The organism is Serratia sp. NCCP-200 (genome assembly GCF_059697885.1).
Genome location: NZ_BAAKUJ010000002.1, coordinates 57672 through 115342, shown reverse-complemented (window position 1 = coordinate 115342; position 57671 = coordinate 57672). Strand labels below are relative to the sequence as shown.

Annotated in this window: 47 protein-coding genes and 3 tRNA genes (2 of these 50 cut by a window edge); 31 read left to right on the top strand and 19 right to left on the bottom strand. The window is 56.0% G+C overall.

The features are described 5' to 3' along the window. The 3 genes in view from agaW to agaF are tightly spaced (at most 10 nt apart) and all read left to right on the top strand, a layout consistent with a single transcriptional unit that may run on beyond the window. Positions 1-723, top strand: the 3' portion of a protein-coding gene (agaW, locus tag AC6HVW_RS05795; RefSeq protein ID WP_021179850.1) for a PTS N-acetylgalactosamine transporter subunit IIC. It extends 57 nt beyond the left edge of the window; 723 of the gene's 780 nt are visible here — the last part of the coding sequence; its start codon lies off the left edge, out of view; it ends in the stop codon at positions 721-723. Next, complete coding sequence (locus AC6HVW_RS05790) at positions 713-1606, top strand: PTS system mannose/fructose/sorbose family transporter subunit IID (protein ID WP_024485029.1); 894 nt, start codon at positions 713-715, stop codon at positions 1604-1606. The genes agaW and AC6HVW_RS05790 overlap by 11 nt, the downstream gene beginning before the upstream one ends. A gap of 10 nt (positions 1607-1616) precedes the next feature. Then, positions 1617-2051 (top strand): PTS galactosamine/N-acetylgalactosamine transporter subunit IIA, encoded by a 435-nt coding sequence (gene agaF, locus AC6HVW_RS05785; protein ID WP_071681871.1) that lies wholly within the window; start codon positions 1617-1619, stop codon positions 2049-2051. 148 nt (positions 2052-2199) lie between these two features. Here agaF and AC6HVW_RS05780 read toward each other — a convergent pair whose 3' ends face one another. The 3 genes from AC6HVW_RS05780 to AC6HVW_RS05770 form a co-directional block, all read right to left on the bottom strand. Beyond that, positions 2200-3933 (bottom strand): ABC transporter ATP-binding protein/permease, encoded by a 1734-nt coding sequence (locus AC6HVW_RS05780; protein WP_497569299.1) that lies wholly within the window; start codon positions 3931-3933, stop codon positions 2200-2202. Positions 3934-4169: 236 nt separating this feature from the next. Then, complete coding sequence (locus tag AC6HVW_RS05775; protein ID WP_071681870.1) at positions 4170-4808, bottom strand: DsbA family protein; 639 nt, start codon at positions 4806-4808, stop codon at positions 4170-4172. Between the two features lie 18 nt (positions 4809-4826). Beyond that, positions 4827-5711, bottom strand: coding sequence for an MBL fold metallo-hydrolase (locus tag AC6HVW_RS05770; protein WP_071681868.1), 885 nt, complete (start codon positions 5709-5711; stop codon positions 4827-4829). A gap of 109 nt (positions 5712-5820) precedes the next feature. Here AC6HVW_RS05770 and AC6HVW_RS05765 point away from each other — a divergent pair, with 109 nt between their 5' ends. After that, entirely contained in the window at positions 5821-6729 is a 909-nt protein-coding gene (locus AC6HVW_RS05765) for a LysR family transcriptional regulator (protein ID WP_021179856.1), read from the top strand. Here the strand turns inward: AC6HVW_RS05765 and AC6HVW_RS05760 are convergent. Further along, the gene (locus tag AC6HVW_RS05760) at positions 6726-7649 is read right to left on the bottom strand and encodes a LysR family transcriptional regulator (protein ID WP_071681866.1); all 924 of its coding nucleotides are present in this window, start codon (positions 7647-7649) and stop codon (positions 6726-6728) included. The two genes, AC6HVW_RS05765 and AC6HVW_RS05760, sit on opposite strands and share 4 nt — an antisense overlap. Positions 7650-7771: 122 nt before the next feature. On the opposite strand from AC6HVW_RS05760, the gene lysA reads away from it, so the two are divergent. Then, a complete protein-coding gene (gene lysA, locus AC6HVW_RS05755; RefSeq protein ID WP_071681864.1) occupies positions 7772-9028 on the top strand; it encodes a diaminopimelate decarboxylase in 1257 nt (418 codons plus the stop codon). On the opposite strand, the gene AC6HVW_RS05750 is transcribed toward lysA, so the two are convergent. Next, positions 9025-10032: a LacI family DNA-binding transcriptional regulator gene (locus AC6HVW_RS05750; protein ID WP_071681862.1), complete on the bottom strand. Its 1008-nt coding sequence runs from the start codon at positions 10030-10032 to the stop codon at positions 9025-9027. The two genes, lysA and AC6HVW_RS05750, sit on opposite strands and share 4 nt — an antisense overlap. A gap of 182 nt (positions 10033-10214) precedes the next feature. On the opposite strand from AC6HVW_RS05750, the gene AC6HVW_RS05745 reads away from it, so the two are divergent. Then, complete coding sequence (locus tag AC6HVW_RS05745; RefSeq protein ID WP_071681859.1) at positions 10215-10670, top strand: GNAT family N-acetyltransferase; 456 nt, start codon at positions 10215-10217, stop codon at positions 10668-10670. Here AC6HVW_RS05745 and galR read toward each other — a convergent pair. Then, the gene (gene galR, locus AC6HVW_RS05740) at positions 10667-11686 is read right to left on the bottom strand and encodes an HTH-type transcriptional regulator GalR (RefSeq protein WP_059201661.1); all 1020 of its coding nucleotides are present in this window, start codon (positions 11684-11686) and stop codon (positions 10667-10669) included. The two genes, AC6HVW_RS05745 and galR, sit on opposite strands and share 4 nt — an antisense overlap. 472 nt (positions 11687-12158) lie before the next feature. On the opposite strand from galR, the gene aas reads away from it, so the two are divergent. Further along, positions 12159-14312 carry a bifunctional acyl-ACP--phospholipid O-acyltransferase/long-chain-fatty-acid--ACP ligase gene (aas, locus tag AC6HVW_RS05735; protein WP_071681857.1) on the top strand — a complete coding sequence of 718 codons (2154 nt, stop codon included), beginning with the start codon at positions 12159-12161 and terminating at the stop codon, positions 14310-14312. Then, on the top strand, positions 14312-15502 hold the full coding sequence (gene lplT, locus AC6HVW_RS05730; RefSeq protein ID WP_024529470.1) for a lysophospholipid transporter LplT: 1191 nt from the start codon (positions 14312-14314) through the stop codon (positions 15500-15502). The genes aas and lplT overlap by 1 nt, the downstream gene beginning before the upstream one ends. A gap of 272 nt (positions 15503-15774) precedes the next feature. On the opposite strand, the gene AC6HVW_RS05725 is transcribed toward lplT, so the two are convergent. From AC6HVW_RS05725 to mutH, 3 genes are all read right to left on the bottom strand, one after another. Beyond that, the gene (locus tag AC6HVW_RS05725; protein WP_021179864.1) at positions 15775-16815 is read right to left on the bottom strand and encodes an NADP(H)-dependent aldo-keto reductase; all 1041 of its coding nucleotides are present in this window, start codon (positions 16813-16815) and stop codon (positions 15775-15777) included. A 196-nt stretch (positions 16816-17011) separates the two neighbouring features. Then, a complete protein-coding gene (locus AC6HVW_RS05720; RefSeq protein ID WP_186485918.1) occupies positions 17012-17230 on the bottom strand; it encodes a YgdI/YgdR family lipoprotein in 219 nt (72 codons plus the stop codon). Positions 17231-17356: 126 nt separating this feature from the next. Beyond that, on the bottom strand, positions 17357-18037 hold the full coding sequence (gene mutH / locus AC6HVW_RS05715; protein WP_071682817.1) for a DNA mismatch repair endonuclease MutH: 681 nt from the start codon (positions 18035-18037) through the stop codon (positions 17357-17359). A gap of 696 nt (positions 18038-18733) precedes the next feature. Between mutH and rppH the strand changes: the two genes are divergently transcribed. The 12 genes from rppH (at position 18734) to recD (ending at position 37712) form a co-directional block, all read left to right on the top strand. After that, on the top strand, positions 18734-19261 hold the full coding sequence (gene rppH, locus AC6HVW_RS05710; RefSeq protein ID WP_021179868.1) for an RNA pyrophosphohydrolase: 528 nt from the start codon (positions 18734-18736) through the stop codon (positions 19259-19261). Positions 19262-19273: 12 nt separating this feature from the next. Then, entirely contained in the window at positions 19274-21523 is a 2250-nt protein-coding gene (gene ptsP / locus AC6HVW_RS05705) for a phosphoenolpyruvate--protein phosphotransferase (protein ID WP_065684145.1), read from the top strand. A 195-nt stretch (positions 21524-21718) separates the two neighbouring features. Continuing rightward, positions 21719-22591 (top strand): prolipoprotein diacylglyceryl transferase, encoded by an 873-nt coding sequence (lgt, locus tag AC6HVW_RS05700; RefSeq protein ID WP_021179871.1) that lies wholly within the window; start codon positions 21719-21721, stop codon positions 22589-22591. A gap of 6 nt (positions 22592-22597) precedes the next feature. Then, entirely contained in the window at positions 22598-23392 is a 795-nt protein-coding gene (gene thyA / locus AC6HVW_RS05695; protein ID WP_021179872.1) for a thymidylate synthase, read from the top strand. A 206-nt stretch (positions 23393-23598) separates the two neighbouring features. Continuing rightward, complete coding sequence (locus AC6HVW_RS05690; protein ID WP_071682820.1) at positions 23599-24102, top strand: prepilin peptidase-dependent protein; 504 nt, start codon at positions 23599-23601, stop codon at positions 24100-24102. Beyond that, positions 24090-24662, top strand: a complete 573-nt coding sequence (locus tag AC6HVW_RS05685; RefSeq protein ID WP_071682816.1) for a prepilin peptidase-dependent protein — start codon at positions 24090-24092, stop codon at positions 24660-24662. Before AC6HVW_RS05690 ends, AC6HVW_RS05685 begins: the two co-directional genes overlap by 13 nt. Positions 24663-24664: 2 nt before the next feature. After that, a complete protein-coding gene (locus AC6HVW_RS05680) occupies positions 24665-25111 on the top strand; it encodes a YgdB family protein (RefSeq protein ID WP_071682815.1) in 447 nt (148 codons plus the stop codon). Next, a complete protein-coding gene (locus tag AC6HVW_RS05675; RefSeq protein ID WP_071682814.1) occupies positions 25101-25454 on the top strand; it encodes a prepilin-type N-terminal cleavage/methylation domain-containing protein in 354 nt (117 codons plus the stop codon). The genes AC6HVW_RS05680 and AC6HVW_RS05675 overlap by 11 nt, the downstream gene beginning before the upstream one ends. A gap of 307 nt (positions 25455-25761) precedes the next feature. Next, the gene (gene recC, locus AC6HVW_RS05670; protein ID WP_497569298.1) at positions 25762-29133 is read left to right on the top strand and encodes an exodeoxyribonuclease V subunit gamma; all 3372 of its coding nucleotides are present in this window, start codon (positions 25762-25764) and stop codon (positions 29131-29133) included. A 292-nt stretch (positions 29134-29425) separates the two neighbouring features. Beyond that, complete coding sequence (ptrA, locus tag AC6HVW_RS05665) at positions 29426-32317, top strand: pitrilysin (protein ID WP_071682812.1); 2892 nt, start codon at positions 29426-29428, stop codon at positions 32315-32317. Continuing rightward, complete coding sequence (gene recB, locus AC6HVW_RS05660) at positions 32314-35865, top strand: exodeoxyribonuclease V subunit beta (RefSeq protein ID WP_071682811.1); 3552 nt, start codon at positions 32314-32316, stop codon at positions 35863-35865. The genes ptrA and recB overlap by 4 nt, the downstream gene beginning before the upstream one ends. After that, positions 35862-37712 (top strand): exodeoxyribonuclease V subunit alpha, encoded by a 1851-nt coding sequence (recD, locus tag AC6HVW_RS05655; protein WP_071682810.1) that lies wholly within the window; start codon positions 35862-35864, stop codon positions 37710-37712. The genes recB and recD overlap by 4 nt, the downstream gene beginning before the upstream one ends. Positions 37713-37868: 156 nt before the next feature. On the opposite strand, the gene argA is transcribed toward recD, so the two are convergent. Next, a complete protein-coding gene (gene argA, locus AC6HVW_RS05650) occupies positions 37869-39194 on the bottom strand; it encodes an amino-acid N-acetyltransferase (protein WP_071682809.1) in 1326 nt (441 codons plus the stop codon). 228 nt (positions 39195-39422) lie between these two features. Here argA and amiC point away from each other — a divergent pair, with 228 nt between their 5' ends. After that, positions 39423-40673 carry an N-acetylmuramoyl-L-alanine amidase AmiC gene (amiC, locus tag AC6HVW_RS05645; protein WP_021179882.1) on the top strand — a complete coding sequence of 417 codons (1251 nt, stop codon included), beginning with the start codon at positions 39423-39425 and terminating at the stop codon, positions 40671-40673. A gap of 104 nt (positions 40674-40777) precedes the next feature. Here amiC and AC6HVW_RS05640 read toward each other — a convergent pair. The 3 genes from AC6HVW_RS05640 to AC6HVW_RS05630 all read right to left on the bottom strand — a co-directional run bounded on the left by AC6HVW_RS05640 (position 40778) and on the right by AC6HVW_RS05630 (position 41136). After that, positions 40778-40854, bottom strand: a tRNA-Met gene (locus AC6HVW_RS05640). A 63-nt stretch (positions 40855-40917) separates the two neighbouring features. Beyond that, positions 40918-40994, bottom strand: a tRNA-Met gene (locus tag AC6HVW_RS05635). Between the two features lie 65 nt (positions 40995-41059). Next, positions 41060-41136: transfer RNA gene (locus AC6HVW_RS05630), tRNA-Met, on the bottom strand. A 237-nt stretch (positions 41137-41373) separates the two neighbouring features. On the opposite strand from AC6HVW_RS05630, the gene mltA reads away from it, so the two are divergent. Together mltA and tcdA are read left to right on the top strand one after the other, a co-directional pair. After that, positions 41374-42519, top strand: coding sequence for a murein transglycosylase A (gene mltA / locus AC6HVW_RS05625; RefSeq protein ID WP_497569297.1), 1146 nt, complete (start codon positions 41374-41376; stop codon positions 42517-42519). Positions 42520-42597: 78 nt separating this feature from the next. Beyond that, positions 42598-43404: a tRNA cyclic N6-threonylcarbamoyladenosine(37) synthase TcdA gene (gene tcdA / locus AC6HVW_RS05620; protein WP_071682807.1), complete on the top strand. Its 807-nt coding sequence runs from the start codon at positions 42598-42600 to the stop codon at positions 43402-43404. On the opposite strand, the gene csdE is transcribed toward tcdA, so the two are convergent. Together csdE and csdA are read right to left on the bottom strand one after the other, a co-directional pair. Next, positions 43395-43829 (bottom strand): cysteine desulfurase sulfur acceptor subunit CsdE, encoded by a 435-nt coding sequence (gene csdE / locus AC6HVW_RS05615; protein WP_024484295.1) that lies wholly within the window; start codon positions 43827-43829, stop codon positions 43395-43397. The two genes, tcdA and csdE, sit on opposite strands and share 10 nt — an antisense overlap. A gap of 19 nt (positions 43830-43848) precedes the next feature. Continuing rightward, on the bottom strand, positions 43849-45054 hold the full coding sequence (csdA, locus tag AC6HVW_RS05610) for a cysteine desulfurase CsdA (RefSeq protein WP_071682819.1): 1206 nt from the start codon (positions 45052-45054) through the stop codon (positions 43849-43851). Positions 45055-45247: 193 nt separating this feature from the next. On the opposite strand from csdA, the gene AC6HVW_RS05605 reads away from it, so the two are divergent. The 4 genes from AC6HVW_RS05605 (at position 45248) to rlmM (ending at position 48442) form a co-directional block, all read left to right on the top strand. Further along, complete coding sequence (locus AC6HVW_RS05605) at positions 45248-45472, top strand: YgdI/YgdR family lipoprotein (protein WP_021806121.1); 225 nt, start codon at positions 45248-45250, stop codon at positions 45470-45472. A gap of 508 nt (positions 45473-45980) precedes the next feature. Continuing rightward, entirely contained in the window at positions 45981-46898 is a 918-nt protein-coding gene (locus AC6HVW_RS05600) for a transcriptional regulator GcvA (RefSeq protein WP_021806120.1), read from the top strand. Positions 46899-46950: 52 nt separating this feature from the next. Further along, positions 46951-47346 (top strand): DUF423 domain-containing protein, encoded by a 396-nt coding sequence (locus AC6HVW_RS05595; RefSeq protein WP_024484299.1) that lies wholly within the window; start codon positions 46951-46953, stop codon positions 47344-47346. Then, a complete protein-coding gene (rlmM, locus tag AC6HVW_RS05590; RefSeq protein ID WP_021179890.1) occupies positions 47339-48442 on the top strand; it encodes a 23S rRNA (cytidine(2498)-2'-O)-methyltransferase RlmM in 1104 nt (367 codons plus the stop codon). The genes AC6HVW_RS05595 and rlmM overlap by 8 nt, the downstream gene beginning before the upstream one ends. Before the next feature lie 30 nt (positions 48443-48472). Here the strand turns inward: rlmM and xni are convergent, their stop codons facing one another. From xni to queF, 3 genes are all read right to left on the bottom strand, one after another. Continuing rightward, on the bottom strand, positions 48473-49231 hold the full coding sequence (gene xni, locus AC6HVW_RS05585) for a flap endonuclease Xni (RefSeq protein WP_071682806.1): 759 nt from the start codon (positions 49229-49231) through the stop codon (positions 48473-48475). A gap of 59 nt (positions 49232-49290) precedes the next feature. Next, positions 49291-50655, bottom strand: a complete 1365-nt coding sequence (gene ppnN / locus AC6HVW_RS05580) for a nucleotide 5'-monophosphate nucleosidase PpnN (RefSeq protein ID WP_021179892.1) — start codon at positions 50653-50655, stop codon at positions 49291-49293. Positions 50656-50838: 183 nt separating this feature from the next. After that, positions 50839-51684 carry an NADPH-dependent 7-cyano-7-deazaguanine reductase QueF gene (queF, locus tag AC6HVW_RS05575; RefSeq protein ID WP_059201647.1) on the bottom strand — a complete coding sequence of 282 codons (846 nt, stop codon included), beginning with the start codon at positions 51682-51684 and terminating at the stop codon, positions 50839-50841. Positions 51685-51747: 63 nt separating this feature from the next. Between queF and syd the strand changes: the two genes are divergently transcribed. Further along, positions 51748-52296: a SecY-interacting protein gene (syd, locus tag AC6HVW_RS05570; protein ID WP_071682805.1), complete on the top strand. Its 549-nt coding sequence runs from the start codon at positions 51748-51750 to the stop codon at positions 52294-52296. Between the two features lie 643 nt (positions 52297-52939). On the opposite strand, the gene AC6HVW_RS05565 is transcribed toward syd, so the two are convergent. Beyond that, positions 52940-54178: an MFS transporter gene (locus AC6HVW_RS05565; protein WP_071682804.1), complete on the bottom strand. Its 1239-nt coding sequence runs from the start codon at positions 54176-54178 to the stop codon at positions 52940-52942. Positions 54179-54329: 151 nt separating this feature from the next. Here AC6HVW_RS05565 and AC6HVW_RS05560 point away from each other — a divergent pair, with 151 nt between their 5' ends. The 3 genes from AC6HVW_RS05560 to AC6HVW_RS05550 all read left to right on the top strand — a co-directional run. Beyond that, positions 54330-54656, top strand: coding sequence for a YqcC family protein (locus AC6HVW_RS05560; RefSeq protein ID WP_024484306.1), 327 nt, complete (start codon positions 54330-54332; stop codon positions 54654-54656). Between the two features lie 172 nt (positions 54657-54828). Continuing rightward, a complete protein-coding gene (gene yidI, locus AC6HVW_RS05555) occupies positions 54829-55272 on the top strand; it encodes an inner membrane protein YidI (protein WP_021806116.1) in 444 nt (147 codons plus the stop codon). 69 nt (positions 55273-55341) lie between these two features. Beyond that, positions 55342-57671 carry the start of an alpha-2-macroglobulin family protein gene (locus AC6HVW_RS05550; protein WP_186485916.1) on the top strand. Its footprint extends 3667 nt past the window's final position, so only the first 2330 of its 5997 coding nucleotides appear in the window; the start codon lies at positions 55342-55344; its stop codon lies beyond the right edge, outside the window.

Here is a 57671-nt window from a genome sequence, read left to right as displayed (position 1 = left end):
TTCGACGGCCTGACCCACTTCCACCGCCCGGTAGTGATGGGGCCGCTGGTTGGCCTGATCCTCGGGGATGTCACCACCGGCTTGCTGGTGGGCGGGACGCTGGAGCTGGTATGGATGGGCATGGTGCCACTGGCCGGTGCGCAGCCGCCGAACGTGGTGATTGGCGGGGTGGTCGGCACGGCGTTTGCCATTCTCACCAAGGCCGATCCGAAGGTGGCTATTGGCGTGGCGGTGCCGTTCGCCATTGCGGTACAGGGCTGCATCACTCTGTTGTTCACCGCGTTTTCACCCATGATGCACCGCTGCGATCGCATGGTACAGGAACTGAACTGGCGCGGCGTTGAGCGGGTGAACTATCTCGGCATCAGCATCCTGTTTGTTTTCTACTTTGTGGTGGCGTTTTTGCCGATCTACTTCGGTGCCGATGCGGCCAGTGCCATGGTACAGAAAGCGCCGACCTGGCTGCTGGATGGGCTGGCGGTGGCGGGTGGCATGATGCCGGCTATCGGCTTCTCACTGCTGATGAAAGTGATGATGAAGAAAACCTACGTGGCGTATTTCATCCTCGGCTTTATTTCGGTGACGTTCCTTAAGCTGCCGATCCTGGCGGTGGCGCTGGGGGCATTGGCGATCGCGCTGATCGATTTCTTTAACAGTCAACGGGCAGATGCGGACGTGACCAGAAAGCCTGTTCAACCGGAGGACGCCGAAGATGGCATTTGATGATTCTGACGATCTGCTGGCGCAAAAGGCAGCAAAACGCCTGGAACAGGCATTGGCCACCAGCCAGGTAGAGCAGGATGACTATGTTGATAGCCAGCCAGCAGAAGCGCTGACGCGTAGCGATATTAACCGCATGGCCTGGCGCTCGCTGCTGCTGCAGGCATCGTTCAACTATGAACGTATGCAGGCCGGTGGTTGGCTGTATACCCTGATCCCTGGCTTGCGCAAGATCCACCGCAATCCTCAGGATCTGGCGAATTCGATGAAGATGCATATGGAGTTTATCAACGTGCATCCCTTCGACGTCACCTTCCTTTCGGGACTGGTGCTGGCGATGGAGCAAAACAAGGAGAAAGTCTCCACCATTCGAGCGGTGAAGGTGGCGCTGATGGGGCCGTTGGGAGGCATTGGTGATGCGCTGTTCTGGCTGACGCTGTTGCCGATTTGTGCGGGCATCGGAGCATCTCTGGCGCTGGAAGGCAGCCTGTTCGGGCCGATAGTGTTCCTGCTGTTGTTCAACGTGTTCCACTTCGGGCTGCGCTTTGGGCTGGCGCACTATGGCTATCAGGCGGGCACCAGTGCGCTGACGCTGTTGAAAACCCATACCAAACGAATATCCCATGCGGCGTCGATCGTGGGCATGACGGTCATCGGCGCGCTGGTGGCCTCTTATGTACATCTTTCCACGCCGCTGATCATGCATGCCGGTAAGGCCACCGTGGCGTTGCAAACGGACGTGCTCGATAAGTTGATGCCCAACCTGTTACCGCTGTGTTTCACGTTGCTGGTGTTCTTCCTGATGAAGCGCGGTTTCTCACCGGTGAAACTGATCGGTGTGACGGTGGTGATTGGCGTAGTGGGTAAATTTATCGGTTTGCTGTGAGGAAGAGAACATGCCAGGAATTGTCATTACCGGCCACGGCGGTTTCGCCAGTGGCCTGCTACAGGCGGTAGAGCAGGTGGTAGGGGAACAGCCTGCCTGTATCGCGGTGGACTTCCCGGTCCATATGGGTACGGTGGAGCTGAAAGTCGCATTGAGTGCGGCGCTGCAAGCGGTAGAACAAGCGGACGGCGTGGTTTTCCTTACTGATATGCTGGGGGGATCGCCTTTCCGTAGTGCCTGCGAGTTGGCCGATGCGCATGGCAACTGTGAGGTGTTGACCGGGGTGAATATGCAGTTGGCTGCCGAAATGATGCTGGAGCGCGAAGGGCTGAGCCTGATCGAGTTTCGCGACATGGCGCTGGCCTGCGGCAAACGCGGCTTGACCAGCCTGTGGCATGAGCGGCGTAAGGTGAAATGCGCCAACGCCGAGGCTGATGGGATTTGACCCTCACCCCAACCCTCTCCCACAGGGAGAGGGAGTTGATAGCCTCTGCTCTTTTGGAAGTATAGAGATCATATCAGCAACCTCGAGCACCCCTGAGCCAAGCTGAGTCGCTACATTCCAAGGGTTGGAGTGAGAGGAGCTATTGAGGCTAACTCGGTATCGGCAACGGGCTAAGCGCCATCTGGGCCGGGCCATGTTCGTCGCGGCTGAAACGCCAGCAGGTCTGATGATATTTCGCCACGCTGTTGCGGTGTGCCACGCTGACCAGCGTGACCTCCGGCAGTTCGTCGACCAGCAGGCAATACATCAATTGCTCGGTTTCATCATCCAGCGCGCTGGTGGCCTCATCCAGGAACAGCACATCCGGGCGGGTAAGGATCGCACGGGCAAACGCCAACCGCTGCTGCTCGCCCGGTGAAAGACGATGGCTCCAGTTGGCGCTGGTATCCAGCCAGCGTTGCAGGTGCTTCAGCCGGCAGTTTTCCAGGACTTTCAACAACTGCTCATCGCTGTAGTCTTTATCCTGGAGTGGATAGCTTAGCGCTTCACGCAGCGTACCGATCGGGATATAGCTGCGCTGCGGCAGGAACAGCGTAGTGAGATGTTTATCCAGGCCGATCTCACCAGAACCGTAAGGCCAAATCCCGGCAATCGCACGTAGCAGCGTAGATTTACCACAGCCAGAAGGGCCGACGACCAGCACGCGCTCGCCGCGTTGCAGCGTCATGGTTGCCGAACTTAACAGCGGCTGTCCATCGGGCAACGTCAGGCCAACATCGCGCAGCATTAGCGATGAGTGGTCTTCCTGTTGCAGGCTGATGCCGCGGGTCAGGTTATGGACTTCGTCCACCGCCGCGTTAAAGCCAGCCAGACGGTTAACGCAGGCTTTCCAGGTGGCCAGATTGGAAAACGCGTCGATAAACCACGACAGCGAGCCTTGCACCTGGCCAAACGCGGAGGAGATCTGCATCAGCCCGCCCATCTGGATCGCACCGGAGAAATAGCGTGGTGCCGCCACCAGCAGCGGAAAGACAATGGCAAACTGGCCGTAGAAGTTGCTGGCGATATTTAGCCGCCGGGTGATGCGCATGATCGACCACCAGTTGCTGCGGATGGCTTCAAAGCGGTTACTTAGCTGCTGCTTCTCACGTGGTTCACCGTGATACAGCGCGATGGCATCGTTATTTTCACGGATACGGATCAGCCCGAAACGGAAGTTCGCCTCATAGCGTTCCTGATTAAAGCCGAGCATAACCAGCGGCTTGCCGACCCACCAGATCAGCAACGATCCCAGTGCCGCGTACAGCAGGGCAAACCACACCATATAGCCAGGCAGGGTAATGGTATGTTGGGCGATCACAAAGGTCATCGGCCCGCTGATATGCCAGAGAATGGTAATAAACGAACAAAGCGTCACCAAACTGGAAAGGAGGCCGAGCGACAAAGATAAGGTGTACTGGGTCAGGACGTTGAGATCGTCGGAGATACGTTGGTCGGGGTTATCGATAATCTGCTGCTGTTCGGTATGGTAATAGGCCTGATGCGCCAGCCACTTGCCCATAAATTTTTCCGTCATCCAGCGCCGCCAGCGCATCTGTAGGCCCTGGGTCAGGTAGATTTTGTAGACTGCCAGCACGATGAAAGCCAACGCCAGATAGGTAAAGCGCCACAGTTGGGCTTTGAATACCGGATAGTTTTTATTCTGCAGGGCATCGTAGAACACCTGGTTCCACTGGTTGATCAGCACGCTGATATAGACCAGCCCCAGGGATAGGCCAACGATGGCGATCAGCATCGCCCAGGCGCGCCATTTTTCTTCCGAAACCCAAAAGGGTTTGATCAACTGCCAGACGGCCCGTTTTTGTGTGGTGCTCGTGTTCATGAAAATCCAGAAGGTATCGTTTTCTTCTAGCATGGGCACGAGGCTGGTAACAAACAAACCGCCACATGTAAGCAGTTTTGACGTGGCTCATTATTTGCAATACAGCGGAGATAAAACGAGCGCAAGAAACGTTGAGTAGCGTAAGGCGAGGGCGTCTTTGGCGCGGCGGCAAAACACAACACAAAATGAAATTGTTACAACTATGTCCGGGGCGAACAGTGCTCGCCCCGACAGATTTATTTCATGGCATCTTTCAGCAAGGCTTTCCAGCCTTCAACATTCCCCAAATACTCCTGCACTGGGATCTGGGATAGCCGCCCTTGAGTGTCCTCCAGGGCAAAGGTCGGGAAGCCATGCCCTCGGACTTTGGCAAGCAGTGCGCGGCTGTCGGCAATATGCTGTGCCGTTGGCGCGCCGCTGTTCAAACGCATCTCGGCAATAAAGGCAGCAGGATCCAGGCCCAGCTCACTCGCCAGCGCTTCCAACACCGGCGTATCGGCAATACGTCGTCCTTCCCGGTAGTGAGCTTCCTGAATGCGGTGCAGCATATCCAGGCCCCTTCCGGCGAGTTGTTCAGCGGCCAGGATCGCGACGATCGGCGGCTCAGAGTCCATCACCGCCATGGTGTCACGCAGCAGTCCGTTGAAGTAACCGTCGCCGAAGGGCTGGCCGGTTAGCTCGGCAATACGTTTATCATGGGGCATGACGTAATTGCGCCATTCCTCGTTGATGGTTCGGCGGGCATTGCCGGTCATCATGCCACCGGCGTGCAGGGCAACGGTCAGGCCCGGAATAGCTTGCGCAGCCTTGGCCAGCGGGGCTGCACCGTAACACCAGCCGCACAGCGGATCGAAAATGTAATGCAGGGTCGTCATGTTTTTGCTCCTACCGTTTTACTGCGGCCACTTCATTTCGCCTTTCAGCACCTTGGCGCTCAGTTCCAGGCTGGAACCATCTTGCAGCTTTGGATAGTGCTGCTGCATGGCCGCGATCAGTTCCGCGGAGTTCTTGGTTTTTGGCAACTCGCTTTCCAGCGTGGTCAGGTAATTGTGGGTAAAGGTCACCGACTCAAGCGTTTGCGCCGCTCCCGGCAGGAAGTGCCCCGGAACCACTACCTGCGGTTTCAGCGCCTTGATGCTTTCCAGCGTTTGCTGCCAATGAGCGCGTGACTCGACAGTCTGATTATCCGCAATCCACGGATGAATATTGTCACCGGCTACCGGCACACCACCCACCACGGCTTTCAACGATGGGATCCACACAAAGGTGCGGTCTGGCGTTGGGCCATTGAGGCCTTTCACTTCGACCTGCTGGCCATCGATGCTAAAGCTGCTGCCCTGCAACGGCTGCGGCACGATCACGGTTTTCGGCGCATTCTCCTTCAGGATCGGCCCCCAATAGGCGAGTTTACCTGCCTGGGTCGCATTGATCGCTTTGATCGTTTCCGGTGAAGCAATGATATTTGCCTCTGGGAAGGCGGCTTTGATCACGTCCAGCCCGAAATAGAAATCCGGATCCGAATGGCTGATATAGACCGTGGTCAGCTTCTTACCAGTGGCCTGGATCTTTTTCACCAGCTCCTGCGCGTCGTTACGCTGGAATTGGGCATCGATCAGCGCCACTTCGTGTGGGCCGCTGACAATCTCGGAAGAGACCGGGAATACGCTCTTTTCGCCTGGGTTGTACACTTCCAGGGTCAACGTATTAGCCGCATTGGCGAAGGTGCTGAATGAAACGAAGCCGGTTACGGCCAGGGTCAGTAATGATTTCTTAAACATGTGCAGGTGCCTTTTGGGTATTTGTTGTCGTTGGCCAGATGATAGGTTGCATAGAACGGGAGAAAAACCGGATAATAAGCAATTATTCATTGCGTAAATCGAGCGAATCATGGATCGCATTACCGCTGCAGAGGTTTTTGTCACTATCGTTGAACGCGGCAGCATGATTGCGGCAGCGGATACCCTGGCGATGTCGCGGGCTATGGTGACGCGCTATCTGGCGCAGATGGAACAATGGGCTGGCGCACGGCTGCTGCACCGAACTACGCGTAGGCTCAGCCTGACCGATGCCGGGGAGCGCACTTTGGAACGTTGCCGCCAAATGCTGGCAGTAGCGAAAGATATCGATCTGGTGGAAAACGAACAGAGTGACGATTTACGTGGCCTGCTGCGCATCAGTTGCTCGCAATCGCTTGGCCAAACGGCGTTGGTAGGGGCTGTAGCACAGTATCTGAAGCGCCATCCTCAGGTTGCGGTGGATCTGCAAATGGATAATCGGGCGGTCAATCTGGTGGAAGAACGGATCGATCTGGCGCTACGCATCACCAATGAGTTGGATCCCAATCTGATTGCCCGGCCGCTTTCCAACTGCGCTTCGGTGATCTGTGCGTCTCCAGCCTATCTGGCCGCCCATGGCACCCCGCGTCACCCGCAAGATTTAGCTCTGCACAATTGCCTGACCTACTCCTACTTTGGTAAAAGCCTGTGGCACTTTGATGAGCAGGGTGTGAAGTCGGCGGTGGCGGTCAGTGGCAACCTCAGCGCCAACGAGTCGGTGGTGCTACTCGCAGGGACTTTACAAGGGGCGGGAATCTCCATGCAGCCTTACTATTCCGCTGCGCCACTGTTGGCAAAGGGGGAGTTGGTGGAACTGCTGCCGGGGTATCTGTCACAGACGATGGGGATCTACGGCATCTACACCTCGCGCCGCCAAATGCCCGCCACGTTGCGTACCATGCTGGACTTCCTGGTGGAATGGTTTGCCACCGATCCTGGCTGGCGTGCCACGCTACGCTAGCGTTGGATCACCGAAGCCAGACGGGCGGGCAACTGTTGCGCCTGCTGCTGCAAGTGCTGCACAAAGGCGGTGACCAGCGCAGAAGAGGGGCGGTGCAGCGGGCGGATCAGGCTCACGGTAAACGGCACCTCGACGCTGAAGGATCGCACATGAACGCCATTATTGGCGTAATCTAACGCGGTCAGTGGGTTGACGATCGAGATGCCGACTCCGGCCTTGACCATCGCACAGACCGAAGCGGCGCTGTGGGTCTCCATCACCATCCGGCGCTCTATGCCTTGCTCATGGAACAATGCATCCAGCAGTTGCCGATAGCTGTCGGTGCTCGACAGGCTGATAAAGTTTTCTGCGTTGAAGTCCTGCGGCGTCAGCGTGCTTTTCGCAAGCATTGGGTGCCCGGCAGGCAGCACACACACTTCATTCATTGTCAGCAGCGTCATGCGCTCGGTGCCAGCGGGCGTCAGGGTATTCTCCGTCAGGCCCAGATCGTGGCGCTGTGCCGAAAGCCACTCTTCCAGCAACGGTGACTCCTGCGGGATCACGCTGAAGCTCACTTCCGGATAACGATCGACAAAAGGTTTACACACGGCAGGCAGCAGCGATTGGGAAAACACCGGCAGACAGGCAATGGAAAGCTGCGCCTGCTGGAATTGCCGGATACCTGCCGCTGCATTCTTGATGCGATCCAGGCCGTAATAAGAGCGCTGCACTTCTTCAAACAGCCGCAAGCCTTGCACCGTGGGGTAAAGACGGCCACGTACGCGGTCAAACAGTTGCAGTTGGATCAGCTTCTCGAAGCGGGCCAGTTCGCGGCTGACGGTCGGTTGTGAAGTTTGCAGCAGCGCCGCCGCCTCGGTCAGATTGCCGGTGGTCATCACCGCGTGGAAAATCTCAATCTGGCGCAGGGTAATGGCATACATGGCGAAACTCCACGGAGAGGGAAAACCATATCATAAATGAATAGACTATGGCGAAATAGATATTTTTCACACAGAGGCTGCTGCGGCATGATAGTGGAAAATTTGATTATGGGAACCGAACCATGCCACGCGCCTTGAACGATACCTCTACCGCCCTGAACGCCGCCAATCTGTTGGCGCTGCCCCACCGCTTTGGTTGCCCGGTCTGGGCCTATGATGCAGATATCATCAGCCAGCGTATCAGCCAGTTGCAGCACTTTGACGTGATCCGTTTTGCCCAGAAAGCCTGCTCGAATATTCATATTCTGCGCCTGATGCGCGAGCAGGGCGTCAAGGTGGATTCGGTGTCGCTGGGTGAGATTGAGCGCGCGTTAAAAGCCGGTTTTGAGCCGGGTGGCGAGGATATCGTATTTACCGCCGATGTGCTGGATCACGCCACGCTGGCGCGCGTCAGCGAATTGAAAATCCCGGTCAACGCTGGTTCTATCGATATGCTGGAACAGCTTGGTCAGGTGTCTGCCGGGCATCCGGTGTGGCTACGTATCAACCCTGGTTTTGGCCACGGCCATAGCCAGAAAACCAATACCGGCGGTGAAAACAGCAAGCACGGTATCTGGTATGCCGATCTGCCGCAGGCGGTCGCCAAGGTGCAGCAATACGGTCTGAAACTTATTGGGCTGCATATGCACATCGGTTCCGGGGTGGATTACCAGCACCTGGAGCGCGTCTGTGATGCCATGGTGCAGCAGGTGATTGCCCTGGGGCAGGACATTACGGCGATTTCCGCCGGTGGCGGTCTTTCTATCCCTTATCAGCAGGGTGAAGAGGCGATTAATACCGAACACTATTACGGCCTGTGGAACCGCGCGCGTGAGCGAGTTGCCGCACATCTGGGCCATCCGGTGAAGTTGGAAATCGAGCCGGGGCGTTTCCTGATGGCGGAAGCGGGCGTGCTGGTGGCCGAAGTGCGTTCGGTAAAACAGATGGGCAGCCGCCACTTTGTCCTGGTAGACGCTGGGTTCAACGATCTGATGCGCCCGGCGATGTATGGCAGCTATCACCATATCTCCCTACTGCCTGCCGATGGCCGCAATACTGATCATCAACCGCTGCAAGACACCGTGATTGCCGGGCCGTTGTGTGAGTCAGGTGATGTGTTTACCCAGCAGGCGGGCGGCGGTATTGAAACCCGTCCGTTGCCGCAGGTGCGGGTCGGGGATTATCTGGTATTCCATGATACCGGAGCCTATGGCTCGTCGATGTCCTCCAACTACAACAGCCGCCCTCTGCTGCCGGAAGTACTGTTTGAAAACGGTGAGCCTCGGCTGATCCGTCGCCGCCAGACGATTGAAGAATTGATCGGGCTGGAGTTAATTTAAGCGTAGGGGCCAGGCACCACGGACTCACGCAGTTTTAACTCACCGACAAACGGCGTTAGCGGTTGTAGCGCTTCGCCGTTGATCAGACGCAGGGCTTGAGCGATCGCCGCTTCGATCATCGCGTCGATCGGCAGGTAGACGGTGGACAACGCCGGTTGCAGATAGGCGGCGCTTGGTTCATCGTCGAAACCAAACAGCGAAACGTCCTCAGGCAGGCGTTTGCCAGCCTGGTGCAGGGCCTTCATCGCGCCGATGGCCATATCATCGTTGCTGGCAAACAGCGCGCTGAAGGAGTTGCCGCTAGCCAGCAGTGCCTTACAACTGAGGTATCCGCCGGGTACGCTGCTGTCGCCGTTGGTGATCAAGGCATCATTGAACGCAACCTGGTGGTGTTCCAACGCCTGACGATAACCCGCCAAGCGGGATTGGGCGGTGGGTGTATCGATCGGCCCGGTAATGCAGGCGATCTCACGGTGCCCTTGACGGATCAGGTAATCCACCACGTTGAAGGCGGCCTGTTGCTGTTCGAAGAACACGCAGCGTTCACGGGCTTGCGGCAGATCGCGGTTAATGACCATCACCGGAACCGGCAGGTCTTCCAGCAGCTCCATCAGGGCGCTTTCACTCATAAAGCGGGTGTACAGGATAATGGCGTCGCAGCGGCGATCCGCCAGCAGTCGTACTGCCTGCAATTCATCTTCTGGCGTGTCGTGGCCGTCGGTGACGATCAGGTGCTTGCCGCTGGCCTCGACCAGTTTGGCAGCCTGGCGCAGCAAACGGCCAAAGTAGGGGCCGTCAAAATTGGACACTACCAGCCCAATACTGTTGGAGCTTTTATTGGCCAGCGATTGGGCGAGAAAGTTCGGCCGGTAGCCCAATTCATCCATTGCCTTGAACACCGCATCACGCGTGCTTTTCTTCACCTGGCCGGTGCCATTTAAAACGCGGGAAACCGTGGCTTTGGACACCCCCGCGCGCATGGAAACATCCAACATGGTGATCATCAATGGCTACCCTCTTTCAACGTCCGCTGCGGTAAATAGTGCTGAGTCTAGCATAGGGTGAGATCGGCTCGAACATGTTCGACCCCTACAAATTCAGCAACCTATGTTGTTGGGGCACCCATGCATTGATTGGCGTACACTGACGGTGCAGGCGTTTAAGGCATTTTTCCGAGGGGATTAGCGTGTTTCGTATTGTGCATCTGGCGGACTATCCGCAGCATCAGCAACAGGTTATCGATTGGCAGTGGCAGGCGTTTGGCAGCGAAAATAGCCGGGAATTCTTTGCCAGCGTGGTGGCCAGCAGCCTGCGGCATGAAGGTTTGCCGATCACCTTTATCGCCCTGTTGGATGACCAGCCGGTAGGCACCGTGGGGCTGTGGCGCTGTGATTTGATTAGCCGCCAGGATTTAACGCCGTGGCTGGCCGCGCTTTACGTTGAAGAGAGTCAGCGCGGCAGCGGGCTGGGGTTGCAGCTCCAGCAATATGTGCAGGAATACAGCCGCCGGGCCGGGTTCAAGGGGCTATATCTGTATGCCGAGTTTAGCGGTTATTACGAACGCCATGGTTGGCAGCACATCGGCGAGGCGCTGGAGTACCCGGATCGCCCCGTGCGCCTCTACCACCGCCAGTTAGATTAATTTTGCTCGAAAGCGTTATTGATGCTGGCGACCGAATGGCGGCGGACCAGCGTCGGGCTGAACATATTGGTGATCTCCGGTAGCGGCTGGTTGTTGGCCAGCGCTAATGCCAGCTCTGCTGCTTGCGTTGCCATCGCCACCACCGGGTAGCGGATAGTAGTCAGACGTGGGCGCAGATAGCGGGAAATCAGCACGTCGTCAAAACCAATCAGCGAAATCTGGCCCGGAACGTCCACGCTGTTATCACTGAGCACCGAAAGCGCCCCGGCGGCCATCGGATCGTTATAGCAGGTGATGGCGGTAAACTGCTTACCACGGCCCAGCAACTCGGTCATGGCCTGCTCGCCGCCAATCTCATCCGGCTTGCCGTAGGCAACCAGCTTTTCATCCACCGCAATACCGTGTTCTTCCAATGCATCCAGGTAGCCCTGTAGTCGATCGGCAGCATCTGAAATCTGATGGTTGGAGCAGATAAAGGCGATCCGCTGGTGGCCCTGCTGGATCAGATGGCGGGTGGCCAGCCAGGCACCGTAACGATCGTCAAGCGCTACGCAGCGGGGCTCAAACCCAGGCAGCGTACGGTTGATTAGCACCATGCCTGGGATCTGACGCATCCAGACGGTCAGCTCATCGTCGGTCAGCTTCTTGGCATGCACCACCAGGGCCGCACAGCGATGGCGCACCAGTTGCTCAATGGCCTGGCGCTCTTTTTCGGCATTGTGGTAACCGTTACCAATCAGCAGAAAATTATGCGTGGCGTAGGCCACCTGCTCAACGGCTTTTACCATAGCGCCAAAGAAGGGATCGGAAACGTCAGAGACAATCAGGCCCAGGGTTTCGGTGGATTGCTGTGCCAGCGCACGGGCATTGGCGTTGGGGTGATACTGCAATCCCTCCATGGCGGCCAGCACGGCGGTTCGTGAACTTTCGCTGGCTTTTGGGGAGTTATTTATTACGCGGGATACCGTGGCGACGGAAACACCCGCCAGCCTGGCAACATCCTTAATCGTGGCCATATCTGCAACACTTCCTGGGTAATCGCTTACATTCCTCAGTTTTGCGGAAAAAATCGCGCGCCGCAAGGGCTGGTATCGTTAACTTGTGGTGAGCGTTGCATTTATGGCTTTTAAATTCACCTTTTCACCCCAAGAGGATCCAGGGTTAACGGGCGCAACGTGCGGTGCCCCAACGATCCGGGTTGGTTGAGGTTTTTCAATAGTTTCAAAACCATGTCTATCAAAGGAAAAACTACATCGCTGGTTACACTTTGCGCCGGACTGTTGCGATTGGCCGCTGGCGAGAGTTTAGCGTGGCGGGGTAAATTGACTGTCCCAGAGGTATTGATTGGTGAGCAATCGGCATACTCTGTATGTTGAAGCCATTTTCAATTGCACCAACCTACGCGGATGCGTAGGTTTTTTTTTGCCTGCCGTATAGTATTCTTCCCTCAGACCATTGTTAAGGCCATCAACCCCGAGGGAGAGTGGGATGATATATACCGTGTTACGTGCACTGTTTCGCCTGTTGTTTCGTGTTCGTGTCGAAGGCGACGCCAGGCATTTTGATCAGCAGAAACTGCTGATCACCCCGAATCACGTTTCTTTCATGGATGGCGCGCTGCTGGCGTTGTTCTTACCGATCAAACCGGTGTTTGCCGTTTACTCCAGCATTTCCGAACGTTGGTTTATGCGCTGGTTGAAGCCTTATATCGATTTTGTGCCACTGGATCCCACCAAACCGATGGCCATCAAGCATCTGGTGCGCATGGTTGAACAGGGCAGGCCGATCGTGGTATTCCCGGAAGGGCGCATTACGGTGACCGGTTCATTGATGAAGGTCTACGACGGGGCAGCCTTTATCGCCGCCAAATCTGGCGCCACCATCGTGCCGGTACGTATCGATGGCCCGGAGTTCAGCGTGTTTGGCCGTATGGCCGGGGTGTATAAACTCCGCGCCTTCCCACAGACCACCATCAGCATTCTGCCGCCAACCACTTTACCGATGCCAGACGCGCCAAAAGCCAGTCAACGCCGGCAGTTGGCCGGCGACAGGCTGCATCAGATCATGATGCAGGCGCGCATGGATACCCTCAAACCGCAAACCCTGTTCGGCGCGCTGTTGGCCGCACAGCATCGTTATGGCCGCTTCAAGCCCTGCATCGAAGACATAGGTTTCAAGGAAGACAGCTATCATACGCTGCTTAAAAAATCGCTGGGCGTCAGCCGCATCCTGGAGCGCTTTACCGCGCCGAAAGAGCATGTTGGCCTGCTGTTGCCCAATGCCACTATTACCGCTGCCGCTATATTTGGCGCTTCATTGCGGGGCCGTATTCCGGCGATGCTCAATTACACCGCCGGTGTGAACGGGCTGAAAAGCGCGATGACCGCGGCCACCATTAAAACCATCGTCACCTCGCGCCAGTTCCTGGAAAAGGGCAAGTTGACTCACCTGCCAGAGCAGGTGCCGGAAGCCAACTGGGTCTATCTGGAAGATTTGAAAGATACCGTCACCCGCGACGACAAGCTGTGGATCCTGCGTCACCTGTTCCAGCCACAAAAGGCCATGGTGCCGCAGCAGCCAGAAGATGCGGCGCTGATCCTGTTTACCTCCGGCTCGGAAGGCCATCCGAAGGGCGTGGTGCATTCCCATGCCAGCCTGCTGGCCAACGTGGAGCAGATCCGAACCATTGCGGATTTCACCCCGCGCGATCGCTTTATGTCCTCGCTGCCGCTGTTCCACTCTTTCGGCCTGACGGTTGGGTTGATCACCCCGTTGATGACCGGTAGCCGGGTATTCCTCTACCCAAGCCCACTGCATTATCGCGTGGTACCGGAGCTGGTCTATGACCGTAACTGCACCGTGCTGTTTGGGACAGCGACTTTCCTCAACAACTACGCCCGTTTCGCCCATCCTTACGATTTTGCCCGTTTGCGCTATGTGGTGGCCGGGGCCGAGAAGCTGGCCGAAAGCACCAAACAGATTTATCAGGACAAGTACGGCATCCGCATTTTAGAAGGCTACGGCGTCACTGAGTGTGCTCCGGTAGTGTCGATCAACGTGCCTCTGGCGGCCAAAGTTGGCACCGTAGGCCGCATTATGCCGCAGATGGAAGCACGTTTGATCAAGATGGCCGGGATCGATAACGGTGGCCGTCTGCAATTGAAAGGCCCGAACATCATGAAGGGCTACCTGCGGGTTGAACGCCCAGGCGAACTGGAAACTCCGGCAGCCGAGGACGAAAACGGCGTGTTGCAAGCTGGCTGGTATGATACCGGTGATATTGTCAGCTTCGACGAACAGGGCTATTGCACCATTCGTGGCCGCGTGAAGCGCTTTGCCAAACTGGCGGGGGAAATGATCTCGCTGGAGAGCGTGGAACAGTTGGCCGTGCGCCTGTCACCGGAAGGGCTGCATGCGGCCACGGTGAAAAGCGACAGCAGCAAAGGCGAAGCGCTGGTGTTGTTCACCAACGACGCCAGCATTACCCGTGATAGCTTGCTGCGGGTGGCTCGTGAGCAGGGCACCCCGGAGCTGGCGGTGCCGCGTGATATTCGCCTGGTGAAGGCGTTGCCGTTACTGGGCAGCGGCAAACCGGATTTCGTTACTTTGCGCCAAATGGCTGAACAGCCGGAGAAGGCATAATGAATGCAACTGATTCCCCACTGCTGTCACGTTCGATGATCGCGGTGATCTGTGCCCAGTTTCTCTCGGCCTTTGGCGATAACGCCTTGCTGTTTGCTACCCTGGCGCTGATCAAACAGCAAATGTACCCCGATTGGAGCCAACCGATACTGCAAATGGCCTTCGTGGCCACCTATATCATCCTGGCTCCGTTTGTCGGCCAAATCGCCGACAGCTTCTCCAAAGGCCGGGTGATGATGGTCGCTAACGGCTTGAAGCTGGCCGGTGCGCTGGTGATCTGCTTTGGGCTGAACCCGTTCCTGGGCTATACCCTGGTCGGCATCGGGGCGGCGGCTTATTCACCGGCGAAGTACGGCATCCTGGGGGAGATCACCAGCGGCGATAAGCTGGTGAAGGCCAATGGGCTGATGGAAGCTTCCACCATTGCCGCCATCCTGGTGGGCTCGGTAGCCGGTGGCCTGCTGGCAGACTGGCATATTGTAGCTGCACTGGCGGTGTGTGCCGTTGTTTACGGCGCGGCAGTCGTTGCCAACCTGTATATCCCGCGCTTGCCCGCTGCCCATAAGGTGGCCTCCTGGCACCCACGCGTCATGGGGAGCACTTTCTTCAACGCTTGCGTGGTGCTGTGGCGCGATGGGCAAACCCGTTTCTCACTGATTGGTACCAGCCTGTTCTGGGGCGCTGGGGTTACCCTGCGCTTCCTGCTGGTGCTGTGGGTGCCGGTGGCGCTGGGCATTAGCGATAACGCCACGCCAACCATGCTCAATGCGATGGTGGCAATAGGTATCGTGGTCGGGGCCGGGGCGGCAGCCCGCTTTGTGACGCTGGAAACGGTTAAGCGCTGTATGCCTGCCGGGATCCTGATCGGCATCGCCGTAGCCTTCTTTGCCGTGCAAACCAGCATGCTGAATGCTTATGGCGTGCTGCTGGTGATTGGTGTGCTGGGGGGGTTCTTTGTGGTGCCGCTGAATGCGCTGTTGCAAGAGCGGGGCAAACGCTCCGTTGGGGCGGGGAACGCTATTGCGGTACAGAACCTGGGTGAAAACACCGCCATGCTGCTGATGCTTGGCCTCTACTCTTTGGTGGTCAAATTAGGTGTGCCGGTGATCGGCGTCGGGATCGGTTTTGGCGTCGTGTTCGGCCTTGCCATCACCGTCCTGTGGATATCTCAATTCCGCTCGAAAGCCTAACCCCTCACCCCAACCCTCTCCCACAGGGAGAGGGAGCTGGAATGGTGTCGTAATTAGGTACCGTGATCACTCTGCTACCTCCGCAAAGGGGCAGGTACAGTGTCTTGTCAGATAGCGTGTTCAATAAAAGAGAGCTGATTCGGTGCGGTGGTCAGGTAGCTTACTCAATAAAAGAAAGCTGATTCAGTGCGGTGTTCAGGTAGATTTCTGTAACCGAAATCGAACTCGATCGGTCCCCTCTCCCTGTGGGAGAGGGTTAGGGTGAGGGGCATTTATGGTGCAGGAATGGTGAAGCGGCTGTGGATCTCTTCCAGAGCCTGCAACACTTCCTCATTCAACACCACGTCAAAACTGTCGATATTTATCTTCAACTGCTCCAGCGTGGTGGCACCCAGCAAGGTGCTGGCAACGAACGGCTGCTGGCGCACGAATGCCAGTGCCATCTGTGAAGGGTCCAGACCGTGCTTTTTCGCCAGCGCCACGTATTCGGCGATCGCCGCCTGGCTCTGGGCTGAAGAGTAGCGGGTAAAGCGGCTGAACAGGGTATTACGTGCCCCGGCTGGTTTGGCACCGTTGAGGTATTTACCCGACAGCGTACCGAAGGCCAGGCTGGAATAGGCTAACAGTTCGATACCCTCATGTTGGCTGATCTCCGCCAGACCAATCTCAAAGCTGCGGTTTAACAGGCTGTAGGGGTTCTGGATCGAGACGATACGCGGTAATTCGTGTTTTTCTGCCAGTTGCAGGTAGCGCATCACGCCCCAAGGGGTTTCGTTAGAGACGCCGATATAGCGAATTTTGCCGGCCCGGACCTGCTCAGTTAACGCTTCCAGGGTTTCCAACAGTGGGATGGTGGCTTTCTCATCGGTGTACTGATAATTGAGCTTGCCGAAACAGTTGGTGGTGCGCTGCGGCCAGTGTAGCTGGTACAGATCTAGATAATCGGTGTTTAACCGTTTCAGGCTGGCGTCCAGGGCGGCGCGGATATTTTTGCGATCCAACGCCTGCTGTGGGCGAATGCCCGCGTCATTTCCCCGGATCGGCCCGGAGACTTTGCTTGCCAGCACGATTTTATCGCGGTTGCCGCGTGCCTTGATCCAACTGCCAATGTACTGCTCTGTCAGCCCCTGTGTTTCTGGGCGCGGCGGCACTGGATACATCTCTGCGGTATCAATCAGGTTGATGCCAGCGGCTAATGCATAATCCAGCTGTGCGTGGGCATCGGCTTCGCTGTTTTGTTCGCCAAAGGTCATGGTGCCCAGTCCCAGCACGCTCACTTCTAAAGAACTGTGGGGAATACGGTGGTATTGCATTAACGGCCTTCCTTCAATGTTAGCGCTTACGGGCGTGATGCCCGGTAAAACAGAAGCCAGAGATCCAACGGCGTAACACGCCTTACTTGACTATAACCAAGCTAAGAAGATGGTGAAAGAGGAATATAACTGCCGGGGGTAGGGCTAAACCCCTGATTGATAATCCGTCAGGGGTCAGGAAGATGCGGGGCTGGGATTAACGCTCGATAACCTGCGAGACCCGATCGCCGTTAATCTGGCGCTGGTTGCCTTGCTCGTCCTGATAGCTGATCAGGCCGGTATCCTTATCGATTTTAGGCTTACCCTGCGTGAGGATCATATTGCCATCTTTAGTGGCCATCACATAGTTGCTGGAACAGCCTGCTAATCCGGCGACCATCATCAGGGCGGAAATAGCCATTACCCACTTTTTCATGCCGAACACCTTATATACCTAGAATAATTGTCTTAATAGAGTAGCAAACTCTGCCAAAGATGGCTCTCGGACGTATCCCATCTGTGTAAGGAGAAATGACGGTGAAATCAAGGGGCGCAGGGCTAATCAAAGCGTAAAGTGCCTGGCCAGCAGCGCCCGGGTGAAGTTTTTCTTCAGATAGAAGCCGCGCGGTAAGGTGAGGATCGGTTGGCCCTGTTCGCCGGTGGCTTCGGTCAGTGCCTTGTTGTTGGCCGCTTTTGGCCGCAGCTGTAGCACTTCGCCATGGCGGGCAGTGATCCGCTCAACCTGGCCGAGAACGATAAGATCCATCAGTTCTTCCCAATCCCGGCGCAGCATCTCGGTTTCTTCCTGATTGGGCTGCCACAGCAGCGGGGAACCTACGCGGCGCTGTGCCAATGGGATTTGTCGTTCTCCTTCCACCGGGATCCACAGCACGCGTGCCAGTTTGTGGCGTACGTGGCTGCTTTCCCAAGTGACGCCGCTATTGCCTGTCAGCGGGGCTACGCAGACGAAAGTGGTTTCCAACGGGTTACCGGCGGCGTCGACCGGGATGGTTTTCAACTCAATGCCCAGCTCTGGGAAATCCTGTTCAGGCTTGCTGCCCGCCATGGCACCCAGATAGAACTCCAGCAGCATGCCGACCCAACCTTTATCCCGTTTGAGATCCTTGGGAATGCTGACCTGGGCACGAGCTGCCAGTTCACCAAGGTTAAAGCCAGCCAGCGCCTGGGCACGGGCTAATAATTGCTGCTCGTTTTCTGGCGGCAGCGGGGATAAACACGCCATAAATCAGACCTATGCATTATGGTTAAAAAATGTACCGAATTTACTCACAGCCTTAAAAGGGAAAAGCAGGCTGGGGAAAACAACAATAGTAGCATGATTTTGCATGACTTTTTGGCTACCCCATCGCGGTAGAAAAATTTCAATGTGGGGTTGTGCACCTGTAGCCACCGACAATAAACAGGATCTTACACCTATTTATCCACAGATTTCTGGGATAACCCAACTTTTTGCCGATCACTGGTTTGATTTACAGCCTTGACGCGGGGCATTTTTTACGAATTTGGCGGTTTTATAGGTCACTGGGTATAATAATCTGTGGATAAAATCCGCATTGGTGGATCTTTCGCCAGAGAAAGATCCAAAGCGTGCATAGATCACATTTTTACCCTGTTCATAACTGTGTTTAAGTCATTATTACATTGTATTTAAAGGAATAATAAAAAATTAAAAATACGGCGAATTTTAAGTTCAATCGAGTTTTCCCGGCTTATCCCTAGAGTTCTTCACACACCTATCCACAGAAAAAGTGAATAAAACCGCCCTCGAACCTCGTTACATGTTTATAACTTTGCCATTATCTGTGAGTTATCCCAATGTTATCCGAGCGACGGTGCTGCAAAGCAGTGGTTTACCGCCTGTGGCTTGTGTGAAACAATCAGGTTATCAATACGAATTTATGCTTATCGAGGTAGTCCGGTGATCGATGATGATGGCTACCGCCCGAATGTTGGTATCGTAATCTGTAATCGTCAGGGGCAGGTCCTATGGGCCCGCCGTTACGGTCAGCACTCCTGGCAGTTTCCCCAAGGGGGAATAAACCCTGGCGAAACGCCTGAGCAGGCGATGTACCGTGAGCTGTTCGAAGAAGTGGGGCTGAGTAAAAAGGATGTGCGTATCCTGGCCTCAACCCGCAACTGGTTGCGCTATAAATTGCCAAAACGTTTGGTGCGTTGGGACACAAAGCCGGTTTGTATCGGCCAAAAGCAGAAATGGTTTCTGCTGCAGTTAATGTGCAATGACGCGGATATCAACATGCAGCGCAGCAGTACGCCGGAGTTTGACGGCTGGCGCTGGGTGAGCTTCTGGTATCCGGTGCGCCAGGTGGTGTCGTTTAAACGCGACGTGTACCGCCGGGTTATGAAAGAGTTTGCCGCAACCGTCATGCCTATGCAGGAACTGGCAGCGCAGCGGCAGCCTCCTGCTTATCGCCGAAAGAGAGGTTAAGTCAAACCGACTATGCTCACGCGCTTGCGAGAAATTGTTGAGAAAGTGGCCGCGGCGGCCAGTCTGACAGATGCGCTGGATCTTTTGGTCAATGAAACCTGTCTGGCGATGGACACCGAAGTTTGCTCCATCTATCTGGCAGACAACGACCGCCGCTGTTATTACCTGATGGCGACGCGCGGGTTGAAAAAGCCCCGTGGGCGAACTATCGCCCTGGCCTTTGACGAAGGCATCGTCGGCCTGGTCGGGCGGCGGGCAGAGCCGATCAACCTGGCGGATGCCCAAAGCCATCCCAGCTTCAAATATATTCCGCAGGTCAAAGAGGATCGTTTCCGATCCTTCCTTGGCGTGCCGATCATTCATCGCCGCCAGTTGCTTGGCGTGTTGGTGGTGCAGCAACGTGAACTGCGCCAGTTTGACGAAAGCGAAGAATCCTTCATGGTTACCCTGGCTACCCAAATGGCCGGGATCCTCTCGTTATCACAGCTAAACGCCATTTTTGGCCAGTATCGCCAGACCCGCATTCGGGCGCTGGCTGCGGCTCCTGGCGTGGCAGTGGCGGAGGGGTGGTTAGATAGCAGCCAGCCTTCACTTGATCAGGTGTATAAAGCCTCCACGCTGGATACCGTCAGCGAGCGCGAACGCCTGACACAGGCGTTGGAAGAGGCTGGGGCAGAGTTCCGCCGCTTCAGTAAGCGTTTTAGCGCCAGCTCGCAAAAAGAGAGCGCGGCGATCTTCGATCTCTATTCCCACCTGCTCAACGATGCTCGCCTCAAACGTGAACTGTACGCGGAGATCGATGCCGGTTCGGTAGCCGAGTGGGCGGTAAAACAGGTGATTGAAGCCTTCGCTGCCCAGTTTGCTACCTTGCAAGATACCTATATGCGCGAGCGTGCCAGCGACCTGCGTGCGCTTGGCCAACGTCTGCTATTCCACCTCGACGATACCACCCAAGGGGCCAGCCAATGGCCAGCCCGATTTGTGCTGGTCGCCGATGAGCTGACGGCAACCCTGTTGGCCGAAGTGCCGCAGGATCGCCTGGCTGGCGTGGTAGTGCGGGACGGTGCTGCCAACTCCCATGCCGCGATCCTGGTGCGGGCTATGGGCGTGCCAACGGTGATGGGGGCGGACATCCAGCCTGCGCTGTTGGCCCAGCGAATGCTGATTGTTGATGGCTATCGCGGCGAGCTGCTGGTCGATCCGGAACCGGTGCTGGTGAAGGAATATCAACGTCTGATCAGCGAAGAGCAGGAGCTCAGCAAGCTGGCAGAAGACGACGTTGAACAGCCCGCAGAGCTGAAAAGCGGTGAGCGGATCCAGGTGATGCTGAACGCCGGCCTTAGCCCGGAACATGAACAACTGCTGGGTGCGCGCGTGGACGGCGTTGGCCTGTACCGCACCGAGATCCCGTTCATGCTGCAAAGCGGCTTCCCGTCGGAGGAGGAGCAGGTGGCGCAATATCAGGGCATGCTGCAACTCTTCTATCCGCACAAGCCGGTGACGCTGCGTACGCTGGATATCGGCGCTGATAAACAGTTGCCCTACATGCCGATCAGCGAGGAAAACCCGTGCCTCGGTTGGCGGGGGATCCGCATTACGCTGGATCAGCCAGAAATCTTCCTGATCCAGGTGCGCGCCATGCTGCGTGCCAATGCGGGAACCGGCAATCTGGGGATCCTGTTGCCGATGATCACCAGCCTGGAAGAGATCGACGAGGCCAAGCGCCTGATCGATCGCGCCGGGCGAGAAGTGGAAGAGATGCTGGGGTACGACATTCCCAAGCCGCGGATTGGCGTCATGCTGGAAGTGCCGTCGATGATCTTCCTGATCCCTTATCTGGCCGCACGCGTCGATTTTATCTCGGTGGGAACCAACGATTTAACTCAGTATCTGCTGGCAGTGGATCGTAATAATACCCGCGTTGCTTCGCTGTACGACAGCCTGCATCCAGCCATGTTGCAGGTGCTGAAATTGATCATCGATCAGGGGACGGCGGCCGGGCTGCAGGTAAGCCTGTGCGGTGAACTGGCGGGAGACCCGATGGGCGCTCTGCTGCTGGTGGGTATGGGTTACCGTAATCTGAGCATGAACGGGCGCAGCGTCGCACGGATCAAATATCTGTTGCGCCATATCGAGCTGGAAGATGCGCAAGGGCTGGCCCAGCGGGTATTGAGTGCCCAGATGACCACCGAGGTTCGCCACCAGGTAGCGGCGTTTATGGAACGCCGTGGCATGGGGGGGCTGATCCGCGGCGGCCGTTGATTAGGCGTTGTCCAGCCCGTTAAGCGTTGACCTATTTTTTTACAGAACTTTTCCCTGCCGGCAAGCCCGGACGTGGTTAAGCCTATGTTATGATGCGCCATCTCAATGCGGTGCTCCCGTTGCACGGGCTTTGCACCGCGTTTGGCACCTGCCGCCCCCGCTTGGGGATGAATAACAGACATATTGTGGTGATAGATGAGCACTAGCTATCTGGCGTTTCCAAAATTTGATCCGGTGATTTTCTCTATCGGCCCGGTCTCTTTGCACTGGTACGGTTTGATGTACCTGGTTGGCTTTGTTTTTGCCATGTGGTTGGCGGTACGCCGCGCGAACAAGCCCGGCAGCGGTTGGACCAAAGACGAAGTGGAAAACATGCTGTATGCCGGTTTCCTTGGGGTCTTTATTGGTGGCCGTGTCGGTTACGTGCTGTTCTACAACCTGCCGCTGTTCCTGGATAACCCGCTCTACCTGTTCAAAGTCTGGGATGGCGGTATGTCATTCCACGGCGGCCTGATTGGCGTGATCGCGGTGATGCTGTGGTTTGCCCGTCGCACCAAGCGCAACTTCTTCCAGGTTTCTGATTTTATTGCCCCACTGATCCCGTTTGGTCTGGGCGCTGGCCGCCTGGGTAACTTTATCAACGGGGAGTTGTGGGGGCGTGTTACTACCAATACTCCTTGGGCGATGCTGTTCCCAAGCTCGCGTCCGGAAGATATCGCCATCGCTGCCGCCAATCCTCAACTGCTGCCGCTGCTCAACGAATATGGCGTGTTGCCACGTCATCCGTCGCAGCTGTATGAAATGGTGCTGGAAGGCATCGTGCTGTTTATCATTCTGAACCTGTTCATCCGCAAACCTCGTCCGATGGGGGCCGTTTCGGGCCTGTTCCTGATTGGCTATGGCACGTTCCGCATTATCGTCGAGGCGTTCCGCCAGCCGGATGCTCAGCTTGGCCTGTTTGACGGGGTGATCAGCATGGGGCAAATCCTGTCCGTGCCGATGGTGCTCGCCGGTATTATTATGATGATCTGGGCGTATCGTCGTCGTCCACAGCAACAACAGTCGTGAGGAAAAATGAAACAGTATCTGGATTTGATGAACAAAGTGCTCGCCGAGGGCACCCCTAAAGCCGACCGTACCGGCACTGGCACGTTGTCGATTTTCGGCCACCAGATGCGTTTCAACCTGCAGGAAGGCTTCCCGTTGGTGACTACCAAGAAATGCCACCTGCGGTCGATCATTCATGAGCTGCTGTGGTTCCTGAACGGCGATACCAACGTGGCGTATCTGCGCGAAAACAACGTCAGCATCTGGGACGAATGGGCTGATGAAAACGGCGATCTTGGCCCGGTCTATGGCAAGCAATGGCGTGCCTGGGGCGCGGCGGATGGTCGCGAGATTGACCAGCTAAGCACCGTGTTGCAACAGCTGAAACAGGATCCGGATTCACGCCGTATTATTGTTTCTGCCTGGAACGTGGGGGAGCTGGATAAGATGGCCTTGGCACCGTGCCATGCCTTCTTCCAGTTCTATGTGGCAGACGGCAAACTCTCCTGCCAGCTATATCAGCGCTCGTGTGACGTGTTCCTCGGCCTGCCGTTCAATATTGCCAGCTATGCGTTGCTGGTCCATATGATGGCGCAGCAGTGCGATCTGGAAGTGGGCGATTTCGTCTGGACCGGTGGCGATACCCATCTGTACAGCAACCACATGGAGCAGACGCAGCTGCAATTAACCCGCGAGCCGCGTGCGTTGCCGAAGCTGGTGATCAAACGCAAGCCTGCCTCGCTGTTTGATTATCGCTTTGAAGATTTTGAGATTGAAGGCTACGATCCGCACCCGCCGATCAAGGCTCCTGTCGCTATCTGATTTGCTGAGGGCCGTATCCGGCCCTCTTTCTTACTCCCACTGAAAGTAGGCGCGCCGCATGCTGCGCTCGTGCTGCATTGCCAAAAATGCGAAGCCGTACTCAACTTCCCCCAGCTTGTTACCCGCTAACTAAAAATTCTGCGTATCATTTGCCAGCCTGAGAAAAGGTGCCTTTCATCGTGCCTCTGGCTGATTACACTCGCCGTATGAACCGATATAAAAATAGCCCCGAACACCAGCAAGGCTTGACGCTGATCGAACTGATGATCGTGATGGTGCTGGCGGGGATGCTGACCTCTTGGGGGATTAGCCAGTGGCATCATTATCAACAGGCGCTACGGCTTGAGCAGACCGCCCAGCAACTGCTGGCATTCTTAACGCGCTTACAGGCCGATGCCAACTGGCATAACCGCAACGCGTTATTGTGGTTTCGGCCTGGGAAAATCTGGTGCATAGGCAGCGGCCCGCAGGTGGCACCTTGTAGTGCATTGGCGGACCGGGTTTTTACCCCAGAACACCTGGATGTGGAGTTACAAGGTTATACCCAAAAGGAGATGGGATTTTATGGGGTGCGCAACAATGCGCAGGCCGGGCATATCCTGCTGGGCAATCCGGCTGGCCGCATACGTCTGGTGCTGTCTGCCAAAGGTCGGCTGCGGCTGTGCAGCGAAGAAACTGCTATCCGGAGCCTGCCCTTATGCGAACCTTAGAACAAGGCTTTACCCTGCCGGAGGTGCTGCTGGCGATGACATTCGGCAGCCTGATTGCATTGGCGGCGGCGAAAACCTTACCGATACTGCGTCAGCAGACGGTTGATGTAGGCCGTCATTATCGGTTGGAGCTGGTGTTACGCCAGCTGGCTTTCGGGATTGAAAAGGATCTGCGCCGCAGCGGGTTTTGTGCCGGGCAGTGTCAGGGGCGTTCGTTGCTGATTGGCCATGCAGCGGGGGAAGCGCTGGGCAGCTGTGTGATCGTAGCCTACGACCTTAACCGCAATGGTAACTGGGAAAGCGGCGGCGATGCCGAGTATTTTGGTTACCGCCTGCGGGCCGGTGGGTTGGAGGGGCAAAGCGGCGTGACCCAGTGTCAGGGCAGCGGCTGGGAACGTTTGCTCGATCAGGAGGAGGTACGGATTGAGTCTTTTTCTGTCAGCCAGATTGCGGGGCGCGATGGCAAGTTCTTGATGTTGTTTACCCTAAGTGGCCGCTCAACGGTGCGGGCAAATATAGAACGCCGCCTGGAGTGGGCGGTTAGCATGGAGGCACCCTAGAGATGGATAGGCAGCAGGGGGGCAGCACATTGGCTGCGGTGATGTTGTTGCTGGTGATGGGGCTGATGCTGCTCACCGCCCAGCAGCGGCAATTGGACAGTGCGCTACTGCTGGCCGTCGATCAGCAGCGCTATCTGCGGGCCTACAACGAGGCGGCTTCGGCCCTAAACTGGGGGCTGGCGCAGCCGTGGCCACGGGAGTCTCTACAGGCGAACCACTGGTCCTGTCAGCAGCTAAGCGGCGAAGCTCTGCAAGCCTGCGCCCGGCTATCAGCCCGTACCGGTCTGGTAATGGTGCGTGGGGCTGGAGATGTTGCGGGAGCGGAGCCCTTGTGGCTATACCAACTGGCTACACAGCAAGGCGGGGCTGGTGACCACCTGCTGAAAGCGCAAAAAGGCGGCTGGCTGGATTTCTGTCCGGAAAAGCGGGAAAGCGACTGTGCTGAATAAACCAGCTGGCCGGCGAACTCAGCGGGGTTTCAGCCTGCCCGAAGTGTTGATCGCGGCATTGTTGTTCACCGTCTCGCTGCTAGGGCTGTTACAATATCAGCAGGTGCTGTTGCTGGCATTTCAACGGCAGTGGCAATATCGACAGGCCTGGTCTCTGGCGCACCAACAGCTGGAAATATTCAGTGCCGGTGCCGAAATAAGCCATGCCATATCGCTACCACCAAATTGGCACTACCAGGTCGAAACCTACCAGGCGCAAGGCTCATGCCTGCGGCGTACGGTGAAGATACAAACGCCGCTTCACCAACAGATTGAACTCAGCCGCTGGTATTGCGGGCAGTAGCTTGGGCGTTGCATGTAGCGCCCCTATGTAGTGGGCCAGTGAGGTTTGTCAGTCGTCTTGATCGGCATCCCTCTAAATATTGGTCGAGATGTTCTCGATCGGTTCCCTCTCCCTGTGGGAGAGGGTTAGGGTGAGGGGGAATTTGGTCACTAAAATTACGGCCAGTAGCACGAGTGTTGTTAGACTTGCCCGGACTCTTTTTGCCGAGGTGTTCTCGATCGGTTCCCTCTCCCTGTGGGAGAGGGTTAGGGTGAGGGGCCGTTGACTCAGTAGTCGGTAATGCCCTTTTTCGCTTCCAAGGAGCCTCATGTTTACGGTTTATCATTCCAATCAACTGGACTTGCTGAAAACGCTGACCAGCGCGCTGATAGCGAGAGAACCTTTGGCCGATCCGTTTCAGCAGGAAGTGGTGCTGGTGCAAAGCCCCGGCATGGCGCAATGGTTGCAGATGCAGCTGGCCGAGCAGTTTGGCATTGCCGCGAATATTGTTTTCCCGCTCCCGGCGACCTTTATCTGGGACATGTTCACCAAGGTATTGCCCGGCATACCCAAAGAGAGCGCCTTTAGCAAAGATGCCATGACCTGGAAGCTGATGTGGCTGCTGCCAGGCATGCTGACCCGGCCCGAGTTTACTCCTTTACAGCATTACCTGACCGATGACGCCGACAAGCGCAAGATCCACCAGCTCGCCGGGCGTGTTGCCGATCTGTTTGACCAATATCTGGTTTATCGCCCGCAGTGGCTGGAGAGTTGGCAGCGTGGGGAAACGGTAGAAGGGCTGGCAGAGGCGCAAAGCTGGCAAGCCCCCCTGTGGCATCGGCTGGTGGAATATACCCACGAGCTGGGTCAGCCTGAATGGCACCGTGCCAACTTATATCGCCGGTTTATTAGTACCCTGGAGAATGCCACTCAATGCCCTGCGGGATTGCCGCCACGGGTGTTTATCTGTGGGATTTCTGCCTTGCCGCCAATCTACCTGGAAGCGCTGCAGGCTTTGGGTAAACATATTGATATCCATCTGATGTTTACCAACCCCTGCCGCTATTACTGGGGCGACATTCAGGACTATGCCTTCCTGGCCCGTTTGCAGAGCCGCAAACGCCGCCACTATCACCAGGCACGGGAGCAAGGCTTGTTCCGTCAGCCGGAACAGGCAGCCCAACTATTTGATGCCGAGGGCGAGCAACAACTGAGTAACCCGCTGCTGGCTTCCTGGGGCAAGTTGGGGCGCGATCATCTGTATTTACTGTCGCAGATGGAGGCGGTGCAGGAAGTCGATGCCTTTGTCGAGATCCCGGCTGATAGCTTGCTGCACGCCATTCAGCACGACATGCTGGAGCTGGAAGATCACGCACTGATCGGCACCACGCCGGAAACCCTGGAGCGCAGTGACAATAAACGCCAGCTCGATCCGCAGGATCGCTCCATCAGTCTGCATGCCTGCCACAGCCCGCAGCGCGAAGTCGAGGTGCTGCACGATCGGTTGCTGACCATGCTGGCAGAAGATCCCCAACTTACCGCGCGCGACATCATCGTGATGGTGGCGGATATCGACAGCTACACCCCGTATATTCAGGCGGTGTTTGGCAATGCCCCCGCCGGGCGCTATCTACCGTTTGCCATTTCCGACCGCAAGGCCAGGCAGGCACATCCTGCGCTACAAGCCTTTATTTCCCTGCTGGATCTGCCGCAAAGCCGTTTTACCTCAGAGCAGGTACTGGCGCTGTTGGACGTGCCCGCGCTAGCGGCACGTTTCTCGATTCAGGAAGAGGGCTTAAGCCTGTTACGCCACTGGACTGGCGAATCCGGGGTACGTTGGGGGCTGGATGATGACAACGTGCGTGAGCTGGATCTGCCTGCAACCGGGCAGCATACCTGGCGGTTTGGCCTGACGCGGATGCTGCTGGGCTACGCCATGGACAGTAACGCCGGGGATTGGCAGGGCGTATTACCTTACGATGAGTCGAGTGGATTAGTAGCCGAACTGGCCGGGCAACTGGCCGATCTGCTGGCACAACTCAGCCGTTGGCGGCAAATCCTCAGTGAAGAACGACCGTTAGCCGAATGGTTGCCGTTGTGCCGCCAACTGCTCAATAGCTTCTTTGAGACGGACAGCGAAACGGAAGAGGCGTTGGCGCTGATCGAAGAGCAGTGGCAGAAAGTGGCCAGCTTTGGCCTGGCGGCGCGTTATCCCGATGCCGTGCCGTTGACGTTGCTGCGCGATGAACTGGCCGCTCGGCTCGATCAGCAGCGTATCAGCCAGCGTTTCCTGGCTGGCCAGATCAACTTCTGTACCTTGATGCCCATGCGTTCCATTCCGTTCAAGGTGGTCTGCCTGCTGGGCATGAACGACGGTGTCTACCCTCGCACCTTGCCGCCGCTGGGGTTTGACCTGATGGCGCAGCAGATTAAGCGCGGCGATCGCAGCCGCCGTGACGATGACCGCTACCTGTTTCTGGAGGCGATCCTCTCTGCCCAGCAGCAGCTGTATATCAGCTTTATTGGCCGTTCCATTCAGGATAACAGCGAGCGCTATCCTTCCGTATTGGTCACTGAACTGTTGGAATATCTGCAGCAAAGCTATTGCCTGCCCGGCGATGAAGGGCTGGATGCGGACGGCAGCGCACGCAGGGTCGGTGAGCACTTGCTTAAACGCCATGCCCGCATGCCGTTTGCTGCGGAAAACTTCCTGCCGGGGAGCGAAGATCAAAGCTATGCGGCAGAATGGTTGGCCGCTGCCGATGGCCGTGGCGCTGCACATCCAGAATTTAATCAACCGCTGGCGGAGGATGAGAAAACCCAGGTTTCTCTTGATGAACTGCTCCGTTTTTACCGCCATCCGATCCGTGCCTTCTTCCAGCTACGTCTTGGCGTTAACTTTATTCTGGAAGAGACCGATCTGCCGGAAGACGAGCCTTTTACGCTGGATAACCTCAGCCGCTATCAGTTCAACAGCCAATTGCTGAACACGCTGATCGAGGGGGAGGACGCAGGCAAGTTATACCAACGTGTGCGTGCATCGGGGGGATTACCTTACGGGGCTTTCGGTGAGATTTACTGGCAAAAGCAGCAGGAAGAAATGGCGGAGCTGGCCGAGCGGGTGCGTGAACAGCGCCAGGAGAATGGCAGCCTGGAGCTGGATATCGACGTGGCGGGCATGCGTATCACTGGCTGGCTGCATCAGGTACAGCAGGATGGCTTGCTACGCTGGCGGCCGGCAACGCTTTCGGCCGTAGACGGCATCTTGCTTTGGCTGGAGCACTTGGTGTATTGCTGCGTTGGCGGTAGCGGGGAAAGCCGTATGTTTGGCAGCAAGAATTCCGCCTGGCGCTTCGCTGCGCTCGCAAGCGAGGATGCCCACGCGCAGTTGGCGGAGCTGGTAGCGGGCTACCGCCGTGGCCTGTCGCAGCCGCTGATGCTGCTCAATAAAAGCGGCTGGGCCTGGTTGAGTCAATGTTATCAGGCACAAACGCAGCAGATAGACTGGGATGAAGAAGTCCAGATCAAGGCGCGTGCCAAGCTGCTACAAGCCTGGCAGGGCGATCAGCGGATCCCGGGCGAGGGAGCAGATCCCTATACCCAGCGCGTTTTCCGCCAAATGGATAATGTTCGCCTTGAACAAATCCTGAAAGAAACAGAGTGTTACCTGTTGCCCGTGGCCCGCAATAACCTGGGGTAACCCCCCTCACGGTGGCACAGGTCGCAGTGAAGTGATAAAAATTTTACGCTTTTATACTCAACCATTGAGGTTAAGTCTGGTCTTACATAACGTATAGGCATATACGTTGTAGAGTGGCGTACGCTGCGCCCCCAACGATGTGGGCTATAGTGAGTTGAGTGTTTAAAACCGTAATGCTTTGAGTTAGAAATTGAATTTCATTGGGCATCGCTTTCGGTTGTGTCATTTTGCACCGTGCTGTCACCGTCAGGGAGTTGGCGAGACAGCCAGAGAACAGGGGTTTATTTTGGATATGCGCAGACTGTTGACCCGCATTACCGGGTTGATGTTATTGGTTATGTTTTGGGCGCCGTTAAGCTGGGCCGCGCAAGGCTGGCAACCGCTGGCGGAAAAGATCAACAAAAGCGATCACGATCCGCGTGAATACCAGGCTATCAAGCTGGATAACGGCATGACCGTACTGTTGGTGTCCGACGCGTTGGCACCAAAGTCACTGGCTGCTCTGGCGCTGCCGGTCGGCTCGCTGGAAGATCCCAACAGCCAACTTGGCCTGGCTCACTACCTGGAACATATGGTACTGATGGGTTCCAAGCGCTATCCAGAACCCGAGAACCTCTCCGAGTTTTTGAAAAAGCACGGTGGTAGCCACAATGCCAGCACCGCGTCTTACCGTACTGCGTACTATCTGGAAGTGGAAAATGACGCTTTAGAACCCGCTGTCGATCGTATGGCCGATGCCATTGCCGAACCTATTTTGGATCCCGGCAATGCGGACCGCGAACGCAACGCGGTGAATGCCGAGTTGACGATGGCGCGCTCTCGTGACGGTATGCGCATGGCGCAGGTTGGGGCAGAAACCCTCAATCCGGCTCACCCTAGCGCACGTTTTTCTGGCGGCAACCTCGAGACGTTGCAGGACAAGCCAGGCAGCAAGCTGCATGAAGAACTGGTTAGTTTTTATAAGCGTTACTATTCTGCCAACCTGATGAAGGGCGTGCTGTACAGCAACCAATCCTTGCCTGAACTGAGAGCGCTGGCGGTCAAAACCTTCGGCCGCATTCCTAATCACGATGCGAAAGTGCCACCGATCACCGTTCCGGCGGTCACCTCGGAGCAGCAGGGCATCATTATTCATTATGTACCGGCGCAGCCGCGCAAGCAGCTGAAGGTCGAATTCCGTATCGATAACAACAGCGCCGAGTTCCGCAGCAAAACCGATACCTATATCAGCTACCTGATTGGCAACCGCAGCACCAATACGCTTTCCGACTGGCTACAGAAGCAGGGGCTGGCAGATGCCATCAATGCGGGTGCCGACCCGATGATCGATCGCAACGGTGGCGTGTTCTCAATCAGCGTTTCCTTGACCGATAAGGGGCTGGCGGAACGTGACCGGGTGGTGGCAGCGATCTTCAGCTATCTGAAAATGCTACGTGGTGAAGGGATCAAGCAAAGTTATTTTGACGAGATCGCTCATGTACTGAATCTGGATTTCCGCTATCCGTCGATTACCCGCGACATGAATTACATCGAATGGTTGGTGGACACCATGCTGCGCGTGCCTGTAGAGCATACGCTGGATGCGCCGTATCTGGCCGATCGCTACGATCCTGAAGCCATTGCTGAACGCCTGGGGCAAATGACGCCACAAAATGCGCGTATCTGGTTTATCAGCCCGAATGAGCCACACAACAAAACGGCTTACTTTGTCGAGGCACCTTATCAGGTCGAGAAAATCAGCGCGGAACGTTTCGCGAAATGGCAGCAGTTGGGTAAAGATATCGCACTTTCTCTGCCGGGGCTGAATCCTTATATTCCGGATGAGTTTACCCTGAACAAACCCTCACATGAGTTTACCAAACCGGAAATGGTGGTGAACCAGCCAGGGCTGCGGGTGCTGTATATGCCAAGCCGCTATTTTGCCGATGAACCCAAGGCCGATGTGACTGTCGCGTTGCGTAACGCCAAAACCATGGATTCCGCGCGTAATCAGGTGCTGTTCTCGTTGATGGATTATCTGGCGGGGATCTCGCTAGATGAGTTGAGCTATCAGGCTTCTGTGGGTGGGATTAGCTTCTCTACCTCGCCTAATAATGGCCTGATGTTTAGCGCCAATGGCTTTACCCAGCGTCTGCCACAGCTGTTGACCTCGCTGATTGAAGGCTACTCCAGCTTTACCCCAACGCAAGAGCAGTTGGAACAGGCGAAATCCTGGTATCTGGAACAGTTGGATTCCGCCGAGAAGGGTAAAGCCTTTGAGCTGGCGATCCAGCCGGTACAGATGCTGTCCCGCGTGCCTTACTCCGAGCGTAGCGAACGCCGCGAAGTGCTGAAAACCATTACGTTGCAAGACGTGCTGGCTTACCGTGACAGCCTGATGGCCGGGGCCACGCCGGAGTTACTGGTAGTGGGCAATATGAGCAAGCAACAGGTGGACACGTTGGCTTCTTCACTGAAGCAGAGCCTGGGTTGTACTGGTCTGGAATGGTGGCACGGCGAAAACATCGTGATTGCCAAAAACCAGTTTGCCAACCTGCAGCGCCCTGGCAGCAGCACCGATTCGGCGCTGGCGGCGGTGTATGTCCCAACGGGATATGATGAAGTGACCAGCATGGCGTATAGCTCATTGCTGGGGCAGATCATCCAGCCGTGGTTCTACAGCCAATTGCGTACACAAGAGCAGCTCGGCTATGCGGTGTTCTCCTTTGCGATGCCGGTTGGCCGCCAGTGGGGCATTGGCTTCCTACTGCAAAGCAACAGTAAGCAGCCAGCCTACCTCTACCAGCGTTATCAAGATTTCTACCCGAAAACGGAAAAGCGTCTGCGTGAATTGAGTGATGCCGATTTTGCCCAATACAAACAGGCCATGATCAATGAACTGCAACAGCGTCCACAGACCTTAGGTGAAGAAGCGGGCCGCTTTAGCAGCGATTTCGATCGCGGTAATTTCGCCTTCGATACCCGTGAAAAGCTGATCGCTCAGGTACAGACTCTGACGCCTGCCAAGCTGGCGGATTATTTCCATCAGGCGGTGATTAAGCCACAGGGTCTGGCACTGTTGTCTCAGGTGAGTGGCAGCAGCCAGCAGAAAGCCGATTTTGCGGCGCCGGGTGAGGGTTGGGTGACCTATCCTAACGCCTCGTCCCTGCAAAAAACGCTGCCTCGTAAAGTGGCGACGCCATGACGAAAGGCGTTCCTCAGCGGCTTGATCCACTGACGTTGCCGCTGTTTGGTGAACGGCTGATCGAAGCCTCGGCAGGGACAGGGAAGACCTTCACTATCGGTGCTTTGTATCTGCGCCTGCTGCTTGGCTTAGGCCAGGCAGCGGCGTTTCCACGGCCGCTCACGGTAGAAGAGATCCTGGTAGTTACCTTTACCGAAGCGGCGACGGAGGAACTCCGGGGCCGCATTCGCAGCAATATCCACGCATTACGCATTGCCTGCGTACGCGGGCATAGCTCAGACCCGCTGTTTGCCGCGCTGATGGCGGAGATTGGCGATCTGCCAGAGGCCGCAGCGCAATTGCTGGCTGCCGAGCGCCAGATGGACGAAGCGGCGATCTACACTATCCACGGTTTTTGTCAGCGAATGCTCACTCATAACGCATTCGAGTCGGGCATTCTGTTTGAACAAACGCTGGTGCAGGACGAACTGCCGTTGCGTCGTCAGGCCTGCGCCGATTTTTGGCGGCGTCACTGTTATCCATTGCCACTGGGCGTTGCCCGGGCGGTCAGTCAGGAGTGGAGCGGCCCAGAGGCTTTGTTGAGCGATCTCTCGGGCTATTTGCATGGCGAAGCTCCCACTCTGCGTCAGCCGCCGAAAGATGACGAAACGGTGCTGATGCGCCATGAACAGATAGTTGCGCGGATCGATGCCCTCAAGGCGCAATGGCAGGCAGCGGCGGCCGATCTGGAAGCGCTCATCAGTCAGTCTGGCGTCGACAAACGCAGCTACAGCAGCAAACATTTACCCAACTGGCTGAATAAGGTGGGGGAATGGGCGGGGCAGGAAACCGAAGATTACCAGTTACCCAAAGAGCTGGAGAAGTTCCGCCAATCGGTGCTGCTGGAGAAAACCAAAAAAGGTGAAGCTCCGCGGCATCCGCTGTTTGTGGCGATTGATGAGCTGTTTGCCGAACCCTTGACCCTGCGCGACCTGATCATGGCACGGGCGCTGAGCGAAATACGCCTTTCCATTCAACAGGAAAAACGCCAGCGTGCCGAACTGGGGTTTGACGATCTACTCAGCAGGCTGGATGCGGCACTGCAAAGCGCAGGTGGTGAACAACTGGCGCTGGCGATCCGTCAGCGTTATCCGGTGGCGATGATCGATGAGTTTCAGGATACCGACCCACAGCAGTACCGGATCTTCCAGAAACTGTATGTTGGCCGGGAAGAGTGTGGCCTGCTGCTGATCGGAGATCCCAAACAAGCGATTTACGCCTTCCGTGGGGCAGACATTTTTACCTATATGAAGGCTCGTTCAGAGGTAAGTGCCCACTATACCTTAGAGACCAACTGGCGCTCATCACCGGCGATGGTTGGCAGCGTTAACCGCCTGTTTGCTCAGGTGGAAAAACCATTCCTGTTTGGCCAAATCCCGTTTATCGAGGTGGCTGCCGCAGCGAAGAATCAGGAACTGGTCTTCGAGTGGCAGAATAAGCCGCAACCGGCTATGCAATTTTGGCTGCAACCTGGGGATGGGGCCGGAGTAAGTGATTACCAACAATTAATGGCGCGCTTGTGTGCAGCCCAGATCCGCGACTGGCTGAGTGCCGGGCAGGCCGGAGAAGCCTGGCTGGTCAAAGGGGAGCAACGCCGCCACGTTCAGGCTTCGGATATTACCATTCTGGTGCGTAGCCGCGCCGAAGCGGCGTTGGTGCGTGATGCACTGAGCGCGCTGGCCATTCCCTCGGTTTACCTTTCCAACCGTGACAGCGTGTTTGATACGCCGGAAGCCAAAGATTTACTGTGGCTGCTACAGGCGGTACTGGCTCCCGAACAGGAGCGAACCTTGCGTTGCGCTTTGGCCACCGGCCTATTGGGGTTGGATGCCTTGACGCTGGATGGACTAAATCATAACGAGTCCGCTTGGGATGATTTGGTCAACGAGTTTGATGAATATCGTAGCCACTGGTTGCGCCGTGGCGTGTTACCAATGCTGCGTGAGGTGATGGCCAAGCGGCATCTGGCAGAAAACCTGCTGGCCAGCCCTGGGGGGGAGCGCCGTTTGACCGATGTCATGCACCTGGGGGAACTGTTGCAGGAAGCCACGGCGCAGCTGGACGGTGAACACGCGCTGGTGCGCTGGTTGGCGCAGCAGATCGCTCAGCCGAATCGCCAGTCGGACAATCAGCAACTGCGGCTGGAAAGCGACCGCCATCTGGTGCAGGTGATCACCATCCACAAGTCGAAAGGGTTAGAGTTCGATCTGGTATGGCTGCCTTTTGTGGGGAATTTCCGCCAGCAGCAACAGGTGCTGTACCACGATCGCCAGACCTTTAAAGCCCTGCTGGATCTGAATGCCAACGAAGAAAGCGTGGCCTGGGCGGAAGAGGAACGGTTGGCAGAGGATTTGCGCCTGCTGTACGTGGCGCTGACCCGTTCGGTGTATCACTGCAGCATCGGTATTGCGCCGTTGTTCCTCGGTACGCGCAAGAAGCAGGGCGATACGGATTTGCACCGCAGCGCGCTGGGATATCTGGTGCAGGCGGGGCAGGCGGGCGATGCGGCTTATCTGCAAAACTGCCTGCAACAGCTGGCAACTCAGGGCATCGCGCTGTCGCTGGTGGATGCACCGGGTGAACAGAGCTGGCAGCCACAGATGGCCGCCGCCGCAGAACTGACGGCCAGGCAGTTTCCACGCAGGATGCAGGATTTCTGGCGGGTTACCAGCTATACCGGCTTGCAACAGCATGGCGCAAGCCGGATGCAGGAGCTGTTGCCGCGCCTGGACGTTGATGCCGTTGGTGAGGGCGATACGGCTACACCACCCGCATTGACTCCCCATACTTTCCCGCGCGGCGCGGCACCTGGAACCTTCCTGCACAGCCTGTTTGAGGAGTTGGACTTTACCCAACCGCTAGATGAACAGTGGCTGTTGGCGCAGTTACAACTGCAAGGGCTGGAGGAGCATTGGTTGCCGATATTATCCGGCTGGATGCAGGTGTTGCTGAATGCGCCACTTAATAGCAGCGGCGTCGCGCTATCCGCCTTACCGGCGGGAGCCAGGCAGGCAGAACTACAGTTCTATCTGCCGATCGGTGGCTTGCTGCAAGCGCAGCAGTTGGATGAACTGGTAAAACGCTACGATCCCCTTTCTGCTGGCTGCCCGGCTCTGGATTTCCAACAGGTTCAGGGCATGCTGAAAGGCTTTATCGATCTGGTGTTCTGCTGGCAGGGCAAATACTACCTACTGGATTACAAATCCAACTGGCTGGGCGAAGACAGCAGCGCCTATACCCAAGAGGCGATGGCGCGGGCGATGGCTGAACACCGCTACGATCTGCAATACCAACTCTATACCTTGGCGCTGCACCGCTATCTGGGGCATCGTCTGGCGGATTACGATTACCAGCGCCATTTTGGCGGGGTAATTTATCTGTTTCTACGCGGGGTAGATGCCGAGCATGAGGGCAACGGTATTTTTGCCTGTCGTCCGGAGTTCGCTCTGGTTGAAGGAATGGATCGCCTGTTTAGCGGTGAAACGGTCGACGTTGAGGATGGGCAATGATTGAGATTTTGCATCAGGCGTTGGCTCTGGGCGCCTTGCGACCGCTGGACGTGCAATTTGCCCAGGTGGTCGCCAATGATGATGAGCCGGATATCCTGCTGGCCGCCGCCTGCCTGAGCTCGGAGGCCGGTGCGGGCCACGTTTGTCTGTTGCTCGAACAACTATTGCCGGAAAATCTGTTTGGTGGCCGCCAGCCGGAGTTGGCCTTGGCTGCCTGGCAGGCCTGCGGGCAACCGGACGTGGCGAGTTGGCAACAGCGTCTGGCGGTCTCGCCAGCGATTAGCGATGGCAGTACGGCAACGCCGATGGTACTGCAACAGCAGCGGCTGTATCTGCAACGCATGTGGCAGAGCGAAGGTGACGTCGCCACTTTTATCAGCAGCGACAGCGTGCCACAGGAACTTGAAGAGGCGCAGCTGCGCACTATCCTCGATCGGTTATTTGGCGCGGCCACGGACGAACCTGATTGGCAAAAAATTGCCGCAGCGGTAGCGGCCACGCGCCGCATCGCAATTATTTCCGGCGGCCCCGGTACTGGCAAAACGACCACCGTCGCCAAGCTGTTGGCGGCGCTGGTGCAGTTGGCGGACGGGGAGCGTCTGCGTATCCAGCTTGCTGCACCTACCGGTAAAGCAGCGGCTCGTCTAACCGAATCCTTGGGAAGCGCTAGCCGTCAGTTGGACTTAACCCCGGAGCAACGTGCCTTGTTTCCTACGGAAGCGGCGACGTTACACCGCTTGCTGGGGGCCCAGCCAAACAGCCAGCGCATGCGCTATCACCGGGGGAACCCGCTGCATCTGGATGTGCTGATCGTAGACGAGGCTTCGATGGTGGACTTGCCCATGATGGCAAGGTTGATTGCCGCCTTGCCCCCCAAGGCGCGGGTCATCTTCCTTGGCGATCGCGATCAACTGGCCTCGGTGGAGGCTGGAGCCGTGCTGGGGGATATCTGTCGGTTTGCCGAGCAGGGATATAGCGAAACCCGTGCGGCACAGTTGTCGCGCCTGACCGGTTGCCCTTTGCAAGGGCAGCCAGCGCAGGCCGAGGCAGCGGTGCGCGACAGCCTGTGTCTGCTGCGCAAGAGTTACCGGTTTGATGCCAAATCCGGCATTGGCCAGTTGGCTTTGGCGGTGAATGCTGGCGATAGCAAGCGCGCCCTGGCGGCGTTGAACGGCAGCTATGCCGACGTGGCGGGTTATCCGCTGGCAGAAACCGAAGATTATCAACGGCTGCTGGATAGCTGCGTTGCCGGTTATCGCGACTATCTGCGGCTGGTAGCAGAAGGGGCGGGGGCCGTAACGATCCTGGATGCCTTTGGCCGTTTCCAGTTGCTCTGCGCACTGCGCGAAGGGCCATTTGGCGTTGCTGGGTTGAATGAGCGTATCGAAAGTGGGTTGCAGCGTGCCGGTTTGATTCGGCGTAATCCTGGCCCCGCCGGGCGTTGGTATTTAGGGCGACCGGTGATGATTGGCCGCAACGATAGCGCGCTGGGGCTGTTTAACGGCGATATAGGCATTGCCTTGCCCGGTGAGGGCGGCGAGCTGCGCGTGCATTTCCAATTACCGGACGGCAGCATCAAATCGGTACAGCCTAGCCGCTTACCGGCGCATGAAACCGCCTATGCGATGACGGTGCATAAATCACAGGGTTCGGAGTTCGACCATACGGCGCTGGTGCTGCCGAACCATTTTCTGCCGGTACTGACCCGTGAATTGGTTTATACCGCCATTACCCGCGCGCGCCAGCGGTTGTCGCTCTATGCGGTAGACAAGGTGTTGGTAAGCGCTATCCGCACCCCCACGCAGCGCCGCAGCGGGTTGGCAGAACGCTTGCAGATCGGGAAGTAACAACGGGTGGGCGCTTGCTAGTGCTGCCTTACAATCAAACATAAAAAACGACAGATGATGGGGTTTGATATCGTTGACAAACCCTCGCCGGGTTCACCACGTAGGGGCGCAGCACGCTGCGCCCGTCCGGATAATCAATGGGTTAGCTAGGGTAAGTCAAAGATCGGCCAACAGGATCTTCGAGCGGCGCTGGTAGTTATATAAAGCCTGCTTCTGCATCGGCAGCACGTCGACTTCCGCCGGAGTGAAGCCGCGCTCCTGGAACCAGTGGATGCTGCGTGTGGTCAGCACAAACAGCTTCTGTAGCCCCATCTGGCGCGCCTGGCTTTCTACCCGCTGCAGCAGCATCTCGCCCCGCGACGAGCTGCGGTAATCCGGATGCACCGCCACGCAGGCCATCTCACCAATCTTCTCTTCCGGGAACGGATAGAGCGCCGCGCAGGCGATGGTCAGGTTATCGCGTTCGATAATCGTGAACTTGTCGATCTCCATCTCCAACTGTTCGCGCGAACGGCGGACTAAAATCCCCTGTTGCTCCAATGGGCGGATCAGCTCAAGTATCCCACCGATATCATTGATGGTCGCCCGGCGTACCTGCTCGGCGCTCTCCATAACGATTTGGGTACCGATACCGTCGCGTGAAAACAGCTCCTGTACCAGTGCCCCATCCTCCTGATAGCTGATCAGGTGGCTGCGGCGTACCCCGCTGCGGCAGGCCTTTACCGCGCCGCGCAGGAAGCGCACGGTGCCGGAATGGTAGTCACCTGCCTCTTCCAACTGCTCGATACGTTTTTGTGCATCGTTGGGGAACAGTTCGGAAAGGATATTGCCTTCCGCATCTGTCACCCCTTGTGATGAACAGAAGCCGATCATTTTCTCGGCCTTCAGCTTGATTGCCAACTGGGTAGCGACTTCTTCCGAGGTCAGGTTAAAGCTTTCGCCAGTCACCGATACCGCCACCGGGCCAATCAGCACGATGGCCTTACTATCGAGTTGGCGATGAATGGCTTCTTCATCAATACGGCGGATACGGCCGCTGTGGCAATAATCGACGCCGTCATCCACGCCCAGCGGTTGAGCGATAATAAAGTTGCCGCTCACTACGTTAATGTGCGCCCCTTGCAATGGGGTGTTATTCAGGCTCATGGAAAGCCGTGCGGTAATATCCAGCTGTAACAAGCCGGCGGCCTGCTTGACCAGCTCTAGCGTATGGGCGTCGGTCACCCGGGTATGCTTATGGTAAATCGGCTCGTAGTTATGCTGCGCCAGATTGGCGTCAATCTGCGGCCGTGCACCGTAGACCACCACCAGACGAATACCCAGGCTGTGTAACAGCCCGATATCGTTGACGATACTAGAAAAGTTTTCATGTTCAATAGCTTCGCCACCCAGCATGACGACAAAGGTCTTGCCACGGTGAGTATTGATATAGGGAACTGAGTGACGGAATCCTTGCACCAGCTCTGTACTACGTTCCTTCACGGCAAGACCTCATTTGCATATTTATACGGTATTTTTGTATTTTTATTCTTTTATTGCGCCAAAGGCAAGCAGGAAATGACAGTGATTTTTCTGATAAATACGCTAACTGATTAATAAATTGAAAGATCATAAAAAGATTTTCTGATGACAGCGGTGAATGGATTGGGTAAAGTTTTTGCCATTGTTTTTTTTTGCTGTTTTTTTAATCGTTATTTTTACCGGAGCCGCATGCCTAACTCTAATCACAATCCGGGTCGCCGTCGTTTGTTGCAGGGGGTTGCTGCAACCTGGTTGCTGAGTGTGAGTCGCGTTGGTTTCGCCGCTGCTTCTCATGTGATTGCCGTCCGTGTCTGGCCTTCCTCGACCTATACCCGAGTCACGCTGGAATCCAATGTCCCGCTAAAATACAAACAGTTTGCGCTGACCAATCCAGAACGCATCGTGGTGGATGTGGAAGGGGTACAGCTGAATAGCGTGCTTAAAGGCATCGCCGGACAGGTGCGCAAAGAAGATCCCTATCTGAAACAGGCGCGGGTCGGCCAGTTTGACAAGAATACCGTCAGGCTGGTGCTGGAACTCAAGCAAAGCGTCAGCCCAAATATGTTTACCCTGACTCCCGTCTCCGAATATCGCAACCGCCTGGTAATGGATCTTTATCCTACCAAGGGGGGCAGCGGTGAAGAGTATGATCCGCTGTTGGCGTTACTGGAAGATTACAACAAGGGCGATCTGGAGCGGACGTTACCGGCAGAAGCACCACAGGCCGGTAAGGCAGGGCGTGATCGGCCAATTGTGATCATGCTCGATCCTGGGCATGGCGGGGAAGATCCGGGGGCCATCGGCAAAAATAAAACCCGTGAAAAAGATATCGTGCTGCAGATTGCCCGTCGTCTCAGTGCGCTGATCAAACGCGAACCCAACATGAAAGTGTTTATGACGCGTAATGAAGACGTGTTTATCCCATTAAAGGTACGTGTAGCCAAAGCGCGTAAGCAGCGGGCCGATCTGTTTGTCTCGATCCACGCCGATGCCTTCAGCAACCGTGCGGCACGCGGTTCCTCGGTGTTTGCGCTTTCTACCAAAGGGGCAACCAGTAACGCCGCCAAGTTTCTGGCGCAAACCCAGAACGCCGCCGACGATATCGGCGGAGTCAGCAAGAGTGGCGATCGCTACCTGGATCACACCATGTTCGATCTCTTGCAGACCGCCACCGTCAATGACAGCCTGAAATTCGGTAAGGAAGTGCTGAACCGGATGGGTAAAATTAACCGTTTGCATAAGAATCGTGTCGATCAGGCCGGCTTTGCCGTATTGAAGGCCCCGGATATTCCGTCGATCCTGGTGGAAACGGCGTTTATCAGCAATCTGGAAGAAGAGCGCAAGCTGCGCACCAGCCATTTTCAGCAGCAGGTGGCGCAATCTATTCTGGCCGGGATCAAAGCCTATTTCGCCAACGGTGGCGCATTGGCACGGCGTTGAAGCAAACGTAGCCCAAGGAGGGGCGGCGTAGTTAATTGGGAAGGTAGGGGAAATTCAGATACAAAAAAACACCCGTTAAGGTGCTTGTCTGATGTTATCAAGATTGGTTGCGGGGGCCAGATTTGAACTGACGACCTTCGGGTTATGAGCCCGACGAGCTACCGGGCTGCTCCACCCCGCGTCCGTCTTGATACTGATATTATCGAACCAACCCTTCATGTGATACTGCTATTGCCGTATCGGTTGGTTGCGGGGGCCGGATTTGAACCGACGACCTTCGGGTTATGAGCCCGACGAGCTACCAGGCTGCTCCACCCCGCGTCCGTATAATACCTTTTCTTTCATCGAATCCAACACATTTTTGATACCGTTATCACAGTATCGGTTGGTTGCGGGGGCCAGATTTGAACTGACGACCTTCGGGTTATGAGCCCGACGAGCTACCAGGCTGCTCCACCCCGCGTCCGATGGAAGCGCACTATACTCTCCAGGCATTTTGTTGCAAACCCTTTTTGCATATAATTCACCGAAAGCCATTTTTATGCTGCATTAGTCCCCAATTTGCGTTTTTTTTCATCATAATCATCTGGCTGGGAATTTTTAGCAGTAGCGATTCCTTTATCTATGGCCGTTTGTTATCGTTCAGCCAGTTTACCCGTATCCATTGGGTATGGAACATATCAGTCTGAGAGAGTGTGCAATGAAAGGACGTTGGGGCAAATACCTGCTCGGTGGGTTAGTGATTGCGGTACTGGCCGGTTGTTCGTCAAAACCGACCGACCGGGGGCAGCAGTATAAAGATGGTCATCTGGATCAGTCGCTGGAGTTGGTGAATCGCCCCAATGCCAGAGGCGCCCCGATCAACGGCCAGGATTACGCCAACCAACTGATGGAGATTAAATATGCTTCGCCGTCGCTGTTTAACCGCAATAACTCCACCTATCAGGCGGTGCAAAACTGGATGGCGGCGGGTGCGGATACGCGCCAACTGAACCAGTTCGGCCTCAGCGCCTATCAGATGGAAGGCGTCGATAGCTATGGCAACGTCCAGTTCACCGGCTATTACACCCCGGTGCTGCAGGCGCGTTATACCCAACAGGGCGAATTCCGCTACCCGCTGTACAGCATGCCAGCCAAAGGCAAGCGCCGCCTGCCGGATCGTGCCGGTATCTACTCAGGGGCGCTGGGCAGCCGTTATATCATCGCTTACACCAACTCCCTGATGGATAACTTCATGATGGAAGTGCAGGGCAGCGGCTATGTCGATTTCGGCAATGGCCAGCCATTGGTGTTCTTTGGTTATAGCGGCAAGAACGGCCATGCTTACCGCAGTATCGGCAAGGTGCTGATCGATCGCGGTGAAGTGGCCAAGGCCGACATGTCAATGCAGGCCATTCGCCAGTGGGCGGATACCCACAGCGAAGCCGAGGTGCGTGAACTGCTGGAGCAAAACCCGTCGTTCGTGTTCTTCCACCCGGTGCCTTTCGCTCCGGTGAAAGGGGCCAGCGCGGTGCCGCTGATTGCCAAAGCCTCCGTGGCCTCCGATCGCTCCCTGATCCCGGCCGGTACCACGTTGCTGGCAGAAGTCCCGCTACTGGACAACAAGGGCAAGTTCACGGGAAAATATGAAATGCGCCTGATGGTTGCCCTCGATGTGGGCGGTGCCATCAAGGGCCAGCACTTTGATATGTACCAGGGGATTGGCCCAGAAGCCGGACACTCGGCAGGGTTCTATAATCACTATGGCCGGGTCTGGGTATTGAAAGGCGGTAATCCTGGGGCACAGCTGTTTAGTGCCAATCAACCGTTGACCACCTCGAGTGGTTCCCAGTTGGTTACCCGCTAAGAACGATGGCATATAGCTTGACCCGCAGGGCCGGATCTTCCGGCCCTGCCTATTTGCAACCAAGGTAAGTAAAGCAAAATGAGTACAGCCTATTCAGAGGCCTATCTACAGCGTTTTGGCGGCACGGCACGCCTGTATGGTCAGCCGGCATTGGCCCTGTTTGCCCAGGCGCACTTTTGTGTGATCGGCATTGGCGGGGTCGGTTCATGGGCAGCTGAAGCGCTGGCACGCACCGGCATTGGTGCGATCACCCTGATCGACATGGATGACGTCTGCGTCACCAACACCAATCGGCAGATCCATGCTTTGCGCCAGCATGTTGGCCAATCGAAAACCGAAGTGATGGCGGAACGGATCCTGGCGATCAACCCGGAATGCCGGGTGACCTGCGTAGATGATTTTATTACCCCGGACAACGTCGCCGAGCTGTTGAACCATAATTTCAGCTATGTGATTGATGCGATTGACAGCGTACGGCCCAAAGCGGCGTTGCTGGCCTATTGCCGACGCTTCAAGATCCCGGTGGTGACTACCGGCGGTGCCGGTGGGCAGATCGATCCTACGCAGATCGCCGTGGCCGACCTGGCCAAAACCATCCAGGATCCGCTGGCAGCCAAGCTGCGTGAAAGGTTGAAGAACGACTTTAACGTGGTGAAAAACAGCAAAGGCAAGCTGGGGATCGACTGCGTCTTCTCCACCGAGCCGCTGGTATATCCGCAGCCGGATGGTTCAGTGTGCGCCTCACGCAGTACCGCAGAAGGGCCGAAGAGAATGGATTGCAGCGCGGGTTTTGGCGCGGCGACCATGGTCACCGCGACCTTTGGCTTTATTGCCGTCTCCCACGCGTTGAAGAAGATGGTGGCAAAGGCGGCACGTCAGGCATAGCTGGCAGCGATGGCGTGTACCCTGGCCGCCAAGGCTGCCAGGCCGCTGGCTCGTGTGGCGCTGAGCTGGGCACGCAGCGCCAAGCTATCAAACAGGGCCAAAGGATCGATAGCTAAGACCTGCTGAGGCGTTTTGCCTTCGACTGCGGTTAGCAGGATCGCCAGCAGGCCGCGCACAATGCGTCCTTCGCTATCGCCATAAAAATGCAGTGTTCCATCAGCCAACCGCTGGTGCCCCAACCAGACCCGGTTTTCGCAACCGCTCAGTTCCATCTCCGTTTGCCGCAGATCGGCCGCCAGCGATGGCAAGCGTTTCGCCAGCATGATCAGTTGGCGGTAACGGTCTTCCCACTGTTTTAGCGCGCTGAAGGTTGTTATCAGCGTCTCGGCGGTGATTTCACGGCCAAAAGGGTGAGGGGCAAGCATCGGTTCTCCGTTGTGCATCTTATTCCGCCAGTAGTTCGATGGCGTTAGTTAACGCCAGCACCAGAGCATCGACGTCTTGCGGCGTATTATAAGGCGCAAATGACGCACGTAACGTTCCGCTGACCCCTAATGCGGCGATCAAAGGTTGGGCGCAGTGTTGGCCAGCGCGTACCGCGATGTTCTGTTCGGCTAACAGGGTGACGATATCACTGTGGTGGATCCCGGCGATATCAAAGGCCAGCAGGCTGGAGCCGGAACTGCGGAAGCTGCGAAATCCGGGTAACTGCTGTAAACGCTGTTCGGCATTTTGCGCCAGGGCGCGGCTGTATTGCTCGGCGGCGGCCATATCCTGCGTTTCCAGCCAGCTCAACGCGGCACCCAGCCCCAGTACTCCGGCAATATTTGGCGTACCGGCTTCAAAACAGTGCGGCGGTTTTTGTGGCGTAAAGCCGCTGAAAGAAGCCTGCGTCAGCATTTTCCCCCCGCCTTGCCATGGCCCCATTTGAGCCAGCAACGCGGTTTTGCCATATAACGCACCAATGCCAGTTGGGCCATAGAGTTTATGCGCTGAGAAGGCGTAGAAATCGATATCGAGCCGCTGAACGTCGGCAGGGCAATGCACAATACCCTGTGCGCCGTCGATCATCACTACCGCGTTCACCGCATGGGCCAACTCAATAGCCAGCGCGATATCCGGGCAGCCTCCCGTGACGTTGGACATTTGCCCCAAGGCCAGAATGCGGGTTTTCTCGCACAACAGCGTAGGGAGCAGCGTCAAATCTGGCAGGCGATCGGGGCCAATCGGCAGCTTCACCACTTTGGCACCGGTCTGTTCTGCCACCATCAACCATGGGATCAGGTTGGCATGATGCTCCGCCTCGCTAACCAGGATCTGCTCCCCCGGCTGCAGGCGTGGGCGAGCATAGCTCTGCGCGACTAAATTGATGGCTTCCGTGGTGCCGCGGGTCCAAACGATGTCGTCCGCACAAGGGGCATTAATCAAGGTGGCAACCTGCTGGCGTGCCTGCTCAAAGCGCTGGGTCAAATCCTGCGCCGCACGATGTTGGCTGCGGTGTACGGTGGCGGCATCTGCGCTGTAAAACTGCTGCGTGGCGTCGATCACCGCCTGCGGTTTTAGCGCGGTAGCGGCACTGTCCAGATAAATTCCTGCCTGTTGAAGGGCCGGGAACTGGCTGCGGAACAAGGTAGGCTCAAAAGGCTTCATCGGCTGATTATCAGTGGCTTTGTCAGCCATTGATCCTGTCCTATTTTGCCGTCAGAGACAAGTTATCCCGAACAATTGTCGCTGTTTCCTGGAAATCTGACGAAAGTTTGTTATGCTGAATATTGGCGTTCGAATGAGTCCCTTAAATAACAGAAATGATTTTTTCAGCATTTTTATCTACAAGGAGTCACAAATGAACAAGACAGCCGCAGTTATCTCTGCCCTGATGCTCACGTTTACCCTGGCAGCCTGCTCAAGCAACTACGTCATGCATACCAGCGATGGGCGCACCATTGTCGCCGATGGAAAACCCAAGGTGGATGACGATACCGGGATGATCAGCTACAAAGATGCCAACGGCGTTGAGCAGCAGATTAACCGTGCCGATGTGAAGGAGATGGTTGAAGGTAATCAGTAACTTCCAGGCAAAAAAAAGCACCGCGAAGTTGGCGGTGCTGCATAAAATCACTATGGACAGACAGGGTAAATGTACAGGAAGTGAAAAACAGTAGCCTAGCTACCATGTCCGAATTGGCGGACAAATTGCAAACACAACATCACAACCACAAGCCAAAAGTTCATCGGCGTCTTCGACACCCAATCCCTTTTCGTTCCGGCCCAGGAAGTGTCGCCACTATAGGTATTTACTGGCGCATGCTCAACGGACAATTTATAATGGCTCGGATTAAAAAAACTAATGGCAATAGTCCACGCGGATGGGCTAGTGGCGTTATGTATCATGCAGCCTGATCTCGTTTGCGAAACCCGGTGGTCATTTGTTACATAAATGTAACTAAAGCCGATGAATTGCAAATTGGCCGCTCTGGCGTGTCCCTGCGCTCGCGGCATTTTTCGGCACAGCTAGGTAGCGGTAAGGACGCGTTCAGCCGACAACGCCGCAGTTTGCCATACAAAAGGGTCAATGAATGTCTAAACGTCTCCCTCCTCTTAATGCTCTGCGGGTTTTTGACGCGGCAGCCCGCCATTTGAGCTTTACCAAGGCGGCAGAGGAGCTGTTTGTTACCCAGGCCGCAGTCAGCCATCAGATCAAGTCTCTGGAGGATTTCCTGGGGCTGAAACTGTTTCGACGGCGCAACCGTTCGCTGTTGCTGACGGAAGAGGGGCAGAGTTATTACCTGGATATCAAAGAGATTTTCTCTTCGATCAATGAGGCAACACGCAAGCTTCAGGCACGCAGTGCCAAGGGGGCTTTGACCGTCAGCCTGCCGCCCAGTTTCGCCATTCAGTGGTTGGTGCCACGTCTTTCCAGCTTTAACTCAGCTTATCCGGGGATCGATGTGCGCATCCAGGCCATTGACCGCGAAGAAGAAAAGCTGGCGGATGACGTTGACGTGGCGATCTTTTATGGCCGTGGCAACTGGCCGGGAGTACGCGCCGAGCGTCTGTATGCGGAATATCTGCTGCCGGTTTGTTCTCCCAGCCTGTTAATGGGCGATCATGCACTGAAAGTGCCGGGCGATCTGGCTTATCATACGCTTCTGCATGATACTTCACGCCGCGACTGGCTGGCATACACCCGCCAACTGGGGTTACAGCATATCAACGTGCAGCAAGGGCCAATCTTTAGCCATAGCGCCATGGTGGTTCAGGCGGCCGTTCATGGCCAGGGGATTGCGCTGGTGAATAACGTGATGGCGCAAACCGAGATCGAAGCCGGTCGGCTGGTCTGCCCGTTTAACGATGTGTTGGTAAGTAAAAACGCTTTTTATCTGGTATGTCATGACAGCCAGGCAGAACTGGGTAAAATAGCCGCCTTTCGCCAATGGATCTTGGCGCGTGCGGCCAGCGAACAGGAGAAGTTCCGCTTTCGCTATGAACAATAAGGCCGGCTGCGGTGACGTTGTGGCTGGTTAATCTCGATTAAGGTGAATAATGATGAGTAGCCGTTCTATGCTGATTTTTGCTGCTATCAGTGGTTTTGTCTATGTTGCTCTGGGCGCGTTTGGTGCGCACGTATTGAGTAGTGCGCTTGGGGTCAATGAAATGGCCTGGATCCGCACCGGGCTTGATTACCAGGGGTTCCATACTCTGGCGATCCTGGGGCTGGCCGTTGCCATGCAGCGTCGGGTCAGCCTGTGGTTTTACTGGAGCGGAGCGCTGTTGGCGCTCGGCACCGTGTTGTTCAGCGGCAGCCTGTACTGTCTGGCGCTGTCTCACCAAAAGGTTTGGGTTTATGTCACGCCAGTGGGCGGGACCTGCTTCCTGATCGGTTGGGCATTGATGTTGATTGGCGCTTTGCGTCTGAGGAAAAAGGCCGAGCGCCATGAATAAGATCGCGTTGTACTGCCGCCAAGGCTTTGAGAAAGAGTGCGCGGCGGAAATTACCGACAAGGCCGCCCAGTTGGAAGTGTTTGGCTTTGCCAGGGTTAAAGACAACAGCGGCTATGTGCTGTTTGAATGCTATCAGCCGGACGATGCCGATCGCCTGGCGAAAGAAATCCCGTTCCGTGAGCTGATCTTTGCCCGCCAGATGCTGGTGGTGGGAGAACTGCTGCGTGATTTGCCGCCGGAAGATCGGGTTTCACCGATTGTCGGCATGCTGATGGGCGTGGTCGATCGGGGCGGTGAATTACGGGTAGAAGTACCGGATACCAACGAAAGCAAAGAGCTGCTGAAGTTCTGCCGCAAGCTGACTGTGCCGCTGCGCGGCGCATTGCGTGAGCAGAAAGTGCTGATGGCGCGTGAGAATCCCTCTCGCCCGGTGGTACACGTGTTCTTTATCGCACCGGGCTGTTGCTACGTGGGATATTCCTATAGCAACAACAACTCCCCGTTCTATATGGGGATCCCACGCCTGAAGTTCCCGTCCGATGCGCCAAGCCGCTCTACGCTGAAGCTGGAAGAGGCTTTCCACGTTTTCATCCCGGCAGACGAATGGGACGAGCGTTTAGGCAGTGGGATGTTTGCGGTCGATCTGGGGGCTTGCCCTGGCGGCTGGACCTATCAGTTGGTCAAACGCAGCATGATGGTCCATTCGGTGGACAACGGCCCGATGGCTCCGAGCCTGATGGATACCGGGCAGGTGACCCACCATCGTGTCGACGGCTTCCGCTTTGAACCGACCACCAGCAAAAACTACTGGGTAGTGTGCGATATGGTGGAGAAGCCGGCAAAAGTGACCAGCCTGATGATCCAATGGTTGCTCAAAGGCTGGTGCCGTGAGGCGATCTTTAACCTGAAGCTGCCGATGAAGAAGCGCTACGAAGAGGTGGCGCAGAACCTGCAAAGCATCCACGAAGCCTTGGCCAACGAGGGGATTAGCGCAGAGATCCACGCCAAGCAGCTGTACCACGATCGTGAAGAGATCACCGTACACGTGCGCCGCATGTGGTCGGCCATTCCCGGCCGCCGCGACGAGCGCGAGTAAGGCGTAAGGGCGTTGCTGCTGGCAGCGCCCTTAATTTATTGGCAAACGTAACTGTTGCAGATTGCCGTCCAGCGTCAGATCGGTACGCAAAGTGGCGACCTGCTTGCTGATATAGGCCAGCTCGCGGTGCTCTAACAGCTTGCTGTGCCACTTCTCCGGCACCTGCTCCAGGTGTTGATACAGACCATCCAGACTCCCCATCTGTTGCAGTAGCAATACCGCCGTTTTTGGCCCGATACCGGCAACGCCTGGGATCTTGCTGCTACCAATGCCTGCCAGTCCCCAATAATCCGTGAGTTGTTGCGGCAACACACCAAACTCTTGCTGCACAAACGGCATATCCAACCAACGTTTCTGGAAGTAGTCACGGATCTGTACGCTGGGTGCCAGCAGCTGGCAGTAGCCTTTGTCGGTAGAGACAATCGTCACCTGGTGCCCGCCTGCGGCAATTTTGACCGTCAGCGTCGCAGCCAGATCGTCCGCCTCATTGCCAGCCGAATGCCAACTGGCCACCCCAAGCTCGGCAAACGCTTCGCGCAGCTGCGGCATTTCCTGATGCAGGTTTTCCGGCATCGGCGAACGTCCGGCTTTGTAATCGGGCAGAATTTGATGGCGCCAGCTCTCGCTACGGTCGTCTTCGTCGAACACCGCCACGGCGTGGGTGGGCTGGCTGTGTTGAATCAACTGCTGTAGCGCATGCTTGCAAGCGTTGACACAAGGGGAGCCTTGCACCGCATGAATGCGGCGGATTAGGTTCAGAGCATCGACAATCAGTAAATGTATAGGCATAGGCAAAGCAACAACGTCAGAAAAATAAGGGCGACTATTACGCCGCCCAGAGGTGATGATCAGGCTACGATCTCGTAGCAAGGCACGTAGGCAGTTCCCGGCAATTTCATGCGGTGCTGGGCGACAAAGCCCTGCAACAGGTTATCCATCTGCTTCATCATCAACGGATCGCCATGCAGCTTGTAAGGGCCGAACTGTTCGATGGCATGGATGCCGTTCTCCTTCACGTTACCCGCCACGATCCCTGAGAATGCACGGCGCAGGGCCGCGGCCAACTGTTCTGCAGGTTGATTCGGGTACAGGTTGAGGTTGGCCATGTTTTCATGGCTTGGCTCGAAGGGGAGCTGCAGGTCCGGTGCAATACGCATCGACCAGTTAAAACTGTAGGCATCACCGGTATTGCGGCGGTTTTCTTTCACCAGCGGCATGGCCTTTTTCATCTGACGGGCCACTTCGGCCGGATCGTCGATGATGATGGTGTAGTGGCGGCGGGCCTTCTCGCCCAGCGTATTCATGATGAATTCGTCCAGCACGCGGAAATAATCGGCGCTCTCTTTCGGCCCGGTGAGGATCAGCGGCAGTACCTGCTCGCTGTTTTCCGGGTTCATCAGAATGCCCAACAGATACAGCAGTTCTTCCGCTGTACCGACCCCGCCAGGGAAAATGATGATGCCGTGCGCGATCCGCACAAAGGCTTCCAGACGTTTTTCGATATCTGGCATGATCACCAGCTCGTTAACCAGAGGATTTGGCGGCTCGGCGGCAATGATGGAGGGCTCTGTCATGCCGATAAAGCGGCTGTTGTGGTAGCGCTGCTGCGCATGGCCGACGGCGGCCCCTTTCATTGGCGCTTCCATCGCCCCTGGCCCACAGCCGGTACAGATATTCAGCTCGCGCAGGCCCAGCTGGCTACCGACCTTACGGGCATACAGATATTCGTTTTCATTGATCGAGTGGCCACCCCAGCACACTACCATATTCGGGTCTTCGTCGAGGTGCAGCGTGCGGGCATTACGCAGGATGGAGAACACCAGATTGGTGATATGAATGGAGTCTTCCGAATTCAGGTGTTGGAAACGCCCGGCGCTGTCAATTTGGCCGTGGACAAACAGGATATCGCGCAGCACCGCAAACAGGTTGGCCTGCAGTGAACGAATAATGCGGCCATCAACGAAAGCCTCTTCTGGCGGGTTCACCAGCTCCAGTTTTACGCCGCGTTCACGGCGCAGCACGTTGATATCAAAGTTTTCATAACGCGATAGCAGCTGTTTGCTGTTGTCGGTCTGGCTGCCGGAGTTTAACACCGCCAGGGAGCAGTTGCGGAACAAACGGTACAGGTCGCTGCTGGCGGTACGCTTCAGCATGTCTACTTCCAGCTGCGACAACAAATCCATAGCGCCAAGTGGGCTGATATGTGTAATCAAGGTAACTCCTTTGCGCCCATAAATAGGGCGATAATAATCCTTACCTGTCTCTGTGCACTGCGGTAAGAATTTTGTATTGCCTACTGGAATGCCTGAGCAAAAAGCGGGCACTCTTGATTTAACCTTACCGCCGTCTCCGGATTTTTACCAATACAAACCGCCTGTTAGCTCAGTTGTTGAGCATTATTGGCGGGCCAGACGGCCATGCGCTGGTTCGAACGCCACATTGCTGCGCCAAGGATTGATATCCAGACCCCCACGCCGGGTGTAGCGGGCATAAACGCTCAATTGTTGCGGCTGGCAGAAACGCAGCAGATCGTTAAAGATCCGCTCAACGCACTGTTCATGGAATTCGTTGTGATGACGGAACGAAACCAGATAGCGTAGCAGGGCTTCACGGTTGATCTGCGGACCGCGATAGCGGATTTGCACCGAGCCCCAATCGGGCTGGTTGGTGATCAGGCAGTTGGATTTCAGCAGATGGCTGACCAGCGTTTCCTCGACGATTTGGCTACCGGCTGCGCCTTCCAGGTAACCCGTGTCGAACTCGTAGTTATCAATGCTGATGTCTTGCTGGTCGAGGCATTCACCCTCCAACCGGGCGATAGGGCTGCCTTCAAGCCGATCGACGCTGAACAGGCTCACGCTGACATCCCCTTGTGCGCAGGCGGCGAGATCGCGTTGTAGCGTAGAGCGTACCGCTTCCCAGTCTGGGAAGTGGGTTTGGTTAAAGCTGTTGAGATAGAGCTTGAAGCTTTTGGACTCGATCAGGTTGACGCTGTTGGCATTCAGGCTGATTTCTCCCACCGCGACCTGCGGCAGCCCCTTGGCATTGAGCCAGGACAGTTCATACAGCGTCCAGATATCGGCACCGTGGAACGGCAGGTTATCGGGATAAAGCCCCAGCGGCTCCCGGTTCATGCTGCGAGGAACCGCTTGTAACAGTGAGGCATCGTAGCAGTCACGGTATGCGGTTGGCTTGCCCAGCGTCAGTGCCGCCAGAGCCTGATGATCTTGATAGGAGGACATGAGCTGTCACCTTGGTCTTAGATAGGTACAATAGGCACCAGTTTACCGTATGCGAGAAAAAATATGGACCATGATGTATCGCACGCCCTGCGTGAATTTACCCAGCGCTATGTCGACAAATGGCAGCAGCAGTATGGCCATGCCCCGGCTAGCCAGGAACTGTACGGCGTGGCTTCCCCCTGTATTGTCGAAAATCGCGATGATACGGTGCTGTGGCTGCCACAGCCTTTTACGCCAGCGGCCAGCCTGGAAAAGGTGGAGCAGGCGCTGGAACTGCAACTACAGCCGGATATCCACACCTTCTATACCCAACAGTATGCCGGGGATATGAATGCGGAGTTTGGCGAGCATCCGTTGACGCTATTGCAGGTCTGGAGTGAAGACGACTTTATTCGGCTGCAGGAAAATCTGATTGGGCATCTGGTGACGCAAAAACGCCTTAAGCTCTCGCCTACGTTGTTCCTGGCGACCACAGAATCGGAAATGACGGTGGTGTCGCTGTGTAATGTCAGCGGCAACGTGCTGCTAGAGCAATTTGGCAGCAAAAAACGCACGCTATTAGCTGCCAGTTTGGGGAATTTTCTCAATGCGTTACGCCCTAGAGTTAATTAATCGGCTAATTTGCCTTTAGTGCGTGTGCGAGATCTCTTACAAAAGCTGTGAGAGATCGCTTTTAATTTTTCGATTTAGTTAGCCATTTTTTAATTATTAGTTATATATATCAGTTTGTTATGTGTTTTTGTCGATGTGGGTTTAGTCAAATTTACTGTAATCCGTCCTACATGCCCTTGTTAACGGGAAGGAAATAAGCGATCTTATGTCTACCGGAAGGAAGCCGGATGGAGCAGGAAAGCGTCAGGATGATGCAGCTTCAGGAAGAAGAAAGGGATGCACTCAGGAAGAGTGGAAAGGATTGGTATCAGGATGATACACAGGATGTTTCAGGATTGAAACCAAGGACACCTCCAGGACGGAGATAGAGAGCCAGCACAGGATTGTTGGTGGGTCAGGAAGGCCGAGGAACCGCGTCAGGATGATGCTAGAGGATTTTGCGAAGGATTGTTTTGGTCAGGATGGCCGAAAGGAAAAGTTTTCAGGGATTGAGCAGGGAGCACACTTGTAGCGGGATTAGCTATAAAACGAACCGGGGGCACTGTTAACGCAGTGCCCCCAACTTTTTGTCTGGAACAAAGCCAGACAGCTTGTCTGTAGCAAAAGCCAGACAGCAAATCCTGCCTGACTTCCCCCTCAAGGTTTACCCGATTGCCCCCAACGTATCGCCCGTGCTTTGTTTCTTCGGTAGCAGGAACAGCGTGGCGAAAATATCCAACAGGTAAATAGCGGCCAGCAGGCTGATCGCGGCGGTAAAGGAAACCTGAGTGACCAGCGCACCGATCACCAATGGCCCCAACCCACCGACGCCGCGGCCCAGGTTGAACAGGATATTCTGCGCCGTGGCGCGAGCCTGTACCGGGTAGGTGTCAGAAATCAGCGCGCCGTAGCCACCAATCATCCCGTTAACAAACACCCCCATCAGAGCACCCGCAAACAGCATCAGCGTCGGATCGGTGAGTTGCGCATAGCTTATGACCATCACCACGGCGCCAACCTGATAAATGACAAAGATGATCCAACGGGGAAAGCGGTCGGCCAATACGCCGAACAGCCAGATACCGAAGGTCATGCCGATCACCGTGACCCCCGTCCAGACGCCGGATTTGGTCAGCGAGAAGCCAAAGTTTTTGGCCAGATAGGTCGGCATCCAGATCATCAGCCCGTAATAGCCAAAGTTCTGCACCGAGCAGAGGATAAAGATCCCCAGGCTGGCCTTGCCGGTGGCGCGATCCTTAAATAGCAGCTTTAATCGTTGAGTAAAGGAGAGCTGCTGTTCGCTGGTTTTTTGCTGTGTAAACTCTTTGGGTTCGCCCATGGTTCGGCGAATAAGGAAGGAAACCAGCGCCGGCAGCAGGCCTACCAGGAACATGCCACGCCAGCCGATGTAAGGTAGCAACAGCGGGGTGAGGAAGGCCGCGGCAAGTACACCGAGCTGCCAGCCCATGCCCACATAGGCCGAGGCACGGTTGCGCTTCTCAGCGGGCCAGGCTTCGGCGATCAACGCCATGCCAATACCGAATTCGCCACCCAGCCCAATCCCGGCAAGGGTGCGATAGGCCAGCAAGTCCCAGTAGCCGACGGCAACGGCGCACAGGCCGGTAAACAGCGAAAACATCAGGATAGTGATGGTCAGCACGCGGATGCGGCCAAAACGGTCGCTGAGATGGCCGAAGATCACGCCGCCAATCACTGCGCCGATCAATGTCCAGGTCACCAGCGAACCGGCTTGTGATGAGGTGAGACCCAGCTCAGTGGTGATCACCGGCAGCATAAAGCCGAGTATCAACAGATCGAAGCCGTCCATAGCATAACCGGTAACCGAAGCCAGCATGGCTTTACCGGGCGTAGCGTGATTTTTATTGAGTGATGTTGCGGGCATGTCTTTTATCATGTGTGATTTTTGGGTGCGCGTATTGTGCCGTGCCAGGCGTGGCGCCACCAGATAAAATTGGGTGCTTTGGGCTTAAATGTTATGCTTTGCGGCTTGCAGCCGTAGGCTGATTAACATGCTTAAATTGTCGGGAATGTCGATGAGTATATCCAACCAGGTTCGCCATAATTTACAGGCGATTGAACAGTCCATGCGGGATTTGGCGTTGTGGCAGTTGACGCCGCCAGAAGCCGAGGCTTTTGCCAGCACGGAACCCTTTTGCATCGACAGCATGCAGGCCGAAGAGTGGTTGCAGTGGATACTGTTGCCAAGGATGCATGCGCTGCTCGATGCCAATGCGCCACTGCCAACGCGTTTTGCCATCACCCCCTATTTTGAAGAAGCGTTAAAGGATAAACAGCCGAACTGCCTGCCGCTGCTGTTGCTGTTACAACAGCTGGATTCACTGCTCAATATCGAGTTGTAATCGCGCCGCATGCTGCGCCTCTCGTTGTTAGCTCGTCGGGGTTTATAAGCCATTTCCGATTTATGCGTAGCAATGCGCAATTCACGCGGTATGGCTAAAATAGAGTTTCCACCGCTATGTGGAACTAGTAGATAATGTGCATATTATCGCGAGTCACCAGGGAGGGTTTCGCTTGCTCAGACAAAATATATTCGGTTGGTCGGGGATCGCGCTAGGCGGCCTGGCGCTGTTATTGGCGATGGTGCATTTCTATGCCGGGCCATTTGCCCCTCAGCAGACGTTGGAAAGCCTTGTTGCGGGTAAAGCGGTGGCCATCAAAGAATCACTGCTGGCCTCATTGGCTGGCCAGCAAATCCCTGAAAAGGTCTCGCGGCCTCATTATGATGTGGATCGGATTTTGAAGATCGTCACTGCCGTATTGGCGGTGGGGGCCGTGATCCTGGGCGCCATTGCTGGTGTGTGTAAGGAAAATCCGCGCGCGGTTTCCGCTGCGGTATTGCTCGGTATTGGCACGCTGGCTTTTCAAATTGCCATGTTTGCTTTTGGCGTGATCATGACCATTCTTCTTATTGTGTTGGTATTGTCACTGATTTCTGGAATGGGTGTAGGCTGTTAGCTGCTTAGGCTCCGTCGTCGGAAACCTTGTCTCTGGGTGTCTTTCAAGGATTAAAAAGGTGCTGCAATCATGGATTTGCTGAAGTTTATCCTCCGTTTGCCTTTTACGTTGATAAAAGGCCTGTTCCGCCTGTTGGCCCTGATTTTTGGCCTGTTGGGGCGGCTGTTCAAGCCGGTGGTGGGCAACCTGAACTGGAATGCACCTGCCTGGTGGGAAGCGGTATCCGGCGGGGTGAAGCGCGGCTTCCTGCGGCTGGAAGGTGGGATAGACAAATATCCCAAAGCCATTAGCATGGCGTTGCTGGTGCTGTTGTGTGCCGCTGGTGGCGCCTTCTATGGATGGCACTGGTGGCTGAATCGACCACAGCCGATTGAACCAGCACCGATGGTGTACCAGGAAACCAGCGTGCGGGTATCCGATCCTGAGCCGGTTAACTATGCCGTGCAGAAACCTGCGCCGCAGCAGGTCACTCTCACCTTTAGAAACTCCGTGGCACCGTTGACCGATGCTGGCAAGGTCGTGGAAAAAGGCATCTCCATCAGCCCGGCCCTTGAAGGGCAGTGGAAGTGGAATAACGCCTGGACCCTGGTCTTCACGCCGAAAAACCCATTGCCGATGGGCAGCAAATATGAGGTTAAGCTCGAGCCCGCTGTGTTGTTGGCCCCGCAGATTAAACTCGCCAACACCCACTACAGCTTTAGTGCCCCGGCTTTTGACTATCAACTTGGGCAAGCTGAGTATTATCAAGACCCACAAGATCCGCAAAAGCGCAGCGCTATCTTCAACGTCAAATTCAATGCGCCAGTGGACGTGGCCAGCTTTGAAAAGCAGATCGCCATGGGGTTGATCGAAGCCAACGCCAAATCTGAAAAGAAACTCAATTTCTCCCTGGTTTACGATGCCAAGAAGCTGAACGCCTGGGTGCATTCTGAACCGCTGAAAGCGCTGGATCACGGTGGTAAAGTGCATCTGGTACTGGGCAAGGGCATCAAGTCGGTGGTGTCCGCCAATGAGATCGCTCAATCGAAAGACAGCTGGGTGTCGGTGCCAACTCTGTATAGCCTCACTGTGAAGGATGCTAGCGCCCAGGTGGTCGATAGCGATGGTAGCAAAGGCCAGCGTGCGCTGATCGTCGCCTTCAGCGATGCGATCAAAGACAAAGATGCCGGCCGCGCGGTCAAGGCCTGGCTGTTGCCGCAGCATAATCCTAACGATTCCGAAGCCAGTAACGAACCGGACGATTTTTATCAGTGGGGCGGGACCGAGAGCATCGAAAACAGCGTGATGGCTCAGTCTACGCCGCTGACGCTGACCCTGAATGAAGCGGAGGAGACCTATCAACCGCAGTTCAGCTTCAAGTTTGACGCACCGGCTCACCGCTTTATGCTGCTGGAAATCACCAATCTGATGACTTCTTCGGGCGGCTATAAAATGCCAGAGAAGGTCTACCGTATCGTCGAAGTACCAGACTTCCCGAAAACCTTGCAGTTTATGTCACAGGGTTCTCTGCTGTCGGTGAATGGTGACAAGCAAATCAGCGTGGCGGCGCGTAACGTGCCCGGCCTGCGTCTGGATATCAAGCGGGTGATCCCAAGCCAGCTGCAGCATATCGTCTCATTCAAAAGCAGCGAATACTCTTCAGCCCAGTTCAACCAGCTTAACGATGAATATTTTACCGAACACTTTAACTATCAAACGGTCATCAACAACGATCAGCCGGGTGAAGTGAGCTACAAGGGCATAGATCTCTCACGTTACCTGTCTACCAGCACGGATTCCCATCGCGGCGTGTTCCTGCTGACGCTGTCGGAATGGCAGCCGGAAAAGAAAAAGACGCAGGCCGCAGAGGAGGAAGGCGATCAGGGCGAGCAGGAAGGGGATGATTCACCAAGCGTAGGAGATTCGCGCTTTGTTGTCGTCACCGATCTGGGCATCATTGCCAAACGCTCGCAGGATAAAACGCGTGATGTGTTTGTCCAATCTATCCACAGCGGTGCGCCAGTCGGTAACGCCAAGGTTTCGGTGATCGCCAAAAACGGCGTGACGCTGCTCAGCCAGGTGACCGATGCCAATGGGCACGTGCGTTTCCCATCGTTGGACGTGTATACCAACGAACGTCAGCCGGTGATGTTCCTGGTGGAAAAAGAGGGCGATGTGTCCTTCTTGCCGACCACCCGCTACAACGACCGCGGGCTGGATTTCTCCCGCTTTGATATTGAAGGCGAAGAAACTCCGATCGATCCACGCACCCTGAGCAGTTACCTGTTCTCCGATCGTGGCGTGTACCGTCCGGGCGATACCTTCAATATTGGTCTGATTACCCGTGCTGCCGATTGGGGCGTAGCCCTGGCTGGCGTACCGGTGCGTGCCGAGATCCGCGATCCGCGCGACAAATTGAT

What these genes read in the sequence shown, in the direction of transcription:
- lysA (WP_071681864.1), top strand. Translation starts at nt 7,772, where the DNA reads ATGCCACGCGCCTTGAACGATACCTCTACCGCCCTGAACGCCGCCAAT.
- tcdA (WP_071682807.1), top strand. Translation starts at nt 42,598, where the DNA reads ATGAGTACAGCCTATTCAGAGGCCTATCTACAGCGTTTTGGCGGCACG.
- AC6HVW_RS05780 (WP_497569299.1), bottom strand. Translation starts at nt 3,933, where the DNA reads ATGAACACGAGCACCACACAAAAACGGGCCGTCTGGCAGTTGATCAAA.
- recC (WP_497569298.1), top strand. Translation starts at nt 25,762, where the DNA reads ATGTTTACGGTTTATCATTCCAATCAACTGGACTTGCTGAAAACGCTG.
- thyA (WP_021179872.1), top strand. Translation starts at nt 22,598, where the DNA reads ATGAAACAGTATCTGGATTTGATGAACAAAGTGCTCGCCGAGGGCACC.
- AC6HVW_RS05725 (WP_021179864.1), bottom strand. Translation starts at nt 16,815, where the DNA reads ATGCAATACCACCGTATTCCCCACAGTTCTTTAGAAGTGAGCGTGCTG.
- AC6HVW_RS05565 (WP_071682804.1), bottom strand. Translation starts at nt 54,178, where the DNA reads ATGCCCGCAACATCACTCAATAAAAATCACGCTACGCCCGGTAAAGCC.
- galR (WP_059201661.1), bottom strand. Translation starts at nt 11,686, where the DNA reads ATGGCCACGATTAAGGATGTTGCCAGGCTGGCGGGTGTTTCCGTCGCC.
- lgt (WP_021179871.1), top strand. Translation starts at nt 21,719, where the DNA reads ATGAGCACTAGCTATCTGGCGTTTCCAAAATTTGATCCGGTGATTTTC.
- AC6HVW_RS05595 (WP_024484299.1), top strand. Translation starts at nt 46,951, where the DNA reads ATGAGTAGCCGTTCTATGCTGATTTTTGCTGCTATCAGTGGTTTTGTC.
- csdA (WP_071682819.1), bottom strand. Translation starts at nt 45,054, where the DNA reads ATGAAGCCTTTTGAGCCTACCTTGTTCCGCAGCCAGTTCCCGGCCCTT.
- aas (WP_071681857.1), top strand. Translation starts at nt 12,159, where the DNA reads ATGATATATACCGTGTTACGTGCACTGTTTCGCCTGTTGTTTCGTGTT.
- csdE (WP_024484295.1), bottom strand. Translation starts at nt 43,829, where the DNA reads ATGCTTGCCCCTCACCCTTTTGGCCGTGAAATCACCGCCGAGACGCTG.
- rlmM (WP_021179890.1), top strand. Translation starts at nt 47,339, where the DNA reads ATGAATAAGATCGCGTTGTACTGCCGCCAAGGCTTTGAGAAAGAGTGC.
- ptsP (WP_065684145.1), top strand. Translation starts at nt 19,274, where the DNA reads ATGCTCACGCGCTTGCGAGAAATTGTTGAGAAAGTGGCCGCGGCGGCC.
- syd (WP_071682805.1), top strand. Translation starts at nt 51,748, where the DNA reads ATGGACCATGATGTATCGCACGCCCTGCGTGAATTTACCCAGCGCTAT.
- AC6HVW_RS05605 (WP_021806121.1), top strand. Translation starts at nt 45,248, where the DNA reads ATGAACAAGACAGCCGCAGTTATCTCTGCCCTGATGCTCACGTTTACC.
- recD (WP_071682810.1), top strand. Translation starts at nt 35,862, where the DNA reads ATGATTGAGATTTTGCATCAGGCGTTGGCTCTGGGCGCCTTGCGACCG.
- AC6HVW_RS05600 (WP_021806120.1), top strand. Translation starts at nt 45,981, where the DNA reads ATGTCTAAACGTCTCCCTCCTCTTAATGCTCTGCGGGTTTTTGACGCG.
- AC6HVW_RS05690 (WP_071682820.1), top strand. Translation starts at nt 23,599, where the DNA reads ATGAACCGATATAAAAATAGCCCCGAACACCAGCAAGGCTTGACGCTG.
- AC6HVW_RS05760 (WP_071681866.1), bottom strand. Translation starts at nt 7,649, where the DNA reads ATGTATGCCATTACCCTGCGCCAGATTGAGATTTTCCACGCGGTGATG.
- xni (WP_071682806.1), bottom strand. Translation starts at nt 49,231, where the DNA reads ATGCCTATACATTTACTGATTGTCGATGCTCTGAACCTAATCCGCCGC.
- AC6HVW_RS05750 (WP_071681862.1), bottom strand. Translation starts at nt 10,032, where the DNA reads ATGATCACCATGTTGGATGTTTCCATGCGCGCGGGGGTGTCCAAAGCC.
- AC6HVW_RS05560 (WP_024484306.1), top strand. Translation starts at nt 54,330, where the DNA reads ATGAGTATATCCAACCAGGTTCGCCATAATTTACAGGCGATTGAACAG.
- queF (WP_059201647.1), bottom strand. Translation starts at nt 51,684, where the DNA reads ATGTCCTCCTATCAAGATCATCAGGCTCTGGCGGCACTGACGCTGGGC.
- ptrA (WP_071682812.1), top strand. Translation starts at nt 29,426, where the DNA reads ATGCGCAGACTGTTGACCCGCATTACCGGGTTGATGTTATTGGTTATG.
- AC6HVW_RS05790 (WP_024485029.1), top strand. Translation starts at nt 713, where the DNA reads ATGGCATTTGATGATTCTGACGATCTGCTGGCGCAAAAGGCAGCAAAA.
- AC6HVW_RS05765 (WP_021179856.1), top strand. Translation starts at nt 5,821, where the DNA reads ATGGATCGCATTACCGCTGCAGAGGTTTTTGTCACTATCGTTGAACGC.
- AC6HVW_RS05775 (WP_071681870.1), bottom strand. Translation starts at nt 4,808, where the DNA reads ATGACGACCCTGCATTACATTTTCGATCCGCTGTGCGGCTGGTGTTAC.
- lplT (WP_024529470.1), top strand. Translation starts at nt 14,312, where the DNA reads ATGAATGCAACTGATTCCCCACTGCTGTCACGTTCGATGATCGCGGTG.
- recB (WP_071682811.1), top strand. Translation starts at nt 32,314, where the DNA reads ATGACGAAAGGCGTTCCTCAGCGGCTTGATCCACTGACGTTGCCGCTG.
- mltA (WP_497569297.1), top strand. Translation starts at nt 41,374, where the DNA reads ATGAAAGGACGTTGGGGCAAATACCTGCTCGGTGGGTTAGTGATTGCG.
- AC6HVW_RS05680 (WP_071682815.1), top strand. Translation starts at nt 24,665, where the DNA reads ATGGATAGGCAGCAGGGGGGCAGCACATTGGCTGCGGTGATGTTGTTG.
- mutH (WP_071682817.1), bottom strand. Translation starts at nt 18,037, where the DNA reads ATGGCGTGTTTATCCCCGCTGCCGCCAGAAAACGAGCAGCAATTATTA.
- AC6HVW_RS05685 (WP_071682816.1), top strand. Translation starts at nt 24,090, where the DNA reads ATGCGAACCTTAGAACAAGGCTTTACCCTGCCGGAGGTGCTGCTGGCG.
- agaF (WP_071681871.1), top strand. Translation starts at nt 1,617, where the DNA reads ATGCCAGGAATTGTCATTACCGGCCACGGCGGTTTCGCCAGTGGCCTG.
- amiC (WP_021179882.1), top strand. Translation starts at nt 39,423, where the DNA reads ATGCCTAACTCTAATCACAATCCGGGTCGCCGTCGTTTGTTGCAGGGG.
- AC6HVW_RS05770 (WP_071681868.1), bottom strand. Translation starts at nt 5,711, where the DNA reads ATGTTTAAGAAATCATTACTGACCCTGGCCGTAACCGGCTTCGTTTCA.
- AC6HVW_RS05720 (WP_186485918.1), bottom strand. Translation starts at nt 17,230, where the DNA reads ATGAAAAAGTGGGTAATGGCTATTTCCGCCCTGATGATGGTCGCCGGA.